This window comes from Ramlibacter sp. Leaf400, assembly GCF_001424545.1.
GTDB lineage: Bacteria > Pseudomonadota > Gammaproteobacteria > Burkholderiales > Burkholderiaceae_C > Ramlibacter.
The window spans coordinates 1-56,217 of record NZ_LMQL01000009.1; the positions used below are offsets into that span (position 1 = coordinate 1).

Annotated in this window: 50 protein-coding genes; 26 read left to right on the forward strand and 24 right to left on the reverse strand. The window is 70.4% G+C overall.

Features of this window, described 5'->3' with window-relative positions; translation table 11 throughout:
• Window positions 1-247: 247 nt before the first annotated feature.
• Window positions 248-814, forward strand: coding sequence for a hypothetical protein (locus tag ASG30_RS08210; RefSeq protein ID WP_055894848.1), 567 nt, complete (start codon window positions 248-250; stop codon window positions 812-814).
• Here ASG30_RS08210 and ASG30_RS08215 read toward each other — a convergent pair whose 3' ends face one another.
• Window positions 815-1,894, reverse strand: a complete 1,080-nt coding sequence (locus ASG30_RS08215) for a PA0069 family radical SAM protein (RefSeq protein ID WP_055894850.1) — start codon at window positions 1,892-1,894, stop codon at window positions 815-817.
• Between the two features lie 104 nt (window positions 1,895-1,998).
• Between ASG30_RS08215 and ASG30_RS08220 the strand changes: the two genes are divergently transcribed.
• The 3 genes from ASG30_RS08220 to ASG30_RS08230 are packed head-to-tail and all read left to right on the forward strand — an operon-like array spanning window position 1,999 to window position 4,992.
• Entirely contained in the window at window positions 1,999-2,583 is a 585-nt protein-coding gene (locus tag ASG30_RS08220; RefSeq protein ID WP_055894852.1) for a GbsR/MarR family transcriptional regulator, read from the forward strand.
• A 1-nt stretch (window position 2,584) separates the two neighbouring features.
• On the forward strand, window positions 2,585-3,967 hold the full coding sequence (locus ASG30_RS08225) for a cytochrome ubiquinol oxidase subunit I (RefSeq protein WP_055894853.1): 1,383 nt from the start codon (window positions 2,585-2,587) through the stop codon (window positions 3,965-3,967).
• A gap of 14 nt (window positions 3,968-3,981) precedes the next feature.
• Entirely contained in the window at window positions 3,982-4,992 is a 1,011-nt protein-coding gene (locus tag ASG30_RS08230; protein WP_055894855.1) for a cytochrome d ubiquinol oxidase subunit II, read from the forward strand.
• Window positions 4,993-5,058: 66 nt separating this feature from the next.
• Here the strand turns inward: ASG30_RS08230 and ASG30_RS08235 are convergent, their stop codons facing one another.
• From ASG30_RS08235 to ASG30_RS08250, 4 genes are all read right to left on the reverse strand, one after another.
• The gene (locus ASG30_RS08235; protein WP_055894857.1) at window positions 5,059-6,015 is read right to left on the reverse strand and encodes an NAD(P)H-dependent flavin oxidoreductase; all 957 of its coding nucleotides are present in this window, start codon (window positions 6,013-6,015) and stop codon (window positions 5,059-5,061) included.
• Complete coding sequence (locus tag ASG30_RS08240) at window positions 6,015-7,805, reverse strand: acyl-CoA dehydrogenase (RefSeq protein ID WP_055894858.1); 1,791 nt, start codon at window positions 7,803-7,805, stop codon at window positions 6,015-6,017. Before ASG30_RS08240 ends, ASG30_RS08235 begins: the two co-directional genes overlap by 1 nt.
• Window positions 7,806-7,906: 101 nt before the next feature.
• Window positions 7,907-8,839 (reverse strand): electron transfer flavoprotein subunit alpha/FixB family protein, encoded by a 933-nt coding sequence (locus ASG30_RS08245; RefSeq protein WP_055894860.1) that lies wholly within the window; start codon window positions 8,837-8,839, stop codon window positions 7,907-7,909.
• 2 nt (window positions 8,840-8,841) lie between these two features.
• Window positions 8,842-9,591, reverse strand: a complete 750-nt coding sequence (locus ASG30_RS08250; protein ID WP_055894862.1) for an electron transfer flavoprotein subunit beta/FixA family protein — start codon at window positions 9,589-9,591, stop codon at window positions 8,842-8,844.
• Between the two features lie 263 nt (window positions 9,592-9,854).
• On the opposite strand from ASG30_RS08250, the gene ASG30_RS08255 reads away from it, so the two are divergent.
• The 3 genes from ASG30_RS08255 (at window position 9,855) to ASG30_RS08265 (ending at window position 12,743) form a co-directional block, all read left to right on the forward strand.
• Window positions 9,855-10,871, forward strand: coding sequence for a TRAP transporter substrate-binding protein (locus ASG30_RS08255; protein ID WP_055894863.1), 1,017 nt, complete (start codon window positions 9,855-9,857; stop codon window positions 10,869-10,871).
• A 97-nt stretch (window positions 10,872-10,968) separates the two neighbouring features.
• The gene (locus tag ASG30_RS08260) at window positions 10,969-11,454 is read left to right on the forward strand and encodes a TRAP transporter small permease (protein WP_055894865.1); all 486 of its coding nucleotides are present in this window, start codon (window positions 10,969-10,971) and stop codon (window positions 11,452-11,454) included.
• Complete coding sequence (locus ASG30_RS08265; RefSeq protein ID WP_082521965.1) at window positions 11,451-12,743, forward strand: TRAP transporter large permease; 1,293 nt, start codon at window positions 11,451-11,453, stop codon at window positions 12,741-12,743. The genes ASG30_RS08260 and ASG30_RS08265 overlap by 4 nt, the downstream gene beginning before the upstream one ends.
• Here the strand turns inward: ASG30_RS08265 and ASG30_RS08270 are convergent.
• The 3 genes from ASG30_RS08270 to ASG30_RS08280 all read right to left on the reverse strand — a co-directional run bounded on the left by ASG30_RS08270 (window position 12,712) and on the right by ASG30_RS08280 (window position 15,867).
• Window positions 12,712-13,974, reverse strand: a complete 1,263-nt coding sequence (locus ASG30_RS08270; protein ID WP_055894867.1) for a mechanosensitive ion channel family protein — start codon at window positions 13,972-13,974, stop codon at window positions 12,712-12,714. The genes ASG30_RS08265 and ASG30_RS08270 overlap by 32 nt on opposite strands.
• Window positions 13,975-14,095: 121 nt before the next feature.
• A complete protein-coding gene (locus ASG30_RS08275; RefSeq protein WP_055894869.1) occupies window positions 14,096-14,878 on the reverse strand; it encodes an enoyl-CoA hydratase in 783 nt (260 codons plus the stop codon).
• Window positions 14,879-14,907: 29 nt separating this feature from the next.
• On the reverse strand, window positions 14,908-15,867 hold the full coding sequence (locus ASG30_RS08280) for a histone deacetylase family protein (protein ID WP_055894871.1): 960 nt from the start codon (window positions 15,865-15,867) through the stop codon (window positions 14,908-14,910).
• Between the two features lie 41 nt (window positions 15,868-15,908).
• Here ASG30_RS08280 and ASG30_RS08285 point away from each other — a divergent pair, with 41 nt between their 5' ends.
• From ASG30_RS08285 to ASG30_RS08305, 5 genes are read left to right on the forward strand one after another with little or no spacing between them, the layout of a single operon-like run.
• Window positions 15,909-16,829, forward strand: coding sequence for an AAA family ATPase (locus ASG30_RS08285; protein WP_055894872.1), 921 nt, complete (start codon window positions 15,909-15,911; stop codon window positions 16,827-16,829).
• Window positions 16,830-17,879 carry a DUF58 domain-containing protein gene (locus ASG30_RS08290; protein ID WP_082521966.1) on the forward strand — a complete coding sequence of 350 codons (1,050 nt, stop codon included), beginning with the start codon at window positions 16,830-16,832 and terminating at the stop codon, window positions 17,877-17,879.
• Window positions 17,876-19,888, forward strand: a complete 2,013-nt coding sequence (locus ASG30_RS08295; RefSeq protein ID WP_055895818.1) for a transglutaminase family protein — start codon at window positions 17,876-17,878, stop codon at window positions 19,886-19,888. The genes ASG30_RS08290 and ASG30_RS08295 overlap by 4 nt, the downstream gene beginning before the upstream one ends.
• Window positions 19,885-20,970 carry a lytic murein transglycosylase B gene (mltB, locus tag ASG30_RS08300; protein WP_055894874.1) on the forward strand — a complete coding sequence of 362 codons (1,086 nt, stop codon included), beginning with the start codon at window positions 19,885-19,887 and terminating at the stop codon, window positions 20,968-20,970. The genes ASG30_RS08295 and mltB overlap by 4 nt, the downstream gene beginning before the upstream one ends.
• Window positions 20,967-21,590: an HD domain-containing protein gene (locus tag ASG30_RS08305; RefSeq protein ID WP_055894876.1), complete on the forward strand. Its 624-nt coding sequence runs from the start codon at window positions 20,967-20,969 to the stop codon at window positions 21,588-21,590. The genes mltB and ASG30_RS08305 overlap by 4 nt, the downstream gene beginning before the upstream one ends.
• A gap of 136 nt (window positions 21,591-21,726) precedes the next feature.
• Here the strand turns inward: ASG30_RS08305 and ASG30_RS08310 are convergent, their stop codons facing one another.
• The 4 genes from ASG30_RS08310 to ASG30_RS08325 all read right to left on the reverse strand — a co-directional run bounded on the left by ASG30_RS08310 (window position 21,727) and on the right by ASG30_RS08325 (window position 27,337).
• Window positions 21,727-22,203 (reverse strand): DM13 domain-containing protein, encoded by a 477-nt coding sequence (locus ASG30_RS08310; protein ID WP_055894878.1) that lies wholly within the window; start codon window positions 22,201-22,203, stop codon window positions 21,727-21,729.
• Window positions 22,204-22,323: 120 nt separating this feature from the next.
• Window positions 22,324-23,283 carry an alpha-E domain-containing protein gene (locus ASG30_RS08315; RefSeq protein ID WP_055894879.1) on the reverse strand — a complete coding sequence of 320 codons (960 nt, stop codon included), beginning with the start codon at window positions 23,281-23,283 and terminating at the stop codon, window positions 22,324-22,326.
• A gap of 2 nt (window positions 23,284-23,285) precedes the next feature.
• Window positions 23,286-24,782, reverse strand: a complete 1,497-nt coding sequence (locus tag ASG30_RS08320) for a circularly permuted type 2 ATP-grasp protein (RefSeq protein WP_082521967.1) — start codon at window positions 24,780-24,782, stop codon at window positions 23,286-23,288.
• 125 nt (window positions 24,783-24,907) lie between these two features.
• Entirely contained in the window at window positions 24,908-27,337 is a 2,430-nt protein-coding gene (locus tag ASG30_RS08325; protein WP_055894881.1) for a DNA internalization-related competence protein ComEC/Rec2, read from the reverse strand.
• Between the two features lie 228 nt (window positions 27,338-27,565).
• On the opposite strand from ASG30_RS08325, the gene ASG30_RS08330 reads away from it, so the two are divergent.
• The 3 genes from ASG30_RS08330 (at window position 27,566) to cls (ending at window position 33,337) form a co-directional block, all read left to right on the forward strand.
• Window positions 27,566-30,994: a transglutaminase family protein gene (locus ASG30_RS08330; RefSeq protein WP_055894882.1), complete on the forward strand. Its 3,429-nt coding sequence runs from the start codon at window positions 27,566-27,568 to the stop codon at window positions 30,992-30,994.
• A gap of 491 nt (window positions 30,995-31,485) precedes the next feature.
• The gene (locus ASG30_RS08335; protein WP_055894884.1) at window positions 31,486-31,854 is read left to right on the forward strand and encodes a DUF4148 domain-containing protein; all 369 of its coding nucleotides are present in this window, start codon (window positions 31,486-31,488) and stop codon (window positions 31,852-31,854) included.
• Window positions 31,855-32,077: 223 nt separating this feature from the next.
• A complete protein-coding gene (gene cls, locus ASG30_RS08340; protein WP_055894886.1) occupies window positions 32,078-33,337 on the forward strand; it encodes a cardiolipin synthase in 1,260 nt (419 codons plus the stop codon).
• 117 nt (window positions 33,338-33,454) lie between these two features.
• Here cls and ASG30_RS22465 read toward each other — a convergent pair whose 3' ends face one another.
• On the reverse strand, window positions 33,455-34,651 hold the full coding sequence (locus ASG30_RS22465; RefSeq protein WP_156385461.1) for a hypothetical protein: 1,197 nt from the start codon (window positions 34,649-34,651) through the stop codon (window positions 33,455-33,457).
• A 140-nt stretch (window positions 34,652-34,791) separates the two neighbouring features.
• Between ASG30_RS22465 and ASG30_RS08345 the strand changes: the two genes are divergently transcribed.
• Genes ASG30_RS08345 through ASG30_RS08355 form a run of 3 tightly spaced genes read left to right on the forward strand, consistent with a single transcriptional unit; the run spans window position 34,792 to window position 38,759 of the window.
• Complete coding sequence (locus ASG30_RS08345; RefSeq protein ID WP_055894887.1) at window positions 34,792-37,356, forward strand: circularly permuted type 2 ATP-grasp protein; 2,565 nt, start codon at window positions 34,792-34,794, stop codon at window positions 37,354-37,356.
• 12 nt (window positions 37,357-37,368) lie between these two features.
• Window positions 37,369-38,307, forward strand: coding sequence for a transglutaminase family protein (locus tag ASG30_RS08350; RefSeq protein WP_055894889.1), 939 nt, complete (start codon window positions 37,369-37,371; stop codon window positions 38,305-38,307).
• Window positions 38,304-38,759: a RidA family protein gene (locus tag ASG30_RS08355; RefSeq protein ID WP_055894893.1), complete on the forward strand. Its 456-nt coding sequence runs from the start codon at window positions 38,304-38,306 to the stop codon at window positions 38,757-38,759. The genes ASG30_RS08350 and ASG30_RS08355 overlap by 4 nt, the downstream gene beginning before the upstream one ends.
• A gap of 9 nt (window positions 38,760-38,768) precedes the next feature.
• On the opposite strand, the gene ASG30_RS08360 is transcribed toward ASG30_RS08355, so the two are convergent.
• The 5 genes from ASG30_RS08360 to ASG30_RS08380 form a co-directional block, all read right to left on the reverse strand.
• Window positions 38,769-39,176 carry a PaaI family thioesterase gene (locus ASG30_RS08360; RefSeq protein WP_055894895.1) on the reverse strand — a complete coding sequence of 136 codons (408 nt, stop codon included), beginning with the start codon at window positions 39,174-39,176 and terminating at the stop codon, window positions 38,769-38,771.
• Between the two features lie 2 nt (window positions 39,177-39,178).
• Window positions 39,179-41,533 (reverse strand): DNA topoisomerase IV subunit A, encoded by a 2,355-nt coding sequence (gene parC, locus ASG30_RS08365; RefSeq protein ID WP_055894896.1) that lies wholly within the window; start codon window positions 41,531-41,533, stop codon window positions 39,179-39,181.
• A 6-nt stretch (window positions 41,534-41,539) separates the two neighbouring features.
• Complete coding sequence (locus tag ASG30_RS08370) at window positions 41,540-42,307, reverse strand: lytic transglycosylase domain-containing protein (protein WP_055894898.1); 768 nt, start codon at window positions 42,305-42,307, stop codon at window positions 41,540-41,542.
• 152 nt (window positions 42,308-42,459) lie between these two features.
• Window positions 42,460-43,020: a GNAT family N-acetyltransferase gene (locus ASG30_RS08375; RefSeq protein WP_055894899.1), complete on the reverse strand. Its 561-nt coding sequence runs from the start codon at window positions 43,018-43,020 to the stop codon at window positions 42,460-42,462.
• Window positions 43,021-43,036: 16 nt separating this feature from the next.
• The gene (locus ASG30_RS08380; RefSeq protein ID WP_055895822.1) at window positions 43,037-45,010 is read right to left on the reverse strand and encodes a DNA topoisomerase IV subunit B; all 1,974 of its coding nucleotides are present in this window, start codon (window positions 45,008-45,010) and stop codon (window positions 43,037-43,039) included.
• A 156-nt stretch (window positions 45,011-45,166) separates the two neighbouring features.
• Between ASG30_RS08380 and ASG30_RS08385 the strand changes: the two genes are divergently transcribed.
• From ASG30_RS08385 to ASG30_RS08410, 7 genes are all read left to right on the forward strand, one after another.
• Complete coding sequence (locus tag ASG30_RS08385; RefSeq protein WP_055894901.1) at window positions 45,167-46,387, forward strand: MFS transporter; 1,221 nt, start codon at window positions 45,167-45,169, stop codon at window positions 46,385-46,387.
• Entirely contained in the window at window positions 46,384-46,524 is a 141-nt protein-coding gene (locus ASG30_RS22860) for a hypothetical protein (protein WP_200947276.1), read from the forward strand. The genes ASG30_RS08385 and ASG30_RS22860 overlap by 4 nt, the downstream gene beginning before the upstream one ends.
• A gap of 76 nt (window positions 46,525-46,600) precedes the next feature.
• Window positions 46,601-47,446, forward strand: coding sequence for an SDR family oxidoreductase (locus ASG30_RS08390; protein ID WP_055894903.1), 846 nt, complete (start codon window positions 46,601-46,603; stop codon window positions 47,444-47,446).
• Window position 47,447: 1 nt separating this feature from the next.
• Window positions 47,448-48,008, forward strand: coding sequence for a class I SAM-dependent methyltransferase (locus ASG30_RS08395; RefSeq protein ID WP_055894905.1), 561 nt, complete (start codon window positions 47,448-47,450; stop codon window positions 48,006-48,008).
• Between the two features lie 8 nt (window positions 48,009-48,016).
• Window positions 48,017-48,904: a 4-hydroxy-tetrahydrodipicolinate synthase gene (dapA, locus tag ASG30_RS08400; protein WP_055894906.1), complete on the forward strand. Its 888-nt coding sequence runs from the start codon at window positions 48,017-48,019 to the stop codon at window positions 48,902-48,904.
• A 22-nt stretch (window positions 48,905-48,926) separates the two neighbouring features.
• Window positions 48,927-50,015 carry an outer membrane protein assembly factor BamC gene (bamC, locus tag ASG30_RS08405; protein WP_055894908.1) on the forward strand — a complete coding sequence of 363 codons (1,089 nt, stop codon included), beginning with the start codon at window positions 48,927-48,929 and terminating at the stop codon, window positions 50,013-50,015.
• 40 nt (window positions 50,016-50,055) lie between these two features.
• A complete protein-coding gene (locus tag ASG30_RS08410; protein WP_055894910.1) occupies window positions 50,056-50,829 on the forward strand; it encodes an MBL fold metallo-hydrolase in 774 nt (257 codons plus the stop codon).
• 67 nt (window positions 50,830-50,896) lie between these two features.
• On the opposite strand, the gene ASG30_RS08415 is transcribed toward ASG30_RS08410, so the two are convergent.
• The 3 genes from ASG30_RS08415 to ASG30_RS08425 all read right to left on the reverse strand — a co-directional run bounded on the left by ASG30_RS08415 (window position 50,897) and on the right by ASG30_RS08425 (window position 52,929).
• Window positions 50,897-51,145 (reverse strand): hypothetical protein, encoded by a 249-nt coding sequence (locus ASG30_RS08415; protein ID WP_055894912.1) that lies wholly within the window; start codon window positions 51,143-51,145, stop codon window positions 50,897-50,899.
• Between the two features lie 159 nt (window positions 51,146-51,304).
• Entirely contained in the window at window positions 51,305-51,796 is a 492-nt protein-coding gene (locus ASG30_RS08420) for a hypothetical protein (RefSeq protein ID WP_055894914.1), read from the reverse strand.
• Window positions 51,793-52,929 (reverse strand): JmjC domain-containing protein, encoded by a 1,137-nt coding sequence (locus ASG30_RS08425; RefSeq protein ID WP_055894916.1) that lies wholly within the window; start codon window positions 52,927-52,929, stop codon window positions 51,793-51,795. The genes ASG30_RS08420 and ASG30_RS08425 overlap by 4 nt, the downstream gene beginning before the upstream one ends.
• A 29-nt stretch (window positions 52,930-52,958) precedes the next feature.
• Here ASG30_RS08425 and ASG30_RS08430 point away from each other — a divergent pair, with 29 nt between their 5' ends.
• Window positions 52,959-53,477 (forward strand): FKBP-type peptidyl-prolyl cis-trans isomerase, encoded by a 519-nt coding sequence (locus ASG30_RS08430; RefSeq protein ID WP_055894917.1) that lies wholly within the window; start codon window positions 52,959-52,961, stop codon window positions 53,475-53,477.
• 60 nt (window positions 53,478-53,537) lie between these two features.
• On the opposite strand, the gene ASG30_RS08435 is transcribed toward ASG30_RS08430, so the two are convergent.
• The 3 genes from ASG30_RS08435 to coaBC form a co-directional block, all read right to left on the reverse strand.
• Window positions 53,538-54,125 (reverse strand): glycine zipper 2TM domain-containing protein, encoded by a 588-nt coding sequence (locus ASG30_RS08435; RefSeq protein WP_055894919.1) that lies wholly within the window; start codon window positions 54,123-54,125, stop codon window positions 53,538-53,540.
• Between the two features lie 157 nt (window positions 54,126-54,282).
• Entirely contained in the window at window positions 54,283-54,729 is a 447-nt protein-coding gene (dut, locus tag ASG30_RS08440) for a dUTP diphosphatase (protein WP_055894920.1), read from the reverse strand.
• A gap of 5 nt (window positions 54,730-54,734) precedes the next feature.
• Window positions 54,735-55,952, reverse strand: coding sequence for a bifunctional phosphopantothenoylcysteine decarboxylase/phosphopantothenate--cysteine ligase CoaBC (gene coaBC, locus ASG30_RS08445; RefSeq protein ID WP_055894922.1), 1,218 nt, complete (start codon window positions 55,950-55,952; stop codon window positions 54,735-54,737).
• Between the last annotated feature and the right edge of the window lie 265 nt (window positions 55,953-56,217).

The window sequence follows — 56,217 nt, forward strand, 5'->3', positions numbered from 1 at the left end:
GCTGTTGACCATCCTGAACGCGATGGTCAAGAGTTCGACGCCCTTCAGAAATCCAGCATCGGCCGCTTGACAACCAAGACAGTTGCTGGATTCCCGCCTCCGCGGGAATGACGGCCCGGACTGGCAGGATTGACGAGCCGCGGGAGCGCCGGCCTTGACGCCGGCGCTAACGTTTGCTTACGACCTTGTCCCCCTAACGCGACAGTTCCGTTGGCTTGACGCCCGCGTCAATCCACAATCGCGCGTTATGTCCCTCAAGCTGTTCCGGTCGACGGGCTTCCATTCCATCCTCACCCCGGGGGAGGCGCGCCTGGCGCTGCATCCGGGCTGGGCCGTGGCCGCCGTCGCGGGCTGGGTGGGCATCGCCTGCAATGCCTGGCTGTGGCAGGCGCTGGTCGGCATGGGGTCGCTGCTGCCGGCCATCGCGGCCAGCATCGGCATCGCCGGTGCCGTCGGTTTCTTCCTGAGCGTTTTCGGCTGGCGCCGCACCTTCAAGCCGGCCGCCACCTTCGCCCTGCTGGGCAGCGCCCTGCTGTCCGGCGGCGTGTGGACCCAGACGATCCCGCCCACTTCGCTGGTGGACGACGCCACCCGCATTTCCGCCCTGCTGCCCGCCTGGGCCTCGCTGTTCAGCTGGCAGGTCCCCATCCTGCTGGTACTGCTGGGTGGCCTGCCGGTGCTGTGGCTGTGGAACACGCAACTGCGCCGCCTGTCCGGCCCCGCCCAGCTGCGGTCCAACCTGGGCGGCATCTTCCTCTGGTTCTTCGTCGCCTCGGTCGGCTTCGCGCTGCTCGGCCGCCTGGCCGCCGCCTGATCAGAACAGCCGGCCCTGCCCGGCCGGCGACGGCGGGCGGAACAGGCTGGTGTCCATCTCCACCCGCTCCCGGTTGAACCCCAGCCGCGCCGCCGCCTTGCGAAAGCGCTGGCCGATCAGCTCCGCCCACGGGCCGCTGCCCTTCATGCGCGTGGCGAAGTCGGCGTCGTAGTCCTTGCCGCCCCGCATGTCCTGCACCCGGGCCATCACCCTCTCGGCCCGCTGCGGATAGTGCAGTTGCAGCCACTGCCGGAACAGCGGGCTCACCTCCCAGGGCAGGCGCAGCACGTGATAGAAGGCGCTGCGCGCGCCGGCGTCCCAGGCGGCTTCGAGCACCTGTTCCATGTCGTCGGTGAGGAATGGGATCTGCGGCGCCAGGCTCACGCCGCAGGGCACGCCGGCTTCGGCCAGGGTGCGCAGCAGGCGCAGCCGCCGGTGGGGCGCGGCGGCCCGCGGCTCCAGCTTGCGCGTGAGGTCGGCGTCCAGCGTGGTGATGGTGACGTAGACGGCCGCCAGCTTCCGGTGGGCCATGGGCGCGATCAGGTCCAGGTCGCGCTCGACCCCGGCGGACTTGGTCACCAGCGAGAAAGCGTGGTCGGTCTCGTGCAGCACCTCGATCACCGATCGCGTGAGCCGCAGCTCCCGCTCGACCGGCTGGTAGCAGTCGGTGGCCGTGCCGATGGCGATCATCTTGGGCTGGTAGTTCCGCCGGGAGATCTCGCGCCGCAGGACGTCGGCGACACCGCGCTTGGCGATGATGCGCGTCTCGAAATCCAGCCCCGGCGACAGGTTCAGGTAGCTGTGCGTCGGCCGCGCGTAGCAGTAGATGCAGCCGTGCTCGCAGCCGCGGTACGGGTTGAGCGATCGCTCGAAGTAGATGTCGGGCGAGTCCACGTCCCCGATCACGCTGCGCGGGGCCTCCCAGGTCACTTCGGTCCGGGGCGGCAGCGAGCCGTCTTCCGGTTCGACTTCCCAGCCGTCGTCGAAGGCTTCCCGGGCATCGCGCTCGAAGCGATGGGGATGGCGGGTGGCCGTGCCACGGCCCTTGATGGCCTCGACCGGGATCAGCGAAATGCTCATGGACTGTATTTTCATCCAGTATTGGCAGGCCGTGTAACCCTGCCGTGCATACCAACTTTTCAGAACTTACTGAAAGTTCATGCCGCCCACGGCACAATCTCGCCATGCCTTTGCAGGACCACCTCCCCCCGCTATCGCGCGAATTCGTCTCGCACTTCGGCGAGATGGGCAGCCGCTGGGGCATCAACCGCACCGTCGGCCAGATCTACGCGCTGATCTTCATCTCTCAGCGCGCGCTCAACGCCGACGAGATCGCCGAGGCGCTGGAGTTCTCGCGCTCCAACGTCAGCATGGGGCTGAAGGAGCTCCAGTCCTGGCGCCTGGTGCGCCTGAAGCACCTGCCCGGCGACCGGCGCGAGTACTTCGAGGCCCCGGGCGACGTGTGGGAAATCTTCCGCGTGCTGGCCGAGGAGCGCCGGCGCCGCGAGATCGAACCCACCCTCTCGATGCTGCGCATGGCGATGCTGCAGCAGCCGGTCAACGACGCCGACCGGCATGCACAGGAGCGCATGCGGCAGATGCACGACCTGATCGACCGGCTGATGACCTGGTTCGACGATGTGCAAAAGCTCGCGCCGGAGACGGCGATGCAACTCATGGGAATGGGCGCCACGGTGACCCGGGTGCTCGAGTTCAAGGACCGGATGACGGGCAAGGGCGCGTCACAAACGAAGAAAACGGAGTCATGACATGGACGCCCTCCTGCTCTCGCGCATCCAGTTCGCCGCCAACATCAGCTTCCACATCCTCTTTCCCACCATCAACATCGCACTGGGCTGGTTCCTGGTGTACTTCCGGCTGCGCGGCAACTTCGCGCGCGGCCACGAGGATGCGCGCTACTGGGAGGAGGCCTACTACCTCTGGACCAAGGTGTTCGCCCTGAGCTTCGCGCTGGGCGTGGTGTCGGGCATCACCATGAGCTTCCAGTTCGGCACCAACTGGCCGGGCTTCATGGAGAAGGCCGGCAACATCGCCGGGCCGCTGCTCGGCTACGAGGTGCTCACAGCCTTCTTCCTGGAGGCCACCTTCCTGGGGATCATGCTGTTCGGGCGGAGCCGCGTGTCCGACCGCACCCACCTGTTGGCTTCGCTCATGGTCGCGGCCGGCACCACGCTGTCGGCCTTCTGGATCCTGAGCCTGAACTCGTGGATGCAGACGCCCGTGGGCTACAAGATGATCGACGGCGTGATGCACGCGGACAGCTGGGCCCAGATCGTCTTCAACCCCTCGTTCCCCTACCGGCTCGCGCACAAGCTGCTGGCCTCGACGCTCACCGCGTCCTTCCTGATCGCGGGCCTGTCGGCCTACCAGTTCCTGACCAGGTCCAGCAACGGCGGCACGCTGCGGGCGATGCGCACCGCGGTCACGGTGGCGGCCTTCGCCGTGCCGCTGCAGATCGTCGCCGGCGACCTGCACGGGCTGAACACGCTGGAGCACCAGCCGGCCAAGATCGCCGCCGTCGAAGGCCTGTGGAAGACCGAGAAGCGCGCGCCGCTCACCCTCTTCGGCATCCCCAACGAAGCCGAGCGCCGCACCGACTACGCGATCAAGCTGCCCGGCTTCGCCAGCCTGATCCTGGCCCATGACATGGACGCGGAGCTCAAGGGGCTGGACCAGTTCGAGGGCGCGCATCCGCCGGTGGCGCCGGTGTTCTGGAGCTTCCGCGTGATGGTGGGCATGGGCGTGCTGATGCTGCTGGTGGCCTGGTGGGCGATGTGGACCCAGTGGCGCGGCCGCGCCTTCCAGGACCGGCAGCCGTTCACGGTGATGCAGCTGCGCGTGCTGGCCGGCATGACCTTCTCGGGCTGGGTCGCCACGCTCGCCGGCTGGTGGGTGACCGAGATCGGCCGCCAGCCCTTCATCGTCTACGGCGTGCTGCGCACCGCGGATATGGTGGCCGACCACCCGCCCGGGCTGGTGCTCACCACCCTGGTCGCCTACCTCGCGGTCTATGCCTTCCTGCTGGCCGCCTACGTGCTGGTGCTGATGTACATGAGCCGGCATCCCGCCATGCCCACGCCCGATGCGCCGCAGAGCCCCAAGCCCGGCATGCCGATCGGCGGACCGGCCTGAAGGAGGACCCCACCATGGAACTGAACTGGACCACCCTGCTGCCCCTGGTCTTCATGGCCGTGATGGGCCTGTCGCTGCTGGCCTACGTGGTGCTGGACGGCTACGACCTCGGCGTGGGCATCCTGCTGCCCTTCGCCACCGACGTCGAGAAGGACATCATGGTGTCCAGCATCGGCCCGTTCTGGGACGCCAACGAGACCTGGCTGGTGCTGGGCATCGGCGTGCTGCTGGTCGCCTTCCCGTTCGCCCACAGCCTGGTGCTCACCAACCTCTACCTGCCGGTGGCGGTGATGCTGATCGGGCTGATCCTGCGCGGCGTGTCGTTCGACTTCCGCGTCAAGGCGCGGGCGGCACGCAAGGGCATGTGGAACGCCCTCTTCTCGACGGGCTCGCTGATGGCGGCCATGGCCCAGGGCTGGATGCTGGGCGCCTACCTCACCAGCTTCGACCGCGGTCCCTGGTCGCTGGCGTTCGCCTTCGGCATCGCGGTGACGCTGCCCACGGCCTACGCGATGCTGGGGGCCGGCTGGCTGATCATGAAGACCTGGGACGAGCTGCAGGCCAAGGCCGTGGCCTGGGCCCGCAAGGTGCTGTGGCCGATGGGCGTGGCGCTGGCGGGCATCTCGATGGCCACGCCGCTGGTCAGCCGCACGGTGTTCGACAAGTGGTTCGCCATGCCGCAGCTGATCGGGCTGCTGCCCATCCCCGTGGCCTGCGCGGCGGCCTTCTACGCGGCCTGGCACGTGACCCGCCGCCCCAACGTGGTGGCGGCGGGCTACGGCTGGGTGGTGTTCGCCAGCACGGTGCTGCTGTTCGTGATGGCGTTCCTCGGGCTGGCCTACAGCATCTACCCGTTCATCGTGATCGACCGGATGACCGTGTGGCAGGCGGCCAGCGCCCACGAGTCGCTGGTGGTGATCTTCATCGGCGTGGCGATCACGCTGCCGGCGATCGTGGTCTACACGATCTTCATGTACCGGGTGTTCTGGGGGCGGGCGCGCGAGCTGAGTTACGCCGCGAAATGACGTCGTCCCCGCGCAGGCGGGGCGGAACGCACTGGATTCCCGCCTCCGCGGGAATGACGAGGCTTGTCAGATCGCCAGGCGAATCCTTGCGGCGTCGTACTCGCTCCTGAGCCGGGCCACGAAGGCGGCGACGTTGATGATCTCGTCCACCGCGCCTATGCCCTGGCCGCAGCCCCAGATGTCCTTCCAGGCCTTCTTGCTGTCGCCGCCGCCGAAGTTCATCTTGCTGGGGTCGCTCTCCGGCAGGTTGTCCGGGTCGAGCCCGGCGTTGCGGATGGAGGGCTTGAGGTAGTTGCCGTGCACGCCGGTGAACAGGTTCGAGTAGACGATGTCGTCGCTCGTGCTCTCGACGATGGCCTGCTTGTAGGCCTCGGACGCCCGGGCCTCGTGGGTGGCGATGAAGGCCGAGCCGATGTACGCGAAATCCGCGCCCATGGCCTGCGCCGCCAGCACCGCGCCGCCGTTGGCGATGGCACCGGACAGCGCCACCGGGCCGTCGAACCACTGGCGGATCTCCTGCACCAGCGCGAACGGGCTCTTGATGCCCGCATGGCCGCCGGCGCCCGCCGCCACGGCGATCAGGCCGTCGGCGCCCTTCTCGACCGCCTTGCGCGCGAAGGCGTTGTTGATGATGTCGTGCAGCACCACGCCGCCGTAGGAATGGATGGCGTCGTTGACGTCGGTGCGCGCGCCCAGCGAGGTGATGATCACCGGCACCTTGCGCTTGACCACCACCTCCATGTCGTGCTCGAGCCGGTCGTTGCTCTTGTGCACGATCTGGTTGATGGCGAACGGCGCCGCGGGCCGCTCGGGGTGCGCCCGGTCGTGCGCCGCCAGCGCCTCGGTGATCTCGTGCAGCCATTCATCCAGCTGCGACGCGGGCCGGGCGTTGAGCGCCGGCATCGAGCCGATGATGCCGGCCTTGCACTGCTCGATGACCAGCTTGGGGTTGCTGACGATGAACAGCGGCGAGCCGATCACCGGCAGCGCCAGGTTGCGCAGGGCGGGAGGCAGACGCGACATCAGAACGCCTCGAGCGCCAGGCCGGTCACGCTGTCCGCGCCTTCGACGATGCTGTCGCGCAGGCCGGGCACGCGCGACAGGATGTGGTCGGCATAGAAGCGCGCCGTCGTCACCTTGGCCTGCATGAAGGCCGTGTCCTCGCCCCGGCCGGCCAGCTCCTCGGCCGCCAGCAGCGATCGGGCCAGCTGCCAGCCCGCCACCAGGTTTCCCGCCAGCATCAGGTAGGGCACCGAGCCGGCGAAGGCCGCGTTCGGGCTGCCCTTGGCCTGGGCCGCGATGAAGTCCACCACGTCCAGGAAGCCCTTGCGCGCGGCGGTCAGCCGGCGCAGCACGGCACGCGCCGCGACGGTGTCGCGACGCGCCAGCTCGCCCTCGGTCTTCTCGATCTGCGCCGCGATGGCGCGGGCGGTCTGGCCGCCGTCGCGCGCGGTCTTGCGGCCGACCAGGTCGTTGGCCTGGATCGCGGTCGTGCCTTCGTAGATGGTGAGGATCTTGGCGTCGCGGTAGTACTGGGCCGCGCCGGTCTCCTCGATGAAGCCCATGCCGCCGTGCACCTGCACGCCCAACGAGGTGACCTCCAGGCTCATCTCGGTGGAGAAGCCCTTCACCAGCGGCACCATGAACTCATAGAAGGCCTGGTTCTGCTTGCGCACTTGCGCGTCGGGATGGTGGTGCGAGGCGTCGTACGCGGCCGCGGCCACGCTGGCCATCGCGCGGCAGCCCTCGGTGTAGGCGCGCATCGTCATCAGCATGCGCTTGACGTCCGGGTGGTGGATGATGGGCGCGCTGGTGTTCATCGAGCCGTCCACCGGCCGCGACTGGACGCGGTCCTTCGCGTACGCCACTGCCTTCTGGTAGGCGCGCTCTGCGATCGCGATGCCCTGCACGCCGACGGCGTAGCGGGCCGCGTTCATCATGATGAACATGTACTCCAGGCCGCGGTTCTCCTGGCCCACGATGTAGCCGACGGCGCCGCCGTGGTCGCCGTACTGCAGCACGGCGGTCGGCGAGGCCTTGATGCCCAGCTTGTGCTCGATGCTCACGCAGTGCACGTCGTTGCGCGCGCCCGGCGTGCCATCCTTGTCGACCATGAACTTGGGCACGACGAACAGGCTGATGCCCTTGACGCCCTCCGGCGCGCCCACCACCCGCGCCAGCACGAGGTGGACGATGTTGTCCGCCATGTCGTGCTCGCCATAGGTGATGAAGATCTTGGTGCCGAAGATCCTGTAGGTGCCGTCGGGCTGCGGCTCGGCGCGGGTGCGCACCTGCGCCAGGTCGCTGCCGGCCTGCGGCTCGGTCAGGTTCATGGTGCCGGTCCACTCGCCGCTCACCAGCCGCTCCAGGTAGGTGGCCTTGAGGTCGTCCGAGCCGGCGGTCAGCAGCGCCTCGATGGCGCCGTCGGTCAAGAGCGGGCACAGCGCGAAGCTGAGGTTGGCCGAGTTGAGCATCTCGCCGCAGGCGGCACCGATGGTCTTGGGCAGGCCCTGGCCGCCGAAACCGGCCGGGTGCTGCAGGCCCTGCCAGCCGCCCTCGCTGTACTGGCGGTACGCGTCCTTGAAGCCCGGCGTGGTGGCGACGTTGCCGTCCTTCCAGCTCGAGGGGTTCTGGTCGCCGGCCACGTTGAGCGGGGCCACCACTTCCTCGTTGAATTTCGCGCACTCGTGCAGCACGGCCTGCGCGGTCTCGAAGCCGGCTTCCTCGAAGCCGGGGATCTTCGCGATCTCGTCGATGCCCGCCAGGTGGCGGATGTCGAAGAGCATGTCCTTGACGGGGGCTCGGTAGGTCATTGCGTGAACTCCAGGGGCTAGGGACTAGGGGCTAGGGACTAGGGGGATCTGGCTGTTCCCTAGCCCCGAGCCCCCAGCCCCTAGTCCCTGCGAGTAAAAGCTCACAGAGCTTTGACGAGCTCCGGCACCGCCGTGAACAGGTCCGCTTCCAGGCCGTAGTCGGCCACGCTGAAGATCGGCGCCTCCGGGTCCTTGTTGATCGCGACGATCACCTTGGAGTCCTTCATGCCGGCCAGGTGCTGGATGGCGCCCGAGATGCCGCAGGCCACGTACAGCTGCGGCGCGACGATCTTGCCGGTCTGGCCCACCTGCCAGTCGTTGGGCGCGTAGCCCGCGTCCACCGCGGCGCGGCTGGCGCCCAGCGCGGCACCCAGCTTGTCGGCCAGGGGCGTCATCACCTCGTTGAACTTCTCGGCCGAGCCGAGCGCGCGGCCGCCGGAGACGATCACCTTGGCGGCGGTCAGCTCGGGGCGGTCGCTCTTGGCGATCTCCTGGCCGACGAAGCTGCTCTTGCCGCTGTCGCCCACGGCCGTGACGGTCTCCACCGCGGCGCTGCCGCCGGTGGCCGCAGCCGGATCGAACCCGGTGGTCCGCACCGTGATCACCTTCTTCTCGTCCTGGCTCTGCACGATGGAGATGGCGTTGCCGGCGTAGATCGGGCGCTCGAAGGTGTCGGGCGCGTCGACCTTGGTGATGTCGCTGATCTGGGCCACGTCCAGCTTGGCGGCCACGCGCGGGGCGATGTTCTTGCCGCTGGCGGTGGCCGGGAACAGGATGTGGCTGTAGTTGCCGGCCAGGGCCAGCACCTGCGCCGCCATGTTCTCGGCCAGGCCGTGGGCGAAGTGCTCGCCGTCGGCGTGCAGCACCTTGGCGACGCCGGCGATCTGCGCGGCGGCCTTGGCGGCTTCGGCCGCGTTGTGGCCGGCCACCAGCACGTGGACGTCGCCGCCGCAGGCCGCGGCCGCGGTGACGGTGTTGAGGGTGGCGCCCTTGATGTGCGCGTTGTCGTGTTCGGCAATGACGAGGCAGGCCATGTTCAGATCACCTTCGCTTCGGTCTTGAGTTTCTGCACCAGGGTCGCCACGTCGGGCACCTTCACGCCGGCGCTGCGCTTGGGCGGCTCGGTGACCTTCAGGGTCTTCAGGCGCGGCTTGGCGTCCACGCCGAGGTCGGCGGGCGTCACCGTCTCCAGCGGCTTCTTCTTGGCCTTCATGATGTTGGGCAGCGTCACGTAGCGCGGCTCGTTCAGGCGCAGGTCGGTGGTGACCACGGCCGGCAGCGAGATGGAGATGGTCTCCAGGCCGCCGTCGACTTCGCGCGTCACCTTGGCCTTGCCGTCCGCGATCTCGACCTTGGAGGCGAAGGTCGCCTGCGGCAGGTCGGCCAGCGCGGCCAGCATCTGGCCGGTCTGGTTGGCGTCGTCGTCGATCGCCTGCTTGCCCAGGATCACCAGGCCGGGCTGTTCCTTGTCGACCAGGGCCTTGAGCAGCTTGGCCACGGCCAGCGGCTGCAGTTCCTCATCCGTCAGGACCAGGATGGCGCGGTCGGCGCCGATGGCCATGGCGGTGCGCAGGGTCTCCTGGCACTGCTGGACCCCGCAGGAGACGGCGATGACCTCGGTGGCCACGCCCTTCTCTTTCAGGCGCACGGCCTCCTCGACAGCGATCTCGTCGAACGGATTCATGCTCATCTTCACGTTGGCGATGTCCACACCCGTGTTGTCCGACTTGACTCGGACTTTCACGTTGTAGTCCACCACCCGCTTGACCGGGACGAGAACCTTCATCAGGGAGCTCCTAGGCGAATTGACGTTTACGTAAAGTCGAAAATTCTATGCCGCGGCGCGGATTCGAACTCGACAAAAAAGAACGATCGTTCGATTTTGATTATAGGGACGGGCCGGGCCGTCGTTCTGGAGAGTCCCCTCGAGACTGTCGTCGCCACGACAGTGGCCTGCCGCGCGCACCGCTGACTCGGGGTAAGTCAGGACCGATGCGCTGACCCCCGGCCCTTACATTGGCCGCCAAGCCAATCGAAGGAGACTATCCCATGCCCCGCATCCTGTTCCCCGCCGCCGCCCTGGCCGCCGCCCTGGCTTGCGCTCCCGTGGCCGCGCAGACCGTGCTCACGCTCTCCAGCTGGGTGCCGCCCACGCACTCGCTGAGCATCGCGCAGAAGGAGTGGTGCGAACTGGTCGAGAAGAATGCGGCCGGCAAGATCCGCTGCAACGTGCTGCCGCGCGCGGTCGCCGCGCCCCCCGGCACGCTGGACGCGGTGCGCAACGGCCTGGCCGACGTGTCCTTCACCGTGCACGGCTACACGCCCGGCCGCTTCGTGCTGACCCAGATGGCCGAGTTCTCCTTCCTGGGCGATTCCGCCGAGCCGATCTCGGTGGCGTTCAACCGCGTGGCCTCCAGGCACCCCGAGTTCGCGGCCGAGCACCAGGGCATCAAGGTGCTGGCCTACTTCACCCACGGCCCCGGCATCGTGTTCAACACCAAGAAGCCGGTGACCAAGCTGGAAGACCTGCAGGGCCTGAAGTGGCGCGTGGGCGGCGGCATGGTCAACGAGATCTCCAAGTCGCTGGGCATGAACGTCACGCTCAAGCCCGCCCCCGAGTCCTACGAGCTGCTCACCGGCGGCGTGATGGACGGCACGCTGTTCCCGGCCGAGTCGATCGAGTCCTTCCGCATCGACAAGGTGATCAAGCACGCCACCACCTTCCCGGGCGGCCTGTACAACACCAGCTTCGTCTTCATGATGAACCAGGACAAGTACAACAAGCTCTCGGCCGACGAGAAGAAGGCGGTCGACTCCGCCTCCGGCGAGGTGGCCGCGCGCATCATGGGCCGCAACTGGGACAAGGTGGACCGCCGCGCCTTCGGCCTGATGCAGGCCAACAACGTGCAGGTGGTCAAGGCCGACGAGAAGTTCGTGGCCGACATCAAGTCCAAGACCTCGGCGCTGGAGCAGAAGTGGGCGCAGGACGCCCAGGCCAAGGGCCTGAAGGACGCCGCCAAGGTGCTGGCCGAGTTCCGCGCGGAGATCGCCAAGTCTTCCAAGTAAGCCGGGCGCCGCGGCACGGGAGCGGCACCTTGCACGAGGTGCCGCTTCGCTTTTTGAAGGGCCGTTGCCCGCCCGGCGCGTCCGCAGGACCCACCCCATGAAAAGAACCCTGGAGCTGCTGTGCGGACTGCTGTCCGGCGGCGCGCTGTTCGCCATCATGGCCCTCACGTTCTTCGACGTCCTGGGCCGCAAGTTCCTCTCCAACTCCATCACGGGCTCGCTGGAGCTCACCGAGCTGCTGATGGTGGTGGTGATCTTCGGCGCGCTGCCGCTGGTGTCCGAACGGGGTGAACACGTGGAATTCGACTCGCTCGATCCCTACCTGCCGCACTGGGTTCGCCGCGCGCAGGCCTACGTGGTGCACCTCCTGTGCGGCGCCGTGCTGCTGGCGCTGGCCTGGCTGATGTGGCGCACCGCCGGCGAGTTCCTGGCGACGGGCGAGACCACCGCGCAGTTGCTGATCCTCAAGGCGCCCTTCCTCTACGGCATGGCCGTCCTGTGCGCCGCCACCGGCGTGGTGCACCTGATGATGATGGGCAAGGTGCCCGTCGAGCGGGCCGAAGGCGAAGGGGTCGCGCTGTGACGGCGGCCCTGCTCGGCTTTGCGGCCATCTTCGCGCTCGCCCTGATGCGGGTGCCACTGGCCTTCGCCATGGGCCTGGTGGGCTTCGTCGGCATCGGCCTCACCCGGGGCTGGAACCCGGCGCTGGCCAGCTCGGCCCAGGTGGTCTACGAAACCGGCTTCGCCTACACGCTGTCGGTGATCCCGCTGTTCATCCTGATGGGCAACTTCGTCGCCCGCGCCGGCCTGGCGCACGAGCTGTTCCAGGCCGCCTACGCCTTCATCGGCCACGTGCGCGGCGGCCTGGCGCACGCGACCGTCGCGGCCTGCGCCGGCTTCGGCGCGATCTGCGGCTCGTCCATCGCCACCGCGGCCACCATGAGCCGCGTCGCCTACCCGTCCATGCGCAAGCTGGGCTACAGCGACGAGCTGTCCACCGGCGTCATGGCCGCGGGCGGCACGCTGGGCATCATGATCCCGCCGTCGACCATCATGGTCATCTACGGGATCATCACGCAGACCAACATCGGCAAGCTGTTCGCCGCCGGCGTCCTGCCCGGGCTGATCACGGCGCTGGGGTTGATGGCGGCGATCGCCATCATCACCTCCCGCGACCCCGAGCACGCGCCCCCGGGCGAACGCGCCAGCTGGCCGGAGCGCTGGCGCGCGCTGCGCGGCATCTGGGGCGTGGCCGTGCTGGTGATCGTGGTGCTGGGCGGCATCTACGGCGGCTTCTTCACCGCCACCGAAGGCGCGGGCTTCGGCGCTTTCGGCGCCTTCCTGTTCGCGCTGTTCCGCGGGCGGCTGACGCCGGCGGTGCTGTTCCAGGTTTTGGTCGAATCGGCGCGCACCACGGCGATGCTGTTCACGCTGCTGATCGCCGCCACCATCTTCGCCAACTTCGTCAACTTCACCACCCTGCCGGGCGACCTGAAGGACTGGATCACGCAGATGGGCCTGTCGCCCACCATGGTGGTGGTGGCGATGATGGCGATCTACGTGCTGCTGGGCACGGTGATGGAGGAGCTGACGATGGTGCTGCTGACCATCCCGCTGTTCTTCCCCATCGTCACCGGCCTGGGCTTCGACCCGGTGTGGTTCGGCGTGCTGATCGTGATGATCGTGCAGATCGGCCTGATCTCGCCGCCGGTGGGCATGAACCTCTTCGTGCTGAACTCGCTGCTGCCCTCGGTGGGCCTGGGCCACATCTTCCGCGGCTGCTGGCCCTTCGTGCTGGTGATGATCGCGGTGCTGGGCGTGCTGATCGCTTTCCCGCAGATCAGTCTGTGGCTGCCTTCGCTGGTGGCATAGCCGGCGGCAGGTGCACCACGCGCTGCGGGTAGGGGATGTCGATGCCCGCCCGCCGCAGCGATTGCAGCAGCGTGAGGTTCACTTCGGACCGCACGTTGGCCTGCGCGCCGGGGTTGCCGATCCAGTACTGCACGTGGAACTCCAGCCCATCGGCGCCGAACTTCACCAGCCGCGCCACCGGCTCCGGATCCTTCAGCACGCCCTGGGCGCCCGCCGCGGCCGCGACCAGCAGGCGCTGCACTTGGTCCGCATCGCTGTCGTAGCCCACCGCGACCTCGGTGGTGAGCAGCATCTTCGGATCCACGAGCGAGAGGTTCTCGATGCGCTCGGTGATCAGCTTCTCGTTCGGCACGATGGACTCGCGGCCGTTGTTGGAGCGGATCAGCGTGTAGCGGGTCTTGATGTCGACCACCGTGCCTTCGAACGCGTCCACCTTCACCACGTCGCCGATGCGCAGGCTGCGCTCGAACAGGATGACGAAGCCGCTCACGTAATTGGACGCCAGCTTCTGCAGGCCGAAGCCGATGCCCACGCCCAGCGCGCCGCCGAGCACCGACAGCGCGGTGAGGTCCACGCCCACCGCCGACAGCGCGAACAGGAAGCCCACCACCAGCAGCGCGGCACGGATCACGTTGGCCGCCACCTTGCGCAGCGACAGGTCGTGCACCGTCTGTCTCAGCACCTGCCGCTCCAGCACCGCCGAGATCCACAGCGCCGCCACCAGCACCAGGCCGGCCGACAGCGTGCCTTCCACGATGGTCAGCAGGCTGACGCGCGTCTTGCCCATCGCAAACCGGATGCCGTCCATCTCCGAGCGCACCGCCGGCAGCACGCCCACCACCCACAGCGCCGTGGCGATCCAGGCGACCCAGGAGAACGAGCGCTCGACCAGGCGGGCCAGCCCCGAGGTCGGGAAGGCCACGGTGAGCACCCGCGCGATGAAGCGGATGCCCGCCAGCGCGATCAGCACCGGCACGGCCAGCCGCAGCAGCGCCACCGTCTGCCAGCTCTGCACCAGCTTCATCGCGGCGTAGGTGAAGCCCAGCGCCACCAGCGGGAACAGCAGGCCGTCGACGACGATCCGGCCGAACCAGACCGAATCGGACGACTTGCGCCGGCCGGCCGCCCAGCACGCGCCGAAGGCCAGCAGCAGGCAGCCCAGCAGGATGCCGATTTCCGCAGGCATCCCCGGATGGCCCAGCTCGTGGACCAGTTTTTCTAAAGGACTCATGGTTGTTTTCGTCATTCCCGCGAAGGCGGGAATCCAGGAATGCCGATCTGCGCGACAACCGGGAAGCACTGGATCCCCGCCTCCGCGGGGATGACGGGGTCGCGGTGCGCAGTGCGCTGAATCAGTTCCATCTCGGCTTGCGCTTCTCCGCGAACGCCGTCACGCCCTCCTGGGCGCAGCCGTCCATCATGTTCACCGCCATGGTCTGCGAGGCCAGTTGGTAGGCCGCCTCGACGCCCAGCTCGCGCTGGCGGTAGAACAGGTCCTTGCCCATGGCCAGCGCCTGGCGCGGCTTGGCCAGGATGCTGGCCACCAGGGACTCGATCTCCTCGTCCAGCCGCTCGGGCGGCGCGACGCGGTTGACCAGGCCGCGCTCGCGGGCCTGCTGGGCGTCGATGAAGTCGCCCGTCACCAGCATCTCCATCGCCTGCTTGGGCGCGATGTTGCGCAGCAGGGGCACGCTGGGCGTGGCGCAGAACAGGCCGAAGTTGACGCCGCTCACCGCGAACTTCGCCTCGGTGGAGGCCACCGCCAGGTCGCACTGGGCCACCAGCTGGCAGCCGGCCGCGGTGGCGATGCCGTGCACGCGGGCGATCACCGGCACCGGCAGCTTCTGGATCGCCAGCATCATGCGGCTGCACTGCGCGAACAGGTGCTGGTAGTAGGCCAGCTCGGGCCGGGCGATCATCTCCTTGAGGTTGTGGCCGGGGCAGAAGGCCTTGCCGGCCGCGGCCAGCACCACCACGCGGGCCGACGCATCGTCGGCCACCCGGTCCAGCGCCGATTGCAGCGCGCCCAGCATCTCCTCGCTCAAGGCGTTGAAGCTGGCGGGCCGGTTCATCGTCAGCGTCACCACGCCGCGCGCATCGCGGGCGTGGACCACGGGTTCGGTCGATTCGCTCAATGCGGTCTCCTCTGTCGCCTTGTCTTCTCTCACAGGTCGGCCAGCACCCGCACGTGCGCCTCGACGCTGCGACCCAGGGCGTCCAGGTTGTAGCCGCCTTCCAGGCTGGACACGATGCGGCCCCGCGCGTGCCGGCGCGCCACGTCCTTGATGCGCCCGGTGATCCAGGCGTAGTCCTGCTCGGTCAGGCCCAGCTGGCCCAGGTCGTCGTCGCGGTGGGCGTCGAAGCCGGCGCTGATGAAGAGCATCTCCGGCCGGAAGGCCTCCAGCCGCGGCATCCAGTACGTCTCGATCAGCTCGCGGATCTCCATGCCGCGCGTGTACGCCGGCACCGGCAGGTTGAGCATGTTGTCGCCCGCCGGCGCATCGCCCGAGTACGGATAGAACGGGTGCTGGAAGAAGCCGACCATCAGCACGCGCGGATCGCCGGCCAGGATGTCCTCGGTGCCGTTGCCGTGGTGCACGTCGAAGTCGACGATGGCCACGCGCTTCAAGCCATGGCGCGCCAGCGCGTAGCGCGCGGCCACCGCGACGTTGTTGAAGAAGCAGAAGCCCATGGCCCGCCCGCGGCAGGCGTGGTGGCCGGGCGGCCGCACGGCGCAGAAGGCGTTCTCGATCTCGCCGGCCATCACGGCATCGGTGGCCGCCAGCGCGGCGCCGGCGGCATGCAGCGCGGCGTCCCAGGTGTACGGGTTGATGGCGGTGTCGGGGTCGATGGCGGCGTAGGGCGAGCCGCCCGCGGCGATCTGCTCCTCGAGCGATTCGCGCAGCCCGCGCAGGGCGGCCACGTGCATGCGGTCGTGCGCGAGTTCCAGGTCGGCCAGGGAGGCTTGCGGCGCCTCGCGCCGGTCCAGCGCGTCGGCCACGCCGGTGACCAGCAGGCGATCGTCGATGGCGTCCAGGCGCTCCGGGCATTCCGGGTGGCCCGGGCCCATCTCGTGCTTGCGGCACGACGGATGGCTGAAATACCCGGTCTTGTTCGCACTCATGGATCGGGGCACACGGAAATTCGGATAACGTCAGGCCCGTGATGGAAGCACAACAAAAGCTCAAGACGCTGCTGGACCAGCTTAACACGGTGATCGTCGGCAAGGCCGACCAGGTGCGCGACTGCGTGGCCTGCCTGCTGGCCGGCGGCCACCTGCTGATCGAGGACGTTCCCGGGGTCGGAAAGACCACCCTGGCGCACGCGCTGGCCCGCGCCTTCGGCCTGCACTTTTCCCGCGTGCAGTTCACCTCCGACCTGATGCCCAGCGACCTCTCGGGCGTGTCGATCTACGAGCGCGGCAAGGAGGCCTTCGTCTTCCACCCCGGCCCCATCTTCGCGCAGGTGCTGCTGGCCGACGAGATCAACCGCGCCAGCCCCAAGACGCAGAGCGCCCTGCTGGAGGCCATGGAGGAAAAGCAGGTCACCATCGAAGGCGAGACCCGCGCCCTGCCCGCGCCCTTCTTCGTCATCGCCACCCAGAACCCGCACGACCAGCTGGGCACCTTCGCCCTGCCCGAGTCGCAGCTCGACCGCTTCCTGATGCGCATCTCGCTGGGCTACCCGGACCGCTCGGCCGAACGCCAGCTGCTGCTGGGCGCCGACCGGCGCGACATGGTGGTGGGCATGAGCAGTTCGCTGACGCCGATCGACCTGGACTGGCTGCAGCGCCAGGTGCTGGCGGTGCACACGGCCGACCCGCTGCTCAACTACGTGCAGGACCTGATCGCCGCGACGCGGTCGGGCCGCTGGTTCCTGCAGGGCCTGTCGCCGCGCGCCGGCATCGCGCTGGTGCGCGCGGCCAAGGCGCAGGCGCTCCTCAGCGGGCGTGACTACGTGGCGCCCGACGACGTGCAGGCCATCCTGCCGCAGACCATCGCGCACCGCCTGGTGCCGGTGGGCGACGCCGGCCGCGGGCCGGTCGAGCAGGTGCGGGCCATGATGGACGCCGTGCCGCTGCCGTAGATGGCCCACCCCCGAAGCGCCGTCGGCGCCTCACCCTCGAGCGGGCGCCCACCGTGGTCCGGCGAAGCCGAAGGGCCGGCCCGCGCATGGAACCCCGCGGCCCTCGCCCGCCGGCAGTTCCGCGCGTGGTGGCAGTCCCGCCTGCCGCTGTCGGACACGCTGGCCCTGACGCAGCGCAACGTCTACATCCTGCCCACCCGCCCCGGGCTGATGCTCGCCACCACGCTGCTGGTGCTGCTGGTGGCCTCGATCAACTACCAGCTGAACCTGGGCTACCTGCTCACCTTCCTGCTGGCCGGCAGCGCCGTGGCCGGCATGCACGTCTGCCATGCCACGCTGCGCGGCCTGCGGCTGACGCTCACCCCGCCCGAGCCGGTGTTCGCCGGCAGCAATGCGCCGCTGCGCATCGTCCTCACCAACGAGCGCAAGGCGCCGCGCTACGGCATCGGCCTGGCGGTGCTGGACGACAGCCGCGAGGACCGCTGGGCCTGGACCGACGTGCCCGGCCTGGGCAGCGCCAACGTCTCGGTCGCCTTCCAGCCGCAGCGGCGCGGCCTGCACCGGGTGCCGGCGCTGACGGCCGAGACGCGTTTTCCGCTGGGCACCTTCCGGGTCTGGACCGTGTGGCGGCCGGCCGCGCAGGTGCTGGTCTACCCCGCCCCCGAAGCGCTGCCGCCGCCGCTGCCGGAGGGCGAGCCGCGTTCAGGCGGCGCCGGCAGCGCTCGCATGCAGGCCAGCGGCGAGTTCGACGGCGTTCGCGCCTACCGCCGGGGCGACCCGATGAAGCTGGTGGTGTGGAAGAAGGCCGCCAAGGCCGACGAGCTGGTCAGCCGTGACACCCAGCAGGCGCAGCGGCGCGAACTCTGGCTCGATTTCACCCTGGCCGGCGCCAGCGACACCGAGGCCCGCCTGGCCCGCCTGGCCGCCTGGGTGCTGCAGGCCGACAAGCTGGGCGTGGACTACGGCCTGCGCCTGCCCGGCCAGCAGGTCGCGCCCGACTCGGGCGAGGCGCATCGCCGCCGCTGCCTGGAGGCGCTGGCGCTGTGCTGACCGCCCGGCTGCATTCGCTGCCGCGCGACGCGCGCGACACGCTGTTCCTGCTGGGCGTCATCGCCTGGGTGCTGCTGCCGATGGTGGGCCGGGTGCCGTGGTGGTGCGCGGCGATGACCGCCGCCATCCTGGTCTGGCGCGGCGTGCTGGCGGTGCGCGCCGCCCCGCTGCCGGGCACGGCCTGGGTGCTGGGCCTGCTGGCACTGGCCATCGCGGCCACGCTGCTGAGCCACCGGACCCTTCTGGGGCGCGACGCCGGCGTGACGCTGATCGTGGTGCTGCTGGCGCTCAAGACGCTGGAGCTGCGGGCGCGGCGCGACGCCTTCGTCGTGTTCTTCCTCGGCTTCTTCACCATGCTCACCAACTTCTTCTTCTCGCAGTCGCTGCTGACGGCGGGGGCGATGCTGGTGGGCCTGCTGGGGCTGCTGACGGCCCTGGTCAACGCCCACATGCCGGTGGGCCGCCCGCCGCTGGCGCATGCGGCGCGCACCGCGGCCACGATGGCGCTGCTGGGCGCGCCGGTGATGGTGGTGCTGTTCATGCTGTTCCCGCGCCTGGCGCCGCTGTGGGGCCTGCCGGCCGACAGCATCGCGGGCCGCACCGGCCTGTCGTCCACCATGCAGGTGGGCAACGTGGCGCAGCTCGCGCTGGAGGAAGGCATCGCCATGCGGGTGAAGTTCGAGGGCGCCCCGCCGCCCGCCGGGCTTTACTTCCGCGGGCCGGTGCTCTCCACCTTCGACGGGCGCGAGTGGCGTCCGCTGCTCGCGCGCCTGACGCCGTACACCGCCACCCTGCTGCCGCCGCAGGCGGTCGAAGGCCTGGGCGCGCCGGTGCGCTACACGGTCACGCTGGAGCCGAACAACCGGCCCTGGCTGCCGGTCCTGGACGCCACGCCCAAGGCGCCGCTAGCGCAGGGCCACACCGTCATCGGCGGCGGCGAGCTGCAGTGGGTGTCCACCCGGCCGGTCACCGACCTGCTGCGCTATTCGGCCGAGAGCTTCGTCGACTACCGCGCCGGCGCGCAGGCGCGCTCGGCGACCGCGCTGCAGCCGCAGTACCGGGAGCTCCCCGCGGGCTACAACCCGCGCACGCTGCAGCTGGCCACCGACCTGATGGCCCGGGTGCCCGGCGGCGCGGCCAACAAGCCGGGGCTGGTGCAGGCCGCACTGGAGCAGCTTCGCACTGGCGGCTACGTCTACACCCTCGATCCCGGCCTGTATGGCGAGCACACGGCCGACGAGTTCTGGTTCGACCGCAAGCAGGGCTTTTGCGAGCACATCGCGTCGGCCTTCGTGGTGCTGATGCGCGGCATGGACATCCCGGCGCGCATCGTCACCGGCTACCAGGGCGGCGAGCGCAACCCGGTGGACGGCTACTGGGTGCTGCGCCACAGCGACGCCCACGCCTGGGCCGAGGTCTGGCTGGCCGGCCGCGGCTGGGTGCGGGTCGATCCCACGGGCATGGTGGCACCCGGCCGCATCGGCTCGCTGCAGCGCCTGCGTCCGCCGCCCAGCGCCTTCGCCAGTGCCCTGGGGACCGTCAGCCCCGGCCTGCTGGTCAACTTCCGCCAGGCCTGGGAGGCGGTCAACAACCGCTGGAACCAATGGGTGCTGAACTACACCCAGAGCAAGCAGCTGGACCTGCTGCGCGCCCTGGGCTTCAGCTCGCCCAACTGGCAGGACCTGAGCTACGTGCTGATCGGCATCGTGGTGGTGGCCGCGCTCGGCGGCGCGGCCTGGGCGCGCTGGGAGCGCAGCCGCCAGGACCCCTGGCTGCGCCTGCTGGCGCGGGTGCGGCAGCGGCTGGCGCAGGCCGGCGTGCCGCTTTCGCCCAGCAGCGGGCCGCGCCAGATGGCCGACGCCGTCACCAAGCGTTTCGGCGACGAAGGTCGTCCGCTGGCAGACTGGCTGCTCCGGCTGGAGGCCCAGCGCTACGCGCGCCAGGCCCAGGCCCCCCTCCCCGCCCTCCAGCGGGAACTGAACCGACTCCCCTGGCCCGCTTTCCGATGATCCGCGCCCTTTCCCTGGCCGCCGCCCTGGCGGCCGTCGCCGTTGCCGCCGCCGCTGGCCCCTCCAAACCCTCCCCGCCCCGCAAGACCAAGGTCGCCGCACCGGCGCGCCAGGGCACGCCCTATGCCGGCCGCGAGGACGCCATGGCCTTCGCCCAGGAGGTGGCCGAGCGCCAGGGCCTGGACCCGGCCTGGACCCAGTCGGCGCTGCGCGAGGCGCGCATGCTGCCGGTGGTGGTGCGGCTGATGCAGCCGGCGCCCACCGGCACGCCCAAGAACTGGGCGGTCTACCGCAGCCGCTTCATCGACCCGATCCGCATCCAGGCCGGCGTGCGCTTCTGGCAGGAGAACCGGGCCGCGCTGGAGCGGGCCGAGCAGGACTTCGGCGTGCCGCCGGAGATGGTGGTCGGCATCATCGGCGTGGAGACCATCTACGGGCAGCAGATGGGCACCTTCCGCGTGCTCGACGCGCTGGCCACGCTGTCCTTCGATTTCCCGCAGGCGCACCCGCGCGCAGCCGAGCGCACGAAATTCTTCCGCAACGAGCTGGAGCAGTTCCTGGCCCTGCAGCACCAGATGGGCGTGGACCCGGCGCGGCCGCTGGGCAGCTACGCCGGCGCCATGGGCATGCCGCAGTTCATGCCGGGCAGCTGGTCGCGCTGGGCGATCGACTTCGACGGCGACGGCCGCATCGACCTGTGGCGCAGCCCGACCGACGCCATCGGCTCGGTGGCCAACTACTTCAAGTCGTTCGGCTGGCAGCCGGGCATGCCCACGCACTACCCGGTGGCTTTCGACGAGGAGCGGCTGGACAAGGAGGCGCTGCTGGCGCCCGACATCCTGCCCACCTTCAGCGTGCCCAGCTTCCTGGCCAAGGGCGCCGTGCTCGACGACGCGGCGGTGCAGCACACGGGGCCGCTGGCGCTGGTCGAGCTGCAGAACGGGGCCGAGGCGCCCAGCTACGTGGCCGGCACCGAGAACTTCTACGTGATCACCCGCTACAACTGGTCGAGCTACTACGCCATGGCCGTCATCGAGCTGGGCCGCGAGGTGAAGGAAGCCATGGCGCGGGGCGGCTCGTGAACCTCACCCTGGGCAGCTGGCAGCGGCTGTGGGGCGAGCTGGGTGCCGCCACGGCCAGTGGCGGCCTGATGAACCAGCTGGTGGCCGCCTGGGGCGAGCCGCAGCGGCACTACCACACGCTGCAGCACCTGCGCGAATGCCTGGCGCATTTCGAGGCCGCCTCGATGCTGGCGCGCCGGCCGGCCGAAGTGGAGCTGGCGATCTGGTTCCACGACGCGGTGTACGACCCGCGGCGCGAAGACAACGAGCAGCGCAGCGCCGACTGGGCGCGCGACAGCGTGCTGGCGGCCGGCTGCGATGCGCAGGTGGCCGACCGCGTGCATGCGCTGGTGCTGGCGACCCGCGGGCATGTCGCCGAGGGCGACGACCCGGACACCCGCCTGCTGCTGGACATCGACCTGGCCATCCTGGGCGCCGCGCCGGCGCGCTTCGACGACTACGAGCGGCAGGTGCGGCGGGAGTATGCGCACGTGGACGACGCGCAGTGGGGTGCGGGGCGGGCGCGGGTGCTGCGCGGGTTCCTTGGACGGCCGCGGATCTTCGCGACGGATGCCTTCCGGGATGCGCTGGAGGCGCGGGCTCGGGACAACCTGGCGCGGTCGCTGGCAGCGCTGGGATAAATCGAACGCGTTGGGCTAAAAACTGCGTCGTCCCCGCGGAGGCGGGGACCCAGTGCTTTCCGATTTCGTCCCGTTGTCGAAGGCGCAAGCCCTGGATTCCCGCCTTCGAGGGAATGACGGATTTTTTTCGTTCGATCTAGCGGTACTTCGCCGCCGTGATGAACTCGTTGAACGTCTCGCACCACACCAGCACGGTGTCGTACTTCTCCAGGTCCACCCCCGCCGGCAGCGGCACGATGAAGTTGCGGAAGGTCTTCACGTCCCCCACCCGCAGCATCTGCGCCTTCAGCGCCTGCACTTGCGCCTCGTCCTCGACGAAGCGCGGCGAGAGGTACAGCTTGTAGTCGGGCCCCGGCGCGATCTCGCCCAGCAGCGCCACCGACTCCGGCCCCACGGTCACCTGGCCCTCGCCCCAGTGCAGCGCGTCGCTGCCCTTGAGCTCGCGGCGGAACTGCGCCGTGTGGCGGGCCTGTGAGCCCTGTGCCCGGACCTGCGCGGCGGTGGGCGCCTGCGGCGCGATGAGCAGCGGCAAGGTGTAGACACCGGCGGCGAAGCCCAGCAGCGCCACCAGGGCGTGCGAGGCCAGCAGGAGGATCGTCTTTCGCAGCTTCATGGGTCGGCCCCGATCGGAAGAAGTGGTGACGATGGGTCGGCGCCGGGCGCCGGACCTTACACCTCCCCCGTGACCACCAGGCCCGGCTGCCCGACCCTGGCGGCGCTGCCGCCAGAACCGTCAGAGCTTGGCGGGCACCAGGAAGTCGCGGCTGATGCGCGAGCCCAGTTCGTTGACCCGGTCGAGGAACTGGGTGAGGAAGGCGTGCAGGCCGGTGGACAGGATCTCGTCGATGCTGCCGTACTGCAGCTCGGCGCGCAGCTTGCCGGCGCGCCGCTGCGTCTCGGACGACTGGTCGTTGGCGACCATGCCCAGGTTGGACACCACCTCGTTCAGGCTGGCGTGCAGCGAGCGCGGCATGTCGGGGCGCAGGATCAGCAGGTCGGCCACGCGCTCGGGCTTGATCACGTCGCGGTACACCTTGCGGTAGATCTCGAAGCCGGACACGCTGCGCAGGATGGCGCTCCAGTGGTAGAAGTCGTACTCCTGGTCCTGCTCGGTGGCGGCGCCGAAGAAGTCGCTCTGCACCGCGTGGAACTTCACGTCGACCAGGCGCGCGGTGTTGTCGGCGCGCTCCAGGAAGGTGCCCAGGCGCATGAAGTGCAGCGCCTCGTCCATCAGCATGGTCCCCACCGTCACGCCGCGCGAGAGGTGCGAGCGGAACTTCACCCACTCGAAGAACTGGCCGGGATCGCGCTCGAACTCGCCGATGCGCAGCATGCGGTTGACCTCCAGCCAGGTCTGGTTCTGCGTCTCCCAGGCTTCGGTGGTCAGCGAGCCGCGCACGGCGCGCGCGTTCTCGCGGGCCGCGCGCAGGCAGGACAGGATGGACGAGGGGTTGGTCTCGTCCTTGACCATGAACTCCATGACGCGCGAAGCCTCGATCTCGCCGTGCCGGGCGGTGTACGAGGGCACCAGCTCGCTGATCGACAGCAGGCCCTGCCAGCCCACCTGGGCGACGGCGGCCGACTGCGGCAGCAGCGAGGTCTGGTAGTTCACGTCCAGCATGCGGGCCGTGTTCTCGGCCCGCTCGGTGTAGCGGGCCATCCAGAAGAGGTGGTCGGCGGTTCTCGACAGCATGGTCAGATCTCCAGCACCCAGGTGTCCTTGGTGCCGCCACCCTGGGACGAGTTGACCACCAGCGATCCTTCCTTGAGCGCCACCCGCGTCAGCCCGCCGGGCACCAGCTGCACCTGCTTGCCCGAGAGCACGAAGGGCCGCAGGTCGATGTGGCGCGGCGCGATGCCGCTCTCCACGAAGGTGGGGCAGGACGACAGGCTCAGCGTGGGCTGGGCGATGTAGCCGGCGGGATTGGCCACCAGCGCCTGGCGGAAGTCCTCGATCTCCTGCCTGGTCGACGCCGGCCCGACCAGCATGCCGTAGCCGCCCGCGCCGTGCACCTCCTTGACCACCAGGTCCTGCAGGTTGGCCAGCACGAACTTCAGGTCCTCCGGCTTGCGGCACATGTAGGTGGGCACGTTGGACAGGATCGGCTTCTCGCCCAGGTAGAACTCGATCATTTTGGGCACGTAGGGGTAGATCGACTTGTCGTCCGCCACCCCCGCGCCGATGGCATTGCAGATGGTGACGTTGCCCGCGCTGTAGGCGTCCACCAGTCCCGGGCAGCCCAGGGTGGAGTTGGGGCGGAACACCTGCGGGTCGAGGAAGTCGTCGTCCACGCGCCGGTAGATCACGTCCACCCGGCGCGGCCCGCGCGTGGTGCGCATGTAGACGTAGCGGTCCTTGACGAACAGGTCCTGCCCCTCGACCAGCTCCACGCCCATCTGCTGCGCGAGGAAGGCGTGCTCGAAGTAGGCGCTGTTGTACATGCCGGGCGTGAGCACCACCACGGTGGGATCGGGCGCGCCGGGCTGGGCCGAGGCGCGCAACGTCTCCAGCAGCAGGTCGGGGTAGTGGGCGACGGGCGCCACCCGGTACTGGCTGAACAGGTCGGGGAAGAGCCGCATCATCATCTTGCGGTCCTCCAGCATGTAGCTCACGCCGCTGGGCACGCGCAGGTTGTCCTCCAGCACGTAGTACTCGCCCTCGCCCTGCGCGTTGGGCGCGCGCACGATGTCGACGCCGGCGATGTGCGAATAGACGTGGTGCGGCGTGTACACGCCCCGCATCTCCTTGCGGTACTGGGCGTTGTTCAGCACCTGGTCGGCCGGGATCACGCCGGCCTTCAGGATCTCCTGGTCGTGGTAGACGTCGTGCAGGAAGCGGTTGAGGGCGGTGACGCGCTGGATCAGGCCCTTTTCCATCTCGGCCCACTCGCGCGCCGGGATGATGCGGGGGATCAGGTCGAAGGGGATCAGGCGTTCGGTGCCGGCGCCGTCCTCGTCCTTGGCGCCGTACACGGCGAAGGTGATGCCCACGCGGCGGAAGATCATCTCCGCCTCCTCGCGCCGCGCCGCCATCGCGGCCCCGGGCTGGCGCGACAGCCAGCTGGCGTAGCGCTCGTAATGGTCCCGCACACCTTGCGCCTGGGACTGGCTCATGCCGCCCATCGTCTGGGACTGGAACTGCAGCGACCCCGAATCGGGCAGCTGCCGGAACATCTCGTCGAATCTGTGCATGCGGCCTTCTCCGTCGGACAAAGGATAGCAACAACCGGGCCCGACGAGCGCGCCGCTCGGGGGCGCGACCGGGCCATCCCGCACCTGCGGGGAGCGTCGGCTGCTCTTCCGTGTGCCCGACGGGGTCAGGGCGTCGTGGTGGCGCCGTCCGCCTCGGTGGCGGGCAGGCGGTGGCGCCAGTACCGGCCCGACGCCTCGCGCTCGCAGCGCAGTTCCAGGGGCCGGGCCGACGACCAGGATGCGGCGCCGCACCGGTCCGACGCACGAACCGGAACGCCCCGCTGCGCATACCGCGCGAGCACCGGCGCCGCCGGATGGCCGAAGCGGTTGCGGTAACCCGCCTGCACCAGCGCCCAGCGCGGACGCACCGCGTCCAGGAAGGCATCGCTGGACGAGGTCTTGCTGCCGTGGTGCGGCACCAGCAGCAGGTCGGACCGCAGCGGCGCATCGCGGTCGACCAGGGCCCGCTCCTGCGGCTGCTCGATGTCGCCGGCCAGCAGCGCCGACCCGCCCGCGCCGGACACGCGCAGCACGCAGCTCGCGCCGTTGGCCTTTCGCACCGCCGGCTCTTCCATCGCGGGATGGAGGATCTCGAAGGCGACGCCGTCCCACTCCCAATGCTGCCCCGCCCGGCAAGAGGTGAGCGGCCGCAGCGACGCCAGCGGATGCCCGGGCTCCAGCGAAGCCAGCAGGTCCGCGCCGGGATGCGCGGCCAGCACGGCCGCCGCGCCGCCCGTGTGGTCGCTGTCGCGGTGGCTCAGCACCAGCCGGTCGACGCCGTCGCCCAGCGCGCGCAGCAGCGGCACCAGCACGCGCTGGCCGGCGTCGGTGTCCGTGCTGAAGCGCGGGCCGGTGTCGTAGACCAGGGTGTGGCGGGCGGTGCGGACGATGATGGCGTTGCCCTGGCCGACGTCCGCCGCGAGCAGCTCGAACTCGCCGGCCGGCGGCCGCGGCGCCTGCCACAGCAGCGCCGGCAGCAGCAGCGGAACGCCCAGCGCGCGCACCGGCAACGGCAGGCGCAGCGACAGCAGCAGGCCCCCCAGGACACCGGCCGCACCTGCCCACAGCGGCGGCGCCGCCCCCGCCCACACCGCGAAGGGCCACGAAGCCATCCACTGCAAGCCCGCGCCCAGCGCCTGCACCGCGCCCGCGGCCAGGTCCCAGGCCGGCCCCATCACCGCGCCGGCCATCGCCAGCGGCGTGACCACCAGCGTCACCCAGGGGATCGCCACCAGGTTGGCGACCAGGCCCACCAGCGACACCTGGCCGAACATCAGCAGCGACAGCGGCGCCAGCGCCACCGTGACCACGGCCTGCTCGCGCAGCAGCGCGGCCAGCCGCGCCTGCGCGCCGGACGGCCGCGGCCCGCCCGGGTCGGTGGCGAACAGCACGCCGACGGCGATGAAGCTCAGCCAGAAGCCCGCCTGCATCAGGGCCCAGGGATCGGCCGTGACCACCACCGCGCAAGCGAACAGCCAGGTCACCGGCCAGGGCCAGCGCCGGCCGGACAGCCGCAGCCATGCCACCGACGCCAGCATCAGCACCGTGCGCTGCGCCGGCACGCCCCAGCCGCTGAAGAGCGCGTAGCCGGCCGCCAGCAGCAGCCCGCCGGCGAGCGCCGCGTGCGGCGCCGGCCAGGCCAGGCACAGGCGCGTGCTGCGCCGCCAGGCCGCGCCCACGGCCGCCGCCGCCAGCCACGCGAACATGGTGACGTGCAGACCGGAGATCGACAGCAGGTGGGCCACGCCGGTGGCGCGGAACACGTCCCAGTCGGCCTTGTCGATGGCCGCCTGGTCGCCGGTGACGAGTGCGGCCACCACGCCGGCCAGTGGCCGGTCGGCCAGGCGCGCGAAGACCGCGTCGCGCACGGATTGCCGGGCCTGCTCCACCGGATGGCGCAGCGTGGCGCCCAGCAGCAGGGGCTGCGGGTGGGCCGGGCCCGCGCGCACGTAGCCGGTGGCCTGCACGCCCTGCTCCCACAGCCACAGCTCGTGGTCGAAGCCGTGCGGGTTGGCATGGCCGTGCGGCGCACGCAGCCGGACCGTGAAGCGCCAGCGCTCGCCCGCGCGCAAGGCCGGTGCGGCGCGCTGCGGCTCGAAGCCGCCGGCGGCCTCGCCCGCATACCAGCCCAGCGACAGCAGGCGCGGCAGCACGACCGCACGGCCCTGGTCGGAGGCCTCCTCGACCGTGAAGCGGAAGCGCTGCCCCAGCTCGTTGCTCTGGGGCATGGCGGCCAGGGTGCCGGTGATGGCCAGGTCGCGTCCTTCGAGTGAAGGGTCCAGGCCACGCGAGGCGAAGGCCGCGGCGCGAGCCCCGCACAGGCCGAACGCCAGCGTGGCGGCCAGCAGCAGCGCAAGGCCGCGCTCGATCGGGGCGCGAGCGCCGACGCCGCGTACCAGCAGCACGCCCATCAACACCAACGCCGCGCCGCCCAACGCGAGGTAGGCGGCCGATCCCCACAGGTCGGGCTGCTGCAGCTGCACGGCCGGCCCCAGCACCGCGCCCGCCAGCAGCGGCACCCACCACCTGCCGCCTGGCGAGCCGTCGTCGTGCATATCAAGCACAACGGCACTGCGCAGGATCTTGCCGACCCCCGCTCCTCTCCGATCTGCGGACCAACAGCCCGCGAACCCCGTCATTCCCGCGGAGGCGGGAATCCAGTGCTCCCGCCCCCGCCCCCGCCCCGCCCCTCGCCCCTCGCCCCTCGCCCCTCGCCCCTCGCCCCTCGCCCCTCGCCCCTCGCCCCCGCACGCAGGCCCCGGACTTGCTAGCATCCCTCGCACATGTCCATCCACGCCGCACTGAACCACGTCACCCGCTACAAGTACGACCGTCCGGTGCGCCTCGGGCCGCAGATGGTGCGGCTGCGGCCCGCCCCCCACACGCGCGGCAAAGTGCTGTCCTACTCCCTGCGCGTCGAGCCGGCCAAGCACTTCATCAACTGGCAGCAGGACCCCTTCGCCAACTACCAGGCCCGCCTGGTGTTCCCCGAGCCCGCCACCGAGTTCACCGTGACGGTGGACCTGGTGGTGGAGATGGCGGTCTACAACCCGTTCGATTTCTTCCTGGAGCCCAGCGCCGAGACCTTCCCCTTCCGGTACGACCCGCTGGTGGCCGAGGAACTCGCGCCCTACCGGGCCTGCGAGCCGCTCACGCCGCGGGTGGGCCACTACCTGGAGAAGATCGACCGCAAGCCGCAGCCCACCATCGACTTCCTGGTCGCGCTCAACCAGCGGGTGCAGCACGACGTGCGCTACCTCATCCGCATGGAGCCCGGCGTGCAGACGCCGGAGGAGACGCTGGCCAACGCCAGCGGGTCCTGCCGCGACTCCGGCTGGCTGCTGGTGCAGCTGCTGCGCAACCTGGGCCTGGCCGCGCGCTTCGTCTCCGGCTACCTGATCCAGCTCACGCCCGACGTCAAGGCGCTGGACGGCCCCAGCGGCACCACCGTCGACTTCACCGACCTGCACGCCTGGTGCGAGGTCTACCTGCCCGGGGCCGGCTGGATCGGCCTGGACCCCACCTCGGGCCTGCTGGCCGGCGAAGGCCACATCCCGCTGGCCTGCACGCCCCAGCCCTCGGGCGCTGCGCCGATCGAAGGGATGGTGGACGACGCCGAGGTCGAGTTCAGCCACCACATGAAGGTGACGCGCATCCACGAATCGCCGCGCGTCACCCGGCCCTACACCGACGAGCAGTGGCAGGACGTGCTGGCCCTGGGCGAACAGGTCGACCGCGACCTGGTCGAGGGCGACGTTCGCCTGACCATGGGCGGCGAGCCCACCTTCGTCTCCACGCGAAACCGCGACGCGGGCGAATGGAACACCGATGCGCTGGGCCCCACCAAGCGCGCCCTGGCCACCGAACTGGTGCACAAGCTGCGCGACCGTTATGGGCGCGGCGGCTTCCTGCACTTCGGCCAGGGCAAGTGGTACCCGGGCGAGCAGCTGCCGCGCTGGGCGCTGTCGATCTACTGGCGCGCCGACGGCCAGCCGTGCTGGCGCAACCCGGACCTCTTCGCCGACGAGCGCCAGCCGCACCACTACACCAGCGAGGACGCGCGCCGCTTCACCCAGCACCTGGCGCAGCGGCTCAACCTCAGCGACCGCTTCATCCAGCCGGGCTACGAGGACGTCTTCTACTTCCTGTGGCGCGAGCGGCGGCTGCCCGTCAACGTCGACCCGTTCGACTCGCGGCTGGACGACGAACTGGAGCGCGCCCGGCTGCGGCGCGTGTTCGAGCAGAAACTCGATTCGGCGGTGGGCTACGTGCTGCCGCTGCAGGCCAATCCGCAATCGGAGAAGCCGCGCCCCGACGGACCGGTGTGGTCCACCGGCCCCTGGTTCGTGCGCGACGAGCGCCTGTACCTGGTGCCCGGCGATTCGCCCATGGGCTACCGCCTGCCGCTGGACGCGCTGCCCTGGGTGAGCAAGAAGGACCAGGAACTCCTGGTCGAGCAGGACCCGACGGCGCCGCGTGCGCCCTTCGCGCCGATCCCCAGCGAGGCGCCGTACGTCCCGCAGGCGGCTCTGGGGCGCCAGGAAACGATCGGGCCCGTGCGCGTCGCCAGCCCGCCGCAGCCCGGCCCCGTGCCCGCGCCGGCCCGCTTCGAATCGGCCCGCGAGCTGTCGCGCACCGCCCTGTGCGTGGAGGCGCGCGACCCGCGCCGGGCCAACGGCCCGCAGGCCGAGAAGGTGGGCGACAAGAGCAGCGTGCTCTACGTCTTCATGCCGCCGCTGGCCGACGCGCAGGACTACCTGGACCTGCTGGCCGCGGTCGAGGACACGGCACAGGCCCTGGGCGTGAAGATCGTGCTGGAGGGTTATCCGCCGCCGCGGGACGCGCGCCTGAAGCTGCTGCAGGTGACGCCCGATCCCGGGGTGATCGAGGTCAACATCCACCCCGCGCACAACTGGCGCGAGCTGGTCGACCACACCGAGTTCCTCTACCAGGCGGCTTTCGAGACGCACCTGTCGGCCGAGAAGTTCATGACCGACGGGCGCCACACCGGCACCGGCGGCGGCAACCACTTCGTGCTGGGCGGCGCCACGCCGGCCGACTCGCCCTTCCTGCGGCGGCCCGAGCTGCTGGCCAGCCTGCTGCTGTACTGGCACAACCATCCTTCGCTGTCGTACCTGTTCTCGGGCCTGTTCATCGGCCCGACCTCGCAGGCGCCGCGGGTGGACGAGGCCCGCAACGACCAGCTGTACGAGCTGGAGATCGCGCTGCGCGAGATCGAGCGCAACCGCCAGGTCCATGGGCAGGACATGCCGCCCTGGCTGGTGGACCGGGCGCTTCGCAACGTGCTGGTCGACGTGACCGGCAACACCCACCGCAGCGAGTTCTGCATCGACAAGCTGTACTCGCCCGACTCGGCCACCGGCCGCCTGGGCCTGCTGGAGCTGCGCGCCTTCGAGATGCCGCCGCACGCGCGCATGAGCGTGGTGCAGCAGCTGCTGCTGCGCGCCCTGGTCGCGCGCTTCTGGCGCGAGCCTTACCGCGCGCCGGTCACGCGCTGGGGCACCCAGCTGCACGACCGCTGGCTGCTGCCCACCTTCGTGCAGGCCGACCTGCACGACGTGCTCAAGGAGCTGCGCGAGGCCGGCTATGCGTTCGATCCGGCCTGGTTCGCGCCGCACTTCGAGTTCCGTTTCCCGCGCGTGGGCCAGGTGCAGGCCGCGGGCGCGGAGCTCACGCTGCGCAACGCACTGGAGCCCTGGCACGTGATGGGCGAGGAAGGCGCGATCGGCGGCACCGTGCGCTACGTCGACTCCTCCCTGGAGCGCATCGAGGTGCGCGTCACCGGCCTGAACGAGAGCCGCTACGTGGTCACCGTCAACGGCCGGGCGCTGCCGCTGCAGCCCACCGGCACGGCCGGCGACTTCGTCTGCGGCGTGCGCTATCGCGCGTGGAACCCGCCTTCGGCGCTGCACCCCACCATCGGCGTGCACGCGCCGCTCACGTTCGACCTCGTCGACACCTGGATGGCCCGCTCGCTCGGCGGCTGCCAGTACCACGTGGCGCATCCCGGGGGTCGCAACTACCAGACGTTCCCCGTGAACGCCTACGAGGCCGAGAGCCGGCGGCTGGCGCGCTTCTTCCGCATGGGGCACACGCCGGGCCGCTTGCAGGTGCCGCCTGCCACGGTGGGGGTGGCGGGCAGTCGGGAGTTTCCGTTCACGCTTGATTTGCGTTCGCCGCCGGGGGGTTAGGCGAGCAGCGCGCCTGCCGCGTGGGGAACAGGGTGCGGAGGCGAGCGGGAGAGCCTCTCCGTCCCGCCGCCCCCCTCGCCACCGCCACCGCCTTTTTCGCCCCCGTCATCCCCGCGAAGGCGGGGATCCAGTGCTTCCCTGCAGTCCGCTGAAGGCGGACGCTCTGGATTCCCGCCTTCGCGGGAATGACGAAGCAGGGCGAGCGGGAACGGCGGGGCGAAGAGAAAGAGCGCAATGACGGTGTGGCCCTGCCAGCGAACCACCACCGCCCCCTGCCGCAGGCCCCGAACAGCAATGCGCCACCTGCCGGAACGCCCCCCAATCTTTCCCCATATGCTCGACCAAACACACCTGACCCACAGCCGAGCACCCCTCATTCCCACCTAAGACTTCGCTAAGCGTCACCTCACGGTGCCTTTCTAAAGTTGCGTCCACGGGTTCACGAGAACCCGCCAGAGAAAACCCCTCCCGACCCACTGAAAGGAAACACCATGAACCGCTATGCAGCCGCCCTCCTCGCCGTGTCCGCCGCCGCCTTCGGTGGCCAGGTCCTCGCCGAAACCCCGAACGCCGTGCCCGAGCAGAAGTTCGTCTCCACCAAGAGCCGTGCCGACGTGCAGGCCGAGCTGGCCCAGTACAAGCAGGCCGGCGTGAACCCCTGGGCCACCTCGTACAACCAGCTGCGCGGCTTCAAGAGCACCAACAGCCGCGAACAGGTGACGGCCGAATTCATCGCCGCTCGTGACGTCGTCGCCGCCTTCGGCCGCGAAGACAGCGGCTCGGCCTACCTGGCCCAGGCCACGCAGCGCGTGCCGTCCGCCACCACCCTGGCCGGCCAGGCCGACGCCATCGTCCGCTGAAGCGGGCGCCCTCGTCCGCTAAAGCGGGCGCCATCGTCCACTGAAGCGGGCGACATCGTCCGCTGAACCGGGCGATCGCCCTTAGCCGACCGCACCGCCACCCCCGGCGCTGCCGCTCGGCCACAAAGCTCCCCCCGCGGTGCCTCGCGGCGGGGAGTTTTTCTTTTCATCTAGGGAACCCGTCCGACGCTCAACCGTGAGTGGCTTTGCCATTCTTGCGGGCGTGCTGGAACTCCTTGCCATTCTGGCGGCCGTGGCCGCCGCGCTGATCGTCGTCAACTTCGGTGGGTCCGAGCGACGCGTCGAACAGGAGATACAGCATCTCTACACGGTGGAAGACCCGCAGTTCGTGCGGGCCATGGCCATGCTGCTGGGCCCCACCATCGTCCAGGGCAACCAGGTGCGCGAGCTGATCAACGGCGACCGCATCTTCCCGGCCATGCTGGAAGCCATCCGCGGCGCCAGGAAGACGGTGCTGTTCGAGACGTTCATCTACTGGTCGGGCGACATCGGGACCGAATTCGCGGAAGCGCTGTCCGAGCGCGCGAAGGCCGGCGTGAAGGTTCACGTGCTGCTCGACTGGGTGGGCAGCACCAAGGTCGATCGCGAGCTGGTTCACCGGATGCGCGACGCCGGCGTCGAGGTGCGCATGTTCCATCCGCTGCGCTGGTACAACCTCGGCCGCATGAACAACCGCACCCACCGCAAGCTGCTGATCGTGGACGGCCGCATCGGCTTCACCGGCGGGGTGGGCATCGCGCCGCAGTGGTGCGGCGACGCGCAGGACCCGGACCACTGGCGCGACTCGCACTTCCGCGTCGAAGGCCCGGTGGTGGCGCAGATGCAGAGCGTGATGCTGTCCAACTGGAGCCGCACCACCGGCTGCGTGCTGCACGGGCAGGGGTACTTCCCGGCGCTGGAACCGGCCGGCGACATGCCGGCGCAGATGTTCCACAGCTCGCCCGCGGACGGCAGCGAGAGCATGCTGATGATGATGCTGCTGGGGATCACGGCCGCGGTGCGCAGCATCGACATTGCCAGCGCCTACTTCGTGCCGGACGAGGTGGCGCTCAAGTCGCTGCGCTCGGCGGTGGAGCGCGGCGCGCGGGTGCGCGTGATCACGCCCGGCAAGCACACCGACCAGGACACGGTGCGCCACGCCTCGCGCGGCCTGTGGGGCCCGCTGCTGGAGGCCGGGGTCGAGATGTACGAGTACCAGCCCACCATGCTCCACTGCAAGATGATGATCGTGGACGGGCTGCTCACGTCCGTGGGCTCCACCAACTTCGACCCGCGCTCGTTCCACCTGAACGACGAGGCCAACCTGAACGTGTACGACGCCACCTTCGCGCGCCGGATGACCGAGGTGTTCGAGCAGGACCTCGAGAAGAGCCGGCGCATCACGCTGCAGGAGTGGCAGAACCGGCCGGCCCGCCAGAAGCTGCGTGAGCGCATGAGCACCTGGCTCAAGCCGCTGCTTTGAGGATCTGGCTCCTCCCAGTGCTCGGGGAGCGAGGCGCCGAAGCCCGGATCAGAAAAGAAAACGGCCGGGGATTCCGGCCGTCAGGTGTCGTGGACGCACTGAAGCGGGTTCGGCGCGCTACTCCTGTGCCTTCCAGACCAAGACCCGATTGTTGCCGGCATCGACCACGATCAGGTTGCGGCCGTGAAAATGGACGCCACTGGGGAGCTTCAATGAATTACCCAGCACACCGGAAAACCTTCGATCTTTGTGGTTGAAGTCCCTTTGCCCGATGACCTGGTTGGCAGGTTGGAAGTCGGCCTCCGGGATGCTGTCCCAGATCAGGATGCGGTCATTGCACTGGTCAGCTACCGCCAATTGCCCAGCCTCACTGACATCAATCGATGAAGGGCAGGCGAGAGACATGGCCGAAGGTTCCAATATCAATGTCTCGCTGGGATTCGGTTGACCCACCACGAAATCTGCCGCTTGGAAATCGGTGGTTGGCAGGTTCTTCCAGATCAAGACACGATTGTTCCCCTGATCGGCCACGATCAGCCTCCTTCCATCGGACCACACCGACGTGGGATCGCGCAACGTCGATCCGGACGGTCTGTCATTGCCGTCGTTGGCCGCGCACGTATTCTTGAACTCTTGGCCCACCACGACATTGGCAGGCCCCAGTTCGCCTGACTCGGGGATCGAGTGCCAGATCAGGACTCGATTGTTCCCGCCGTCTGCAATGATCAGGGGCCCGGCTGGTGCCACCAAGTAGGCCCCTCTGGGCGACCTCATGTCTCGGTCAGTGCAGCCTGCAACGCCCGTGCCGACCACATCAGGATTGGTGCTCGCCCCCGAGGCGGTGGGCGCTGTGTTGTAGATGCTGACCGAGTTGGTCGCGTCAAGGACGACGAGCTTCTGACCATGTAGTGCCACCCCGCTCGGAAAAGTCGTGGGCAACACGAAGGTAGCGGTCTGCCCGTTTGCCCCTTGATAGTCGCCAAAGACCATCAGCCGATTGTTGCCACGATCCGCCACGATGAGCTTGCCGTCCCCGGTGACGCCTGGATTGCCCGCCGGCGAATCCATGCGATCCAGCCTTCCTTCTTCGTCGGGCACGCTTTCTTGGAATGTCCCTTGCCCGAGCACTACCGATGCCGAAGGGTCGCCCCCGAACTGGAGCAAGGGCGGCCCGGGAGGGGGGCTCACCGGCGGCGGGGCGGGCGTGAGCCCGTCCCCGGCATCCCCGCCGCCGCCACCGCCGCAGCCTGCAACCGCCGCCATCATCAAACTTGCGGCCAACAGCCGCACCGCTGCGTTTGAACGAATCCCCATGTTTACTCCTTGTTGAGAAGAACGCGGGCGGATGGTGCTAGCTCGGGTCACACGCGAACAAGGAGAGAGGTCACTGCTCAGCGCTACTTTCCGAGGCGGTTGAAGTGGGTCGTGCGCATCCGATGTGACAATCGCGCCAAGTGGACACTCCGATCGAATCGCTGTTCGATAACACCCGCCTGCACGACCCGGCCGCCCTGGCGCCGCCGGCGGCCGTCGGGCATTTCGACGAGCTGCGCAGCGCGGTGGCGCCGGCCGACGGCCGCCGCGCCCAGCCGCTGGCGCCCGCCTGGGCGAAGTTCTACGAGCACCTGGGCGGCGCCGGCTTCGCCGACCTGGACGGCCGGCTGCAGGACCTGGCGCGCCAGGTGCGCGACAACGGCATCACCTACAACGTCTACGCCGACGCCGGCGGGCCGCAGCGGCCCTGGTCGCTCGACCTGTTCCCGCTGATCGTCACGCCCGACAGCTGGCGGCGCATCGAGACCGGCCTCTTGCAGCGGGTGCGGCTGCTGGACAGCATCCTGGCCGACGTCTACGGCCCGCAGCAGGTGCTGGCCCGCAACCTGCTGCCGCCGGCCCTGGTGCAGGGCCACCCCGGCTACCTGCGGCCGCTGCACGGCGTGCGCCCGGCCGGCGACACCTTCCTGCACATCGCCGCCTTCGACCTCGCCCGCGACCCGCGCGGCGACTGGTGGGTGGTGTCGCAGCGCACCCAGGCGCCCTCGGGCCTGGGCTACCTGCTGGAGAACCGGCTGATCATCTCGCGCCTGTTCCCGCAGGCCTTCAGCGCGCTCAAGGTGCAGCGGCTGGCGTCCACCTACCGCGCGCTGTTCGAGGGCCTTTGCACCATGAGCGGCGCCGGCAAGGACGCGCGCATCGTGCTGCTCACGCCCGGCCCGTACAACGAGACCTACTTCGAGCACGCCTACCTGGCGCGCTACCTGGGCCTGACGCTGGTGGAGGGCAGCGACCTGACGGTGCGCGACCAGCGCCTGTACCTCAAGACGCTGCACGGGCTGGAGCCGGTGCACGGGCTGCTCAAGCGCATGGACGACGAGTTCCTGGACCCGCTGGAGCTGCGTTCCGATTCGCGCCTGGGCGTGCCCGGCCTGCTGCAGGCCATCCGCGCCGGCAACGTGCTGGTGGCCAACGCGCCCGGCTCGGGCTTCCTGGAGTCGCCCGCCCTGCTGGGCTTCCTGCCGGCGCTGTCGCGCGAGCTGCTGGGCGAGGAGCTGGCGCTGCCTTCGATCCCGAGCTGGTGGTGCGGCGAGCGCGCCGCGATGGATGCGGCGCTGCCGCAGCTGGCCGCCGGCGTGATCAAGACCACCTACGGCGGCGCCGGGTCGGGCGCGGTCCTGGGCCGCCACCTGGCCCCGCGCGAGCTGGACGAATGGGCCGGCCGCATCGTGCGCGATCCGGGCGAGCACACGGTGCAGGACTACCTGCCGCTGTCGCAGATGCCGACCTGGAAGGATCGGCGCCTGACGCCGCGCTCGCTGATCCTGCGCGTGTTCGCGGTGTCCGACGGCCCGCAGTCCTGGCGCATCCTGCCCGGGGGCCTGACGCGCATCGCCGGCGGCACGCTGGAGATCGCCTCCATGCAGCGCGGCGGCAGCAGCGCCGACACCTGGGTGATGACCGACGGGCAGGTCGACCCCACCAGCCTGCTGCGCCACCAGCACCCGGCCGGCGAGGTGGCGCTGCGCGGCCGCACCGTCACCAGCCGCTCGGCCGAGAACCTGTTCTGGCTGGGCCGCTACACCGAGCGCACCGAGAACACCGCCCGCCTGGCACGGCTGGCGCTGCAGTCGCTCAACGGCGAGGACCAGGGCGCGCAGCCGCTGCTGGCCTGGCTGGGCGAGCTGGCCTCGGAACACGGCCTGGTGCTGCCCAAGGTGCCGCCCCCCACCCTGTCGCGCCGGGTGTTCGAGCGCTCGCTGGTGGCCACGCTGGCCGACACCGAGCGGGCCCGCAGCGTGGGCTTCAACCTGGGCGCGCTGCGCTCGGCGGCCTCGGCGGTGCGCGAGCGCCTGTCGCAGGAGCACTGGAACCTGATCGTGAAGGCGCAGCAGGTCTTCCTGCGGGGCTGCCGGGAGGGCGCGGCGGACGGCAACTACTCGCCGGTCGAAGCGCTGCAGGTGCTGGAGACGCTGTCGGGCCACACCGCGGCCATGACCGGTGCGCAGGCCGACCGGATGATGCGCGACGACGGCTGGCGCCTGCTGTCCACCGGGCGCCACCTGGAGCGCCTGGGCTTCCTGTCGTCGGCCCTGGCGGCCGCCTTCGAGACCGGCGCCGTGCACCACGAGGCCGGGTACGAGGCCGTGGTGGCGCTGTTCGACAGCACGATCACTTTCCACGCGCAGTACCAGCAGCGGCACGACCTGCCGGCGCTGCTGGACCTGCTGGTGATCGACCGCGACAACCCGCGCTCGCTGGCCTGGGTGGCGCAGACGCTGCGCGGCCGCCTCGCGCGGCTGGAAGGCACCGCGCCCGGCCAGGTGCCCGGGATCGCGCTGACCGTGCCCGATCCGCGCGGCTGGACGCTGGAGGCGCTGAGCGCGCGCAAGGGCGACGGCCGCCACGCCGCCGCCATCGAGCTGCTGGAGCAGTGCGCCACGGCGGCCTACCAGCTTTCGGACGCGCTCGGCGCGCGCTACTTCACGCATTCGGTCGACGCGCGCTTCAGCGTCGGCGCCTGAGCCCTTCCTTCCATGCTGCTGCACGTCGTCCACGAGACCGTCTACGACTACTCGCCGCCGGTGCGCACGGCGCAGCACATGGCGCACCTGCGGCCGTCGGCGCGCGACGGCCAGAAGCTGCTGCGGCACAAGCTGGAGATCTCGCCCGAACCGGCGCAGCACAGCGAGTCGATGGACGTGTTCGGCAACACGCGCAGCTTCTTCGGCCTGCAGGCCACGCACGACAGCCTGCGGGTGGTGGCCGACAGCGTGGTGGCCACGGTGCCGCACGACGTGCCGGACACCAGCCTGTCGTGGGAAGAAGCGCGCGAGCGCCTGCGCTACCACCGCGGCGCCGAGTACGACCCGGCCGCCGAGTTCGCCTTCGGCTCGCCCTACGTGCCGCGCCATGCCGACTTCGCGAACTACGCGCGTGCCAGTTTCGTTGCGGGCCGTCCGCTGATCGACGCCGCGCGGGACCTGACGAGCCGCGTCCACGAGGACTTCGAGTACGTGTCGCAGGCCACGGATGCGAGCACGCCCGCGCTGGAGGCACTGGAGCTGCGCCGCGGCGTGTGCCAGGACTTCGCCCACGTGATGCTGGGGTGCCTGCGCAGCCTGGGGCTGCCGGCGCGCTACGTCAGCGGCTACCTGCTGACCGAACCGCCGCCGGGCCGGCCGCGCCTGGTGGGCAGCGACGCGTCGCACGCCTGGGTGTCGGTCTACCTGCCGTCGCAGACCGGGCGCGGCCGCTGGGCCGACCTCGACCCCACCAACGACCGCGCGGCGGGCGAGGACTACGTGACGCTGGCGGTGGGCCGCGACTACGCGGACGTCTCGCCGATCCGCGGCGTGATCCACGGCGGCGCGCAGCACACGCTCGAGGTCGCCGTGACGGTGACGCCACTGGATGCGCAGGCCGCCGGCGCGTTCCCTACAATCGCCGACCCCATCCCAAAGGACTCACGATGAGCGTCTACGACAAGCTGAAGGAACTCGGCATCACCCTGCCGCCCGTGGCCACGCCCGCCGCCGCCTACGTGCCCTTCGTGCGCACCGGCAACCTGGTGTTCATCTCCGGCCACACGGCCAAGCGCGACGGCAAGCCCTGGGTGGGCCAGCTGGGCAAGACCATGAACACCGAGGAAGGCAAGCAGGCCGCGCGTTCCATCGCCGTCGACCTGATGGGCACGCTGCAAGCGGCCGTGGGCGACCTGAACAACGTGCGCCGCATCGTCAAGGTGATGAGCCTGGTGAATTCGTCGCCCGACTTCATCGAGCACCACCTGGTCACCAACGGCGCCAGCGAGCTGTTCGGCCAGGTGTTCGGCGACAAGGGCGCGCACGCGCGCAGCGCCTTCGGCGTGGCGCAGATCCCGACGGGGTCTTGCGTGGAGATCGAGCTGATCGCGGAAGTCGGCTGACGGCTATCGCTATTTCGACGCCGGCAACGCGTACGTCCCCACCGCGTGCGCCACCGGCTCCTCGACCCCCTCCGAGTACAGCCACACCTCGCCCACCGCCAGCGTGCGGCCCAGCTTCATCAGGCGGCAGTCGCCGATCACGTTCCGGTCGCCCGCCGGCTTGCGCATGAAGTTGAAGCTCAGGCTGGTGGTGACCGTCAGCGGCACGATCCCGATCTCGCCGAGGATGGCCACGTAGAGCGCCACGTCGGCGGTGGCCATCATCACCGGCCCCGACACCGTGCCGCCCGGCCGCAGCTCGCCCCGGCCCACCTCGTGCAGCACGCGGCAGGCGCGGTTGCCCACCTCCAGCACCCGCACCCGGGTCTGCGGGAACTCCGCCGCGATGAACGCGCTGATCTCTTCCTTGGTCGCCATGCTCACTCCACGCGGTCGATGGACACCGGCTCGAACGTGAAGTTGCCCGGCTTGCCCTTGCTGTTGCGCGCGCCCGCCGCATTGTTCAGGGAGCGCACCTCCAGCGTCTCGTCGCGCTCCTTGCCGCGGAAGGTGCCGCGCAGGATGACGCTGCGCACGTAGGCGGCCGCGCCCGCGAGCGTCTCCTTCTTGTCCAGGTCCATCAGCATCAGCCCGCGCCCGCCGTTGGCCTGCGGCCGCAGCTCGCCGATCGGGAAGGTGAGGATGCGGCGGGACGACGACACGCAGGCAACGTGGGTGGCCGGGGAGTTCGCCGGCGTCACCGGCGCACCGGGTTGCGGCGGCACGTTGGCCGGCGAAGGCTTGCAGACCATCTCGCCCGGCGCGCAGCTGATGAAGGACTTGCCGCCGCGCTGGCGCGACATCATGTTCTCCACCGTCGCCAGGAAGCCGTAGCCGCCGCTGTTGGACAGCAGCAGCCAGGCGCCGGCCGCGCCGGCGAAGTAGTGCACCAGCTGCGAGCCCGATTCCAGGTCGATGTAGGTGGTGACGGGCTGGCCGTCGCCGCGCGCGCCCGGCAGCGTGGACACCGGGATGGAATACACCCGCCCGTTGCTGCCGAAGGCCAGCAGCGTGTCGACCGTGCGGCACTCGAAGGTGCCGTACAGGCCGTCGCCGGCCTTGAAGGCGAAGCTGGCGGCCTCGTGCCCGTGGCCCTGGCGCGCCCGCACCCAGCCCTTCTGCGAGACCACGACCGTCACCGGTTCGTCGACCACGCGCACTTCGGCGACGGCGCGCTTCTCGGCCTGGATCAGCGTGCGTCGCGCATCGGCGAACTGCTTCGCGTCCTGCTCGATCTCCTTGACCATCAGCCGGCGCAGCGCGGCCGGGCTGCCCAGGATCTCCTCCAGCTTCTTCTGGTCCTCGCGCAGGTTCTTCAGCTCCTGCTCGATGCGGATGGCCTCCAGCCGGGCCAGTTGGCGCAGCCGGATCTCCAGGATGTCCTCGGCCTGGCGGTCCGACAGCTTGAAGCGGTCGATCAGCGACTGCTTGGGCTCGTCGCTGCCGCGGATGATGGCGATCACCTCGTCGATGTTCAGCAGCACCAGCTGCCGGCCCTCGAGGATGTGGATGCGGTCCAGCACCTTGTCCAGGCGGTGCCGCGAGCGGCGCTCGATGGTGCGCTGGCGGAAGGCGATCCACTCCTCCAGCATCTGGCGCAGCGACTTCTGCACCGGCCGGCCGTCCAGTCCCACCATGGTGAGGTTGACCGGCACCGACGTCTCCAGGCTGGTGTGGGCCAGCAGCGTGGTGATCAGCTCGCTCTGCTCGATGCGGCTGGTCTTGGGCTCGAACACCAGGCGCACGGCGGCGTCCTTGCTCGACTCGTCGCGCACCGCGTCCAGCACCGACAGCACGGTCTGCTTGAGCTGCAGCTGCTCCTGCAGCAGCGCCTTCTTGCCGGCCCTGACCTTGGGATTGGTGAGCTCCTCGATCTCCTCCAGCACGCGCTGCGAGCTCACGCCCGGCGGCAGCTCGTGCACCACCAGCTGCCACTGGCCGCGCGCCAGGTCCTCGATCTTCCAGCGGGCGCGCACCTTGAGCGAGCCGCGGCCGCCGCGGTAGGCCTCGGCGATGTCGTTCGCGCTGCTGATGATCTGGCCGCCGCCCGGGTAGTCGGGGCCGGGCACCAGCGCGAACAGCTCCTCGTCCGTCAGCCTGCCGTTCTTGACCAGCGCCACGCAGGCGTCGGCCACCTCGCGCAGGTTGTGGCTGGGGATCTCGGTGGCCAGGCCGACGGCGATGCCGCTGGCGCCGTTGAGCAGCGCGAACGGCAGGCGCGCGGGCAGCTGCAGCGGCTCCTGCGTGCTGCCGTCGTAGTTGGGCGCGAAGTCCACCGTGCCCTCGTCGATCTCCTCGAGCAGCAGGTTGGTGATGCGCGACAGGCGCGCCTCGGTGTAGCGCATGGCCGCCGCGCCGTCGCCGTCGCGGCTGCCGAAGTTGCCCTGGCCGTCGATCAGCGGGTAGCGCTGGCTGAAGTCCTGCGCCATGCGCACCAGCGCGTCGTACGCCGCCTGGTCGCCGTGCGGATGGAAGCGGCCGAGCACGTCGCCCACCACGCGCGCGCTCTTGACCGGCTTGGGGCCGGCGCCGGTGCCGAAGCCCAGGCCCATGCGCGCCATCGAGTACAGGATGCGGCGCTGCACCGGCTTCTGGCCGTCGCACACGTCGGGCAGCGCGCGGCCCTTGACCACGCTGAGCGCGTATTCCAGGTAGGCCCGCTGCGCGTAGGCGCCCAGGTCCAGGCCGGTGTCGTCCCCTCCGTCGGGGCGGGTGATCAGTTCTTCTTGGTCCATGGTCGGTCAGTCTTGGGCAGCGCCGGCGGGGGCAGGCGGCAGGTTGCCGCGGCCGGCGGCGCCGCCGGGGAGTTCCATGCGCACGCGGGCGGGAGAGCGCGGATCGCGCACCGCCGCCGGCGGCTTGAGCAGGGTGTAGAGCTGCAGCACGGTGCGCACGTAGTTCTGCGTCTCGGGGTAGTCGGGGATGCGGTGGCCGGCGCGGATGACCGCACCCTCGCCCGCGTTGTAGGCCGCCAGCGCCAGCTCCAGCTGGCCGGGGAACAGGTCCAGCAGGTAGCGCAGGTAGCGCGCGCCGGTGCGCAGGTTGGTGCGCGGGTCGGCCAGCTTGCGGTGCAGCGTCAGCTTCGCGTCCGCCGCCAGGCCGTAGCGCTGCGCGGTCGCCGGCATGACCTGCATCAGGCCGATGGCGCCCTTGGGCGAGACCGCCGCGGCGTCGAAGCCCGATTCCGTGGCGATCAGCGCCTGCAGCAGCTCGTACTCGATGTTCTCGGCGCGCGAGACTTCGCGCAGGTGGTGCTTGACCTGCTTGTACGCGGGCGACACCTCGAAGAAGGCGACCAGGCGCGACGCGCTGCGGCTGGGCACGGCCACCGGGCGCGGCGTGGGCTCCTGCCGCGGCAGGCCCTCCGCGGTGTCGAAGCGCTCGCCGCCGCGGAAGAAAAGCTCGTAGCGTTCGTCGACTTTCTCGGTGGCGAAGTGGGCGACGCCCTTGGGGTCGACGTAGCCCCAGACATCGGCCTGGGCGCACGTCATCGCAAAAAAGATCGTCATCCCCGCGAAGGCGGGGATCCAGGCGGCGCGCGGCGCGCCACGGACAAGTCCCCCACCGTCATTCCCGCGGAGGCGGGAATCCAGTGCGTCCGCCTTCGCGGACTGCCGGATGCCCTGGGTCCCCGCCTCCGCGGGGACGACGAGTGATGGTGTCACGCCACCAGCTCCAGCCCCTGCCCCCGCCGCGCGGCGAACTCCGAGCGCAGCATGGACATCACGATCAGCGACTCGAAGCCGCGCCCGCTGCGCACCGATTCGCGCAGCGTGCCCTCGACCACGAAGCCTTCGCCGTCGTACAGCGCCTTGGCCCGCGTGTTGTGGGTCTTCACGTCCAGCCAGAAGCGGTGCGCGCCCAGGTCGTCGAAGGCCACCTTCTTGGCCACCCGCAGCGCGGCGCGGCCGAAGCCGCCGCCCTTGGCCTGCACCACCATGCGCTTGAGCTCCAGCGACTGGTGCGGGCTGCGGCAGCCGATCAGGATCAGGAAGCCGACCGACGCCAGGCCCTCGCCGCCTTCGATGATGAAGTGGCGGAAATCCGGGAAGCGGATGGCCGCCTCGTGCTGCGTGCGCTCCCAGGGCGTGATGAACGGCAGGTTGACCGGATCGCTCTCGATCGAGAGCACGTACTCCAGGTCGCTCTGCATGGTGGGACGCAACCGCACCCGCACCGGCGCACGAGCGGTGCGGTCGTCGGCGGCGGACGGCGTCGTCATGCAGGCGGGCAGGCGTTCAGACGTCGATCTCGACCGCGTCCCCGTGCAGCTCCATCAGCTCGCGCCGGGCCGCGGCCTCGCCCTTGCCCATGAGCTTGGTGATGAGGCCCACGGTGCCGCTGAAGTCCAGCTGGCCCAGGCGCACCGGCAGCAGCCGGCGGGTGTCGGGGTTGAGCGTGGTCTCCCACAGCTGCTCGGCGCTCATCTCGCCCAGGCCCTTGAAGCGGCTGATGGTCCAGGCGCCTTCCTTGACGCCCTCCTTGCGCAGCTTGTCCAGGATGTGGGTGAGCTCGCCGTCGTCCAGCGCGTACTCCTTGCCGGCCGGCTTCTTGCCCCGCGCGGGCACGTCGACGCGGAACAGCGGCGGCCGCGCCACGTACACGTGGCCGGCGTCGATCAGCTTGGGGAAGTGGCGGAAGAACAGCGTGAGCAGCAGCACCTGGATGTGCGAGCCGTCCACGTCGGCATCGGACAGGATGCAGACCTTGCCGTAGCGCAGGCCGGAGAGGTCGGCCTCGTCCTCGGGTCCGTGCGGGTCGACGCCGATGGCCACCGCGATGTCGTGGATCTCGGTGTTGGCGAACAGGCGGTCGCGCTCCACCTCCCAGGTGTTGAGCACCTTGCCGCGCAGCGGCAGCACGGCCTGGCATTCCTTGTCGCGGCCCATCTTGGCGCTGCCGCCGGCCGAGTCGCCCTCGACCAGGAACACCTCGTTGTGGGAGATCTCCTTGCTTTCGCAGTCGGTGAGCTTGCCGGGCAGCACGGCCACGCCCGAGCCCTTGCGCTTCTCGACCTTCTGCCCGGCTTTCTGGCGCGTTTGCGCGGCCTTGATGGCCAGCTCGGCCAGCTTGCGGCCGTACTCGACGTGCTGGTTGAGCCACAGCTCCAGCGCCGGCCGCACGAAGCTGGACACCAGCCGCACCGCGTCGCGCGAGTTCAGCCTCTCCTTGATCTGGCCCTGGAACTGCGGGTCCAGCACCTTGGCCGAGAGCACGTAGGAGGCACGGGCGAACACGTCCTCGGGCAGCAGCTTCACGCCCTTGGGCAGCAGCGAATGCAGCTCGATGAAGCTCTTGACCGCGTTGAACAGGCCGTCGCGCAGGCCGCTCTCGTGGGTGCCGCCGGCGCTGGTGGGGATGAGGTTGACGTAGCTCTCGCGCACCGGCGCGCCGTCCTCGGTGAAGCCCACGCACCAGGCGGCGCCCTCGCCTTCGGCGAAGGTCTCGTTGTTCTCGGCGAAGCCCTCGCCCTCGAACAGCGGGATCACCGGGTCGGCCGGCAGCGTCTGCATGAGGTAGTCGCGCAGGCCGCCCTTGTACTGCCAGCTCTGGCTCTCGCGCGTCTTCTCGTTGACCAGGTAGACGGCCACGCCGGGCATCAGCACGGCCTTGCTGCGCAGCAGGTGGGCCAGCTCGGCCATCGGCAGCTGGGCCGATTCGAAATACTTCGGGTCGGGCCAGGCGCGCACGGTGGTGCCCTGGCGCCGGTCGCCCTCGGCGGCCTTGCGCAGCTTGAGCGGCTCGACCACGTCGCCGCCGGAGAAGACGATGGTGGCGACCTGCCCTTCGCGGTGGCTGGTGACCTCCAGGCGCTTGGCCAGGGCGTTGGTGACGGAGACGCCCACGCCGTGCAGGCCGCCGGAGAAGCTGTAGGCGCCGCCCTTGCCCTTGTCGAACTTGCCGCCGGCGTGCAGGCGGGTGAACACCAGTTCGATCACCGGGGCCTTCTCCTCGGGGTGCAGGCCGAAGGGGATGCCGCGGCCGTCGTCCTCGATGCTGACGGAGCCGTCGGTGTGCAGCGTGACCTTGATGCGCTTGCCGTGGTTGGCCAGCGCCTCGTCGGCGGCGTTGTCCAGCACCTCCTGGATGACGTGCAGCGGGTTGTCCGTGCGGGTGTACATGCCCGGACGCTGCTTGACGGGCTCCAGTCCCTTGAGGACGCGGATGGAACCTTCGGAATACTCGGTGGCGAGGGTAGAGCGCGTGGCCATGGGACGCGGATTGTAGTCGTCGGCCCGGCCGGCGCTGTATGGAACCACAGGCCCGGGCGATTGATGCCGGCCCGTCATCATTCCCCCGGCAAATGAGCATCGGGGTCGTCAGGCCCGCGACGGGCGGGAAAGGGTCCGATTGGCTAAAGTCGCCCGATGCTTGCGACCGACCGTCTTTCCATGCGCCAGGTGCTCATTTGCGGCGCCGCCGTCGTCACCCTGTCCATGGGCATCCGCCACGGCTTCGGCCTGTGGCTGCAGCCGATCACCCAGGCCCAGGGCTGGACCCGCGAGACCTTCGCCTTCGCCATCGCCATCCAGAACCTGGCGTGGGGGGTGTTCGGCGTCTTCGCCGGCATGGCGGCGGACCGCTTCGGCGCCTTCCGGGTGCTGATCGTCGGCGCGGTGCTCTATGCGCTGGGGCTGGCCGGCATGGCGCTGTCGCCCACGCCGCTGCTGTTCGCGCTGACCGCCGGCGTGCTGATCGGCGCGGCGCAGGCCGGCACGACCTACGCGGTCATCTACGGCGTCATCGGCCGCAACATCGATCCGGCCCAGCGCTCCTGGGCCATGGGCATGGCGGCGGCGGCCGGCTCGTTCGGCCAGTTCCTGATGGTGCCGGTGGAAGGCTTCCTGATCTCGGGCATCGGCTGGCAGCAGGCCCTGCTGGCGCTGGCGGTGCTGTCGCTGCTGATCGTGCCGCTGGCCGCCGGCCTGCGCGAGCCGGGCTTTCGCGGCGGCGCGGCGGCGCCCCGGCGCGAGCAGACCATCGGCCAGGCGCTGCGGGAAGCCTTCAAGTACCCCAGCTTCCAGCTGCTGATGGCCGGCTACTTCGTGTGCGGCTTCCAGGTGGTCTTCATCGGCGTGCACATGCCCAGCTACCTGAAGGACAAGGGCCTGTCGCCCCAGGTGGCCAGCTATGCGCTGGCGCTGATCGGCCTGTTCAACATCTTCGGCACGTACATCGCGGGCTCGCTGGGGCAGAAGCTGGCCAAGCGCAAGATCCTGGCCTTCATCTACCTCGGCCGCGCGGTGGCCATCGCTTTGTTCCTGTGGGCGCCGCTGTCGCCGATGTCGGTCTACGTGTTCTCGGCCGTGATGGGGCTCTTGTGGCTGTCCACGGTGCCGCCGACCAATGCGACGGTGGCGCAGATCTTCGGCGTGGCCCACCTGTCCATGCTGGGCGGCTTCGTGTTCTTCAGCCACCAGGTGGGCTCGTTCATGGGCGTCTGGCTGGGCGGCCTGCTGTACGACCGCACCGGCAGCTACGACATCGTCTGGTACCTCGCCATCGCGCTGGGCGTGTTCGCCGCCCTGGTGAACCTGCCGGTGCGCGAGGCCCCGATCCGCCGCGTCCCCGTGGCGCAGCCGGCATGAGCCTGAACCCCCACGCCCGCCGGGCGATCGCCTGGACCGCCGCCCTCGCGGCGCTGGCGGCGGTGTTCGGCCTGTACACGCACCCGCAGGTGGCGGTGCTGCTGGCGGAGCAGATCTGGGCGTGCTTCGGGGGCTGAAGGCGCCGGGATGCCCGCGCTTCCGCGGGAATGACCCGACACGATCAGCCCGCCGGATGACGCAACATCGCGCCCCATGACAACCTACGTGATCACCGGTGCGTCCGACGGCATCGGCGCCGAGCTGGCGCGGCAGCTGGCCGCCCGCTGGCGCGGGGCCGCCTCGCTGGTGCTGGCCGCACGCGACCGCGCCAGGCTGGTCGAAGTGGCCGCCCAGTGCGAAGGCCTGGGGGCCGACGCGATGGCCGTGCCCACCGACGTCACGCAGGAAGAGCAGTGCCGCGCGCTGATCCACACGGCCGTCCACCACTTCGGCGGCATCGACTGCCTGGTGAACAACGCCGGCGTCTCGGCCCACGCGATGTTCGAGGACGTGGCCGCCGCCGACCTGGGCTGGTACCAGGACCTGATGACGGTCAACCTCTGGGGCAGCGTCTGGTGCACCCACGCGGCGCTGCCGCACCTGAAGGCCACGCGCGGCCAGGTGGTGGCCGTGTCCTCGCTGGCCGGCCTGGTGGGCGTGCCGGGGCGTACGGCGTACAGCGCCACCAAGTTCGCGATGACCGGCTTCTTCGAGGCGCTGCGCACCGAGCTCAAGCCCGCCGGCGTGGCGGTGACGATCGCCTACCCGGGCGTGGTCGACACCGAGATCCGCCGCCGCGGCCTCAATGCCCAGGGCCAGCCGGCCGGCCGCAGCGGCCTGAAGGAAGAAGGCGCGATGCCGGTGGACGAATGCGCCACGCAGATCCTCGAAGCCATGGTGGACCGCCGCCGCGAGGTGGTGATGACCGCGCGCGGCAAGCTGGGCCGCTTCGTGAAGCTGCTGGCGCCCGGCGTGGTGGAGAACATGGCGCTGGCGGCACTGGCCGACGACGCCCGCCCCGCGACCGCTGAACCTGCGTCCGCCCGGGCCCGGGACTGACATGCACGGCACGGAAGTCCCCTCGCCCTGGGTCCAGCGCTGGACCCACCTCGTACCGGCCGGTGCGCCGGTGCTGGACGTCGCCTGCGGGCGCGGCCGCCACATGCGCTGGTTCGCCGGCCGCGGCCATCCCGTCACCGGCATCGACCGCGACCCGGAGGCGATCGCCGCGGTGGCACCCCTGGGCCGCGCGCTGCAGGCCGACATCGAGAACGGCCCCTGGCCGCTGCCGGGCGAAACCTTCGGCGCGGTGGTCGTCACCAACTACCTGTGGCGGCCCCTGTGGCCGGCGATCCTGGCCAGCGTTGCCCCTGGCGGCGTCCTGGTCTACGAAACGTTCGCCGAAGGCAACGAGGAAGTCGGCAAGCCCTCGCGCCCGGACTTCCTGCTGCGCAACGGCGAGTTGCTGGAAGCCTGCCGCGGCCTGCGCGTGGTGGCCTACGAGGACGGCTTCCTCGAGGGGCCGCCGCGTTTCGTGCAGCGCATCGTTGCCGTCCAGCCAGGGGCGGGCCAAGGAAGGGCTCGCCACGGGCTCCAAGTAGAATCCCCCATCCCCGAGTGAACCCGACAATGACCCCGATTACAGGCAGCATCGTGGCCCTGGCGACCCCGATGCAAGACGACGGCAGCGTGGACTACCCCACCCTGCGCAAGCTCATCGACTGGCACATCGCCGAGGGCACCGACTGCATCGGCGTGGTCGGCACCACCGGCGAGTCGCCCACCGTGAACGTGCAGGAACACCAGGAGATCATCCGGGTGTCCGTCGAGCAGGCCAAGGGGCGCGTGCCCATCATGGCCGGCTGCGGCGCCAACTCCACGGCCGAGGCGATCGAGCTCGCCCGCTTCGCCAAGAAGGTCGGGGCCGACTGCCAGCTGCAGGTCGTGCCCTACTACAACAAGCCCACGCAGGAAGGCCAGTTCCGGCACTTCAAGGCCATCACCGAGGCGGTGGGCGACCTGCCGATGGTGCTGTACAACGTGCCCGGCCGCACCGTGGCGGACCTGCACCACGACACCGTGCTGCGCCTGGCCGAAGTGCCCGGCATCGTGGGCATCAAGGAAGCCACCGGCAACATCGAGCGCGCCCAGTGGCTGCTGCGCGATGCGCCCAAGGGCTTCTCCATCTATTCGGGCGACGACCCCACCGCCGTCGCGCTGATGCTGTGCGGCGGCCACGGCAACGTGAGCGTCACGGCCAACGTGGCGCCGCGGCTGATGCACCAGCTGTGCGAGGCCGCCATCCGCGGCGACGCGCGCGCGGCCATGGATTTGCAGAACCGCCTGCTGCCGCTGCACCGCCACCTGTTCGCCGAAGCCAACCCCATCCCCGTGAAGTGGGCGATGGCCCGCATGGGCCTGTGCGGCCCCGCGCTGCGGCTGCCGATGACGCCGCTGCAACCGGCCTTCCATGCGCAGGTCGAGGCCGCCATGCGTTCGGCCGGCCTGCTGGCCTGACCCCCTACAAGGACCTGAAGACGTGAAGCGATCTGCTGCAAAGCTGGGCGTGCTGGCCGCCTGCGCCGCCCTGGCCGCCTGCTCGGTGCTCGAGGGCGAACGCATCGACTACAAGTCGGCCACCAAGGGCGCGACCCTGGACGTGCCGCCCGACCTCACCCAGCTCGCGCGCGACTCGCGCTACCAGGTGCCCGGCGGCCCGGTCACGGCCAGCGCCTACCAGATCGGCCAGTCCGCCCCGTCGCTGCCGACCGCGGCCACCGCCGTGGGCGACGTGCGCATCGAGCGCGCGGGCGACAAGCGCTGGCTGGTGGTCAACCGCCCGGCCGACCAGCTGTGGGGCCCGGTGCGCGAGTTCTGGCAGGAGAGCGGCTTCCTGCTGTCGCTGGACCAGTCCAACCTGGGCATCATGGAAACCGACTGGGCCGAGAACCGCGCCAAGATCCCGCAGGACGTGATCCGCAGCACGCTGGGCAAGCTGCTCGACTCGGCCTACTCCACCGCCGAGCGCGACCGCTTCCGCACCCGCTTCGAGCGCACGCCCACCGGCGCCACCGAGATCTACATCTCGCACCGCGGCATGGTGGAGGTCTACGCCAACACGCAGAAGGACCAGACGGTGTGGCAGCCGCGCCCGGCCGATCCCGAGCTGGAGACCGAGTTCCTGCGCCGCCTGATGGTCAAGCTGGGCGTGCCGCAGGAGCAGTCGCGCGCCATCACCGCCTCGGGCACCACCCGCACCACCTCGCGCGTGGCCAGCGTGAACAACACGCCGGTGGTGCAGATCGACGAAGGCTTCGACCGCGCCTGGCGCCGCGTCGGCCTGGCGCTGGACCGCACCGGCTTCACGGTGGAGGACCGCGACCGCAGCCAGGGCACCTACTTCGTGCGCTACGTGCCGCCGAACCCGGACAAGCAGGACCCCGGCTTCCTGGGCCGCGTGTTCAATTTCATGCGCACCGAGAAGGTCGAGGCGCCGCTGAAGTACCGCATCGCGGTGCGCAGCCAGGGCGAATCCACCACCGTGTCCGTGCTCGACGCGCAGGGCTCGCCGGAGGCTTCGGCCAACGCGCAGCGCATCGTCCAGGTCATCGCCGACGACCTGAAGTGAGGCGGCAGGACGGGCCCGCCCCGTCCTCCGCTCGACTCCCGTGATCCGATTCAAGAGCCTGGGCAGCGGCAGCACCGGCAATGCCACGGTGATCCAGGCGCGCACCGGCGCCGGCGTCACCCACCTGCTGGTCGACTGCGGCCTGGGCATCCGCCAGCTGGACAAGCGGCTGGGCCAGGCCGGCATGCTGGCCGAGCAGATCGATGCCATCTTCATCACGCACGAGCACTCCGACCACATCGGCTGCGCGCGCACCCTCGCCTTTCGCGAGCGCATCCCGGTCTACATGAGCGAAGGCACCTGGCTGGGCATCGGCCAGCCGGACTTCGACGGCCTGCTGCGCATCGTCCACGACTCGGTGGACATCGAGGTCGGCGGGCTGCAGGTGCGGCCCTTCACCGTGCCGCACGACGCGCGCGAGCCGCTGCAGCTGACCTGCAGCGACGGCGCGTCGCGCATGGGCGTGCTCACCGACCTGGGCCACGCCACGCCGCACGTCATCGGCCACCTCTCCGGGTGCGCGACGCTGCTGCTCGAATGCAACCACGACCCGGAGATGCTCCAGGCCGGCCCCTACCCCTGGTTCCTCAAGCGGCGGGTGGGCGGCGACTGGGGCCACCTGGCCAACGACGCGGCCGCGGCCATCGCGCAGGCGGTGCTGCCCCACGGGCTGCGGCGGGTCGTGGCGGCGCACCTGAGCGAGCAGAACAACCGGCCCGAGCTGGCGCGCGCCGCGCTCCTGTCGGCCCTGGGCGAATCGGTGGAGATCCACGTGGCCGACGGGCCCACGGGCAGCGGCTGGCTGGACGCCTAGCTTCTCGAAGCAGTCGAAAAGACAAAAGCCGCCCGAGGGCGGCTTTCGTTCTGGGCGCGAGGCCTGCTTACTTGCTGGCGGCGGAAGCGGCCGGGGAAGCAGCAGCGGCGGCAGCGGCAGCGGCGCCGGAAGCAGCGTCGGAGGACGCGGCGGCCGGAGCGGAAGCGGCGGCGGCCGGAGCCGGCGCGGGGGCCGGAGCCGGCGCCGGGGCGGCGGCGGGGGCCGGGGCGGGCGCGGGGGCCGGAGCCTCGGTCTTGCTGCAGGCGGCCAGGCCGGCGGCCGCGATCAGGGAGGCCAGGACGAGCGACTTCTTCATTTCAGGTTTTCCTTTGGGACGGTCGAATTTCCAGAAATTGCCGCGCGGCCGATGGCTTTGCGCCGGCTGAACAGCAAGGACGCGAGCTCTTTGCTCAGCAAAAGATTATATGTCGGCTCGTACCAACGAATGGGCCAAACCTGCCACGCGCGCGAGGGCTCACAGGCCCAGCTTGGTGGCCGGGAAGGCCGGCGAACTCATCTGCAGCCATTCGTCCAGCAGCTCGCGCAACGCCTGCCGCCGGTCGGGCTCGCGGCCAGCCCAGCCGGTGCTGCGGTCCGGGTCCAGCCGGTGCAGCACCCAGTGCGGGCTCCAGATCGCGCTGGGGATCTCCAGCGCATCGGCGGACGGGCAGCCGCGCGCCTCGACGATGTGCGACCAGGTCCGGCGCCAGGCCACGAAGCGGGCGTGCCGGCGCACCACCTCGTCGTAGCGCCGCGCCAGCAGCACGCAGCGCCGCCCGCTCGCCGACCAGGCCTGCAGCGACTCGGCCACCGCGCGCTCGCCCAGCGGCCAGTCGGCGAAGCTCGCGTCGGACAGGACGATCTCGCGCCAGCCTTCGCGCGCGGCGCAGGCCAGCGCCTGGCGCACCTGCCCGGCGAAGGCCTCGCGGCCTTCGAGCCGGCCTTGCAGCAATCCTTCGTCGCTCATCGCTCGCCTTCCCCCTCGTGCAACCAGCCCGACTCGCACCAGGCGGCGAGCAGCTCCAGCGCTTCGTCACTCGCCCGCGCCAGGTCGCCGGGCTCCAGCCGGCGTTCGTCGGCGAGCTTGCGCATCAGGCGGGCGTCGGGCCCCGAGGCGCGCCAGCTCTCGCCGTTGACGAACAGGTGGCGGCCGTCGTAGAGCATGCGGGTGCGGCGGTCCAGCACCACCGAGCGCAGGCGCCGGGGCGTGTCGCCGGTGTCGAACCAGACGTTGGCCTTGGGTTCGCTGAGGTATTCGCCCAGCGCCCGCGCCAGCGCGTGCGGATCCTTCAAAGCGGCCTTCAGCGCGTCGTGGGCGAAGCGCTCCAGTTCCCCCGGGATGGCGCCCGGCTCGCGCACGGCGGTCTGGACCGCGTCGCGGTAGAGGCCGTCGCCGGCGGTCTCGGCCGCGTCCTCGGCCAGCCGCTGCAGCAGCTCGCGCGCCAGCTCGCCGCGCCGGGGCGAGCGAAAGCCGATCGAGTAGGTCTGGCAGTCCTCGCCCTCGGCGATGCCGTCGTGTGCGTAGCGGGGCGGCAGGTACAGCATGTCGCCGGCCTCCAGCACGTGCTCCTCCTGCGGCTCGAAGCGTTCCAGCACCTTCAGCGGCACACCCTCGCGCAGCGTCAGGTCCTCCTGGCGGCCGAAGCGCCAGCGGCGCCGGCCCTGGGCCTGCAGCAGGAACACGTCGTAGCTGTCGAAATGCGGACCGACGCCGCCGGCATCGGTGGCGTAGCTGACCATCAGGTCGTCCAGCCGCGCCTCGGGCACGAAGCGGAAACGCTGCAGCAGCTCGTGGGCCGCGTCCACGTGCAGGTCGACGCCCTGCACCAGCAGCGTCCAGCGCGGGCGCGCCAGCGGCGGCAGCGCGCGCCGGGCGAACGGCCCGCTGCGCAGCGACCAGCGGCCGTCGTCGTGCTGCTCCACCAGCCGCGATTCCACCTCGTCCTGCGCGGCCAGCGCGAACAGCGCGTTGCGCTCCAGGAGCGGCTTCATGCCGGGGATGGCGCCGCGCACCAGCAGCGGCTTGCGCTGCCAGTGGCGCTTCATGAACTGGCGGGCAGAAAGGCCGCCGAGGAGGGGCGTGGGGAGGTGGACGTCCATGGTGGGCGGTGAACTGCGAGAATTCTTCCATGGAAGTCACCCCGCAATGCGTGGTCGCGCTGACCTGGACCCTGAAGGACACGCTCGGCGAAGAGCTCGACGTGCTGTCCGAACCCGTGGAGTTCCTGGTCGGAGGCAGCGACCTGCTCGCCCGGATCGAAGAGGCCCTGCAAGGCCACGAGGCCGGCGACCGTCTCGATCTGCACCTGGAACCGGAAGTCGCCTTCGGCGACTACGACGACCAGCTCGTGTTCCTGGAACCGCGCGAGCTGTTCCCGAAAGAGCTGGAGGAAGGCCTGACGTTCGAGGGCCTGCCCCCGGGCGGCAACCCGGACGCGCCGAAGGACGTGCTCTACACCGTCACCGAGATCTACCCCGAGCACGTGGTGCTCGACGGCAACCATCCACTGGCGGGGATCGCGCTGCGATTGAGCCTGAAGGTGGAAGGCGTGAGGGAGGCGACGGAAGAAGAGATCGGTCGCGGAACGACCGGCTCGGGGTTCTTCCGGGTGCAGCCGCAGGCGCCGGGGGGCACCTCGCTGCACTGAGGAGCGGGCGACCGCCGGAAAGGCGGACGCCCTGGATTGCCGCGTGCGCGGGAATGACGCTTACGAGCGGTAGATGACGCCGTTCTCCACCCGCACCCGGTCACCCACGCGCAGGTCGCCCAGCGCGCCGACCTCGTAGGTGCGCCACGCGCCCTGGTCGGTCTGCACGGTGACGCGGTAGGCCCCGCTGGCCGCGCCGGCCGCGGCGGTGTTCTCCTGCCGCTGGCCCATGCGGTTGCCGATGGCTGCGCCGCCGGCCGCGCCCAGCACGGTGGCTGCGCTGCGGTTGTCACCGCTGTTGATGTGCTTGCCGGCCACGTTGCCGACCACCGCGCCGATGATGCCGCCCACCACCGCATTGCGAACGCTGGGGTTGGTGGCGCTGGTCTGGCCGCTCTGCACGGTCTGGATGTCGGTCACCCGGCCGTTCTCGATGGCGGCCACCGGTGCGCCCTGCTGCTGCTGCTGCACGGTGCCGCCCGCGCTCGGCGTCGAGCTCGGGAAGCTGGTGCTCGGGTAGCTGCTCGCCGTGGGATACACCGGCGTGCTCGGGTAGGCGGCCACGGGTTGGGTCGGGTTGCTGCCGCAGGCGGCCAGCAGGGCGGCCAGGGCGGTGGCGCCGGCGACGGTCGTGATTCGATTGCGCATGGAACTCTCCTTTGGATCGGGAAGGCAGCCGGGCAGGCGAGCCCTCGTGTGTTTCATTACAGGCAATCGCGGCCGCGTCGCGGCACGGCCATGGCCGCGTTGGGCTGTAGGAACCCTCGGGAGCGGGTGTAGGAACACCCTGTCGGGGAAATTGCTGTCAGCCCTTGCCGGTCGAGCCGTAGCCGCCCTCGCCCCGCTCGGTGGGCGGGAATTCGGCCACGACGTTGAAATGCGCCTGGACCACCGGCACCACCACCAGCTGGGCCAGGCGCTCCATGGGCTGCAGGGTGAAGGCGGTATCGCTGCGGTTCCAGCAGCTGACCATGAGCTGGCCCTGGTAGTCGCTGTCGATCAGCCCGACCAGGTTGCCCAGCACGATGCCGTGCTTGTGCCCCAGGCCCGAGCGCGGAAGGATCAGCGCGGCATAGCCCGGGTCGCGCAGCCAGATGGCGATGCCGGTGGGCACCAGGTGCCACTGGTTGGGCCCCAGCTCGATGGGGCCGTCGATGCAGGCCCGCAGGTCCAGGCCGGCGCTGCCGGGCGTGGCGTAGGCGGGCAGCTGGTCCGCCATGCGCGGATCGAGGATCTTGACGTCGACTTTCATGCTTTTCAGGTCCGGGGCAGGCGGCGGGCGATTTCGGCGACGAGGGTGCGGGCCAGCTGCAGCTTGGGCGCGCGCGGCAGCTCCTGCGCGCCCTGCTCGTCCACCAGCAGCAACTGGTTGTCGTCCTGCCCGAAGGTGAGCGGGCCGATGTTGCCGGCCAGCAGCGGGATGCCCTTGCGTTCGCGCTTGGCCCTGGCGTGCGCCAGCAGGTCGTGGCTCTCGGCGGCGAAGCCCACGCAGAACAGCTCGCGGCGCTGGGCGCGTTCGCTGCGGGCGACGGTCGCCAGGATGTCCGGGTTCTCGGTGAAGGCCACCATCGGCGCCTGGCCGGTGCCGTCCTTCTTGATCTTCTGGCCGCTTTCGCTGGTGGGGCGCCAGTCGGCCACGGCGGCGGTGGCGATGAAGACGTCGGCGCGCGGCACCGCGGCCAGCGTCGCTTCCATCATCTGCCGGGCCGACTTCACGTCCACGCGCGCCACGCCGCGCGGCGTGGCCAGGTGCACCGGGCCGGCCACCAGCGTGACGTCGGCCCCGGCCTCGCGGGCGGCGCGGGCGATGGCGAATCCCATCTTGCCGGACGAGTGGTTGGTGATGCCGCGGATCGGGTCCAGCGCCTCGAAGGTCGGACCCGCCGTCACCACCACGCGCTTGCCGGCCAGCGCCTTGGGCTGCAGGAAGGCGACGATGTCCTCCAGCAGTTCGGCCGGCTCCAGCATGCGGCCGTCGCCGGTCTCGCCGCAGGCCTGGAAGCCGCTGCCCACGCCCAGGATGGTGGCGCCGTCGCTGGCCAGCTGCGCCATGTTGCGCTGGGTGGCGGGGTGCGCCCACATCTCGCGGTTCATCGCCGGGGCGATCAGCAGCGGCACGCGTTCGATCGGGCGGGCCAGGCACATCAGGCTGAGCAGCTCGTCGGCGCGGCCGTGCACCAGCCGGGCCAGGAAGTCCGCGCTGCACGGCGCGATGACGATGGCGTCGGCCTCGCGCGAGAGGTGGATGTGCGGCATGTTGTTCGGCTCGCGCACGTCCCACTGCGAGGTGTAGACCGGCCGGCCGGAGAGCGCCTGCATCGTGACGGGCGTGATGAACTGCTCCGCCGCCTCGGTCATCACCACCTGCACGGTGGCACCCTCCTTGATGAAGGCACGGCACAACTCCGCGGCCTTGTAGCAGGCGATGCCGCCGGTCAGGCCCAGGACCAGGTGCTTGCCCTGCAGGTCGTTCATGCGGCGCAATGTAGCAGAGGGGTGTGCCGTCGCAGTCGTCGCTTGAGTGTTCAGGGCGATCCGCTGTCCAGGGCGGGCCGGCGGCCCGGGTACCCGTTCTCCGGGCCACGCTCGCGATGAAGAGGCCGCTGCCATTCGGGCGCCTTGGCTTGGACGTTCTTCCGTCGCGCAGAAGTGTCCAGGGCCCGCGAATGGTCCCTCCGACCGGGCACCCGAACCACCGACCCACAGGCAGCGCGGGGGCTCCTCGCTTGATCAAGCACTT

Bases quoted from the DNA above. Each gene is read 5' to 3' on its own strand.
- ASG30_RS22860 (WP_200947276.1), top strand. From the start codon at position 46,384: ATGAGCCTGAACCCCCACGCCCGCCGGGCGATCGCCTGGACCGCCGCC.
- ASG30_RS08285 (WP_055894872.1), top strand. From the start codon at position 15,909: ATGGAAGCACAACAAAAGCTCAAGACGCTGCTGGACCAGCTTAACACG.
- ASG30_RS08380 (WP_055895822.1), bottom strand. From the start codon at position 45,010: ATGGCCACGCGCTCTACCCTCGCCACCGAGTATTCCGAAGGTTCCATC.
- ASG30_RS08355 (WP_055894893.1), top strand. From the start codon at position 38,304: ATGAGCGTCTACGACAAGCTGAAGGAACTCGGCATCACCCTGCCGCCC.
- ASG30_RS08225 (WP_055894853.1), top strand. From the start codon at position 2,585: ATGGACGCCCTCCTGCTCTCGCGCATCCAGTTCGCCGCCAACATCAGC.
- ASG30_RS22465 (WP_156385461.1), bottom strand. From the start codon at position 34,651: ATGGGGATTCGTTCAAACGCAGCGGTGCGGCTGTTGGCCGCAAGTTTG.
- ASG30_RS08215 (WP_055894850.1), bottom strand. From the start codon at position 1,894: ATGAGCATTTCGCTGATCCCGGTCGAGGCCATCAAGGGCCGTGGCACG.
- ASG30_RS08245 (WP_055894860.1), bottom strand. From the start codon at position 8,839: ATGGCCTGCCTCGTCATTGCCGAACACGACAACGCGCACATCAAGGGC.
- ASG30_RS08270 (WP_055894867.1), bottom strand. From the start codon at position 13,974: ATGAGTCCTTTAGAAAAACTGGTCCACGAGCTGGGCCATCCGGGGATG.
- ASG30_RS08310 (WP_055894878.1), bottom strand. From the start codon at position 22,203: ATGAAGCTGCGAAAGACGATCCTCCTGCTGGCCTCGCACGCCCTGGTG.
- dapA (WP_055894906.1), top strand. From the start codon at position 48,017: ATGACCCCGATTACAGGCAGCATCGTGGCCCTGGCGACCCCGATGCAA.
- ASG30_RS08375 (WP_055894899.1), bottom strand. From the start codon at position 43,020: ATGACGACGCCGTCCGCCGCCGACGACCGCACCGCTCGTGCGCCGGTG.
- ASG30_RS08280 (WP_055894871.1), bottom strand. From the start codon at position 15,867: ATGAGTGCGAACAAGACCGGGTATTTCAGCCATCCGTCGTGCCGCAAG.
- parC (WP_055894896.1), bottom strand. From the start codon at position 41,533: ATGGACCAAGAAGAACTGATCACCCGCCCCGACGGAGGGGACGACACC.
- ASG30_RS08350 (WP_055894889.1), top strand. From the start codon at position 37,369: ATGCTGCTGCACGTCGTCCACGAGACCGTCTACGACTACTCGCCGCCG.
- ASG30_RS08390 (WP_055894903.1), top strand. From the start codon at position 46,601: ATGACAACCTACGTGATCACCGGTGCGTCCGACGGCATCGGCGCCGAG.
- ASG30_RS08435 (WP_055894919.1), bottom strand. From the start codon at position 54,125: ATGCGCAATCGAATCACGACCGTCGCCGGCGCCACCGCCCTGGCCGCC.
- ASG30_RS08220 (WP_055894852.1), top strand. From the start codon at position 1,999: ATGCCTTTGCAGGACCACCTCCCCCCGCTATCGCGCGAATTCGTCTCG.
- ASG30_RS08260 (WP_055894865.1), top strand. From the start codon at position 10,969: ATGAAAAGAACCCTGGAGCTGCTGTGCGGACTGCTGTCCGGCGGCGCG.
- ASG30_RS08385 (WP_055894901.1), top strand. From the start codon at position 45,167: ATGCTTGCGACCGACCGTCTTTCCATGCGCCAGGTGCTCATTTGCGGC.
- ASG30_RS08425 (WP_055894916.1), bottom strand. From the start codon at position 52,929: ATGGACGTCCACCTCCCCACGCCCCTCCTCGGCGGCCTTTCTGCCCGC.
- ASG30_RS08335 (WP_055894884.1), top strand. From the start codon at position 31,486: ATGAACCGCTATGCAGCCGCCCTCCTCGCCGTGTCCGCCGCCGCCTTC.
- ASG30_RS08370 (WP_055894898.1), bottom strand. From the start codon at position 42,307: ATGACGATCTTTTTTGCGATGACGTGCGCCCAGGCCGATGTCTGGGGC.
- ASG30_RS08290 (WP_082521966.1), top strand. From the start codon at position 16,830: ATGGCCCACCCCCGAAGCGCCGTCGGCGCCTCACCCTCGAGCGGGCGC.
- ASG30_RS08210 (WP_055894848.1), top strand. From the start codon at position 248: ATGTCCCTCAAGCTGTTCCGGTCGACGGGCTTCCATTCCATCCTCACC.
- ASG30_RS08325 (WP_055894881.1), bottom strand. From the start codon at position 27,337: ATGCACGACGACGGCTCGCCAGGCGGCAGGTGGTGGGTGCCGCTGCTG.
- ASG30_RS08315 (WP_055894879.1), bottom strand. From the start codon at position 23,283: ATGCTGTCGAGAACCGCCGACCACCTCTTCTGGATGGCCCGCTACACC.
- coaBC (WP_055894922.1), bottom strand. From the start codon at position 55,952: ATGAACGACCTGCAGGGCAAGCACCTGGTCCTGGGCCTGACCGGCGGC.
- ASG30_RS08235 (WP_055894857.1), bottom strand. From the start codon at position 6,015: ATGTCGCGTCTGCCTCCCGCCCTGCGCAACCTGGCGCTGCCGGTGATC.
- ASG30_RS08395 (WP_055894905.1), top strand. From the start codon at position 47,448: ATGCACGGCACGGAAGTCCCCTCGCCCTGGGTCCAGCGCTGGACCCAC.
- ASG30_RS08255 (WP_055894863.1), top strand. From the start codon at position 9,855: ATGCCCCGCATCCTGTTCCCCGCCGCCGCCCTGGCCGCCGCCCTGGCT.
- ASG30_RS08330 (WP_055894882.1), top strand. From the start codon at position 27,566: ATGTCCATCCACGCCGCACTGAACCACGTCACCCGCTACAAGTACGAC.
- ASG30_RS08420 (WP_055894914.1), bottom strand. From the start codon at position 51,796: ATGAGCGACGAAGGATTGCTGCAAGGCCGGCTCGAAGGCCGCGAGGCC.
- dut (WP_055894920.1), bottom strand. From the start codon at position 54,729: ATGAAAGTCGACGTCAAGATCCTCGATCCGCGCATGGCGGACCAGCTG.
- ASG30_RS08240 (WP_055894858.1), bottom strand. From the start codon at position 7,805: ATGACCTACCGAGCCCCCGTCAAGGACATGCTCTTCGACATCCGCCAC.
- ASG30_RS08250 (WP_055894862.1), bottom strand. From the start codon at position 9,591: ATGAAGGTTCTCGTCCCGGTCAAGCGGGTGGTGGACTACAACGTGAAA.
- mltB (WP_055894874.1), top strand. From the start codon at position 19,885: ATGATCCGCGCCCTTTCCCTGGCCGCCGCCCTGGCGGCCGTCGCCGTT.
- ASG30_RS08230 (WP_055894855.1), top strand. From the start codon at position 3,982: ATGGAACTGAACTGGACCACCCTGCTGCCCCTGGTCTTCATGGCCGTG.
- ASG30_RS08360 (WP_055894895.1), bottom strand. From the start codon at position 39,176: ATGGCGACCAAGGAAGAGATCAGCGCGTTCATCGCGGCGGAGTTCCCG.
- ASG30_RS08415 (WP_055894912.1), bottom strand. From the start codon at position 51,145: ATGAAGAAGTCGCTCGTCCTGGCCTCCCTGATCGCGGCCGCCGGCCTG.
- ASG30_RS08430 (WP_055894917.1), top strand. From the start codon at position 52,959: ATGGAAGTCACCCCGCAATGCGTGGTCGCGCTGACCTGGACCCTGAAG.
- ASG30_RS08320 (WP_082521967.1), bottom strand. From the start codon at position 24,782: ATGCACAGATTCGACGAGATGTTCCGGCAGCTGCCCGATTCGGGGTCG.